Genomic DNA, 41204 nt, shown 5'->3' on the forward strand with positions numbered 1-41204 from the left:
CCCCCCCCCCCCCCCCCCCCCCCCCCCCCCCCCCCCCCCCCCCCCCCCCCCCCCCCCCCCCCCCCCCCCCCCCCCCCCCCCCCCCCCCCCCCCCCCCCCCCCCCCTCCCCCCCCCCCCCCCCCCCCCCCCCCCCCCCCCCCCTCCCCCCCCGCCCCTTCCGCCTCCTCTTCACCGGCCGCACCCTCTCCCTCCTCGGCGACGCCGCCATCCCCGCCGCCCTCGCCCTCGCCGTCCTGGAGGCCACCGGCTCCACCTCGGCGCTCGCCCTGGTCCTCGGCTGCGCGATGGTCCCCAAACTCCTCCTGCTCCCGCTGGGAGGCGTCGCCGGCGACCGCTTCGACGCCCGCACGGTCGCGCTCACCACGGACCTCGTACGCTGCGCCACCCAGCTCCTCGTCGGCGTCCAGCTGCTCGGCGGCACCCCCAGCCTCGCCGTCCTCGCGGTCGCCGAGGCCCTCGGCGGCGCCGCCGGAGCCTTCGCCATGCCGACCGGCTCGCCGCTCGTGAAGGGCACGGTGCCGGAGGAGGCCCTGCACCGGGCCAACGCGGCGATGGGCGTCGCCCAGAGCGCCACCCGCCTGGCGGGACCCGCGCTCGCCGGCACCCTGGTCCTGACCGTCGGCCCCGGCTGGGCGTTCGTCCTGGACGCCGCCACCTTCGCCGTCAGCGCCCTGCTCCTGACCGCCGTACGGGTGAAGCGGGTCCCGGTCCCCCGCCGCTCGCTCCGCGCCGACCTCGCCGAGGGCTGGCAGGAGGTCCGCTCCCGGGACTGGTACTGGACCAGCCTCGTCGGCCACAGCGCCTGGAACGGCGCGGCCGCCGTCCTGATGACCCTCGGTCCCGCCATCGCCGTGGACCGGCTCGGCGGCGGCACCACCTGGGTCGTGCTCCTCCAGGTCGGCGCCGTCGGCTTCCTCCTCGGCACGCTGCTCGCCGACCGGGTCAGCCCCCGGCGCCCGGTCCTGACCGCGAACCTCGGCCTCGCCACGTACGCCCTGCCCCTGGTGCTGCTCGCCCTCGCCGCGCCCGCGCCGGTGACGATCGCGGCGTACGGGCTCGCGCAGGCGGGGCTCGGCTTCCTCTCCCCCGTCTGGCAGACCGCGGTCCAGCGCGCGGTGCCCGCCCACGCGCTCGCCCGGGTCACCTCGTACGACTGGCTGCTCTCGCTCGCCGCCATGCCCCTGGGCTACGCCCTCGCCCCGCTCGCCGCCTCGGCCTGGGGCCCCCGGATGCCGCTGCTCGTCGCGGCGGTGCTGGTGGGCGGGTGCTGCGCGGGGACGGCGCTGGTGCCGGGGGTGAGGCGGTTCGGGTAGGGCTGTCAGTGGGTTCCTCTACCGTCGAGGCATGGTGGGGATCACGGGCCTGGAGAGCAGGCTGGACGAGGCCGTCGACCGCGAGCAGGCCGGCCTTACGGGGTCGCTGGAGGAGTTCCTCGGCTCCCTCGACGCAGCAGGACAGCGCGCGGCGGCGTTCGCCCTCCAGCGCCGGGGGGAGCGCCGGAGGGACCGGGCGACGGCGGAGCGCGGCCTCGCGTTCCTGGCCGGCCGGAAGCCGGGCTGGTCGATCTCCGAGTCCGACCTGCTGCTCGCGCGACTCCTCGGCCGCGATGCGGAATTCTCCCCGCAGGAGCTGCGGGAGGCGTTCCTCGTGCTGGTGCCGATCGCCGTCTCGGCGGCCGAGCAGGTGGAGGAGTACGACCGGACCCGGCTGCGGACGCTCCGTCAGCTGGCCGACTCCTACCGGCACCTGGACACCGAGCGGTACGGAGAGATCCGGCGCCGGATCGACGCGCTGCTGACCCGCGAGGCGCCGGTCGTCGACGGACGACTGCCCAGGCATCTGCTCGACGACTTCGACGAGTACGGCCCGGCGATGCGCGCCGCCCACGACGGGCTGCTCACAGGGAAGGGCGCGGCGGCGTTCCTCGGGCACTGCGCCCTCCTCGACAAGCCTCGCGCCACGGGGGTCTGGCGCAAGCGGGCGGCGGCCCTGCTGGCCGCGACCGAGAACGGCCCGGAGCTGGTGCGGGTCCTCCTGGAGGGGATGGCCGCACAGCCCGAGCACCGGGTGAGCAGCCTGAACCCGTGGAACTGGGCCATGTCCACCCTCGCGAGCGACGCCAACACCTCCCTCGTGCGGGGGCTGCTGTGGGCCTCGCTCGCGACGGACGGCGACTGGGTGGTGCCGGTGGCGGGGGCCGTGGCTCTGCACGCCGGGACCGGCACGGGCGGCTCCGGCGGCTACTGCCGCAGCCAGCCGCTGGCCACGGCGGCCGTCGCCGTGCTCGGGGCGTGCGAGGGGACGCGCGGCGAGGAGGCCGTGCAGTGGCTCGGGCGGCTGCCGAAGAAGGTGAAGAACCGGACGGTGAACAAGGGCATCGCGAAGGCCCTGGAGGCGGTCGCGGCCCGCGCCGGACTCACGCCGTCGATGCTCCGCGAGCGCGGGGTGGCGACGCTCGGTCTGGACGGGCGCGGGGTCCGGGAGGCGACGCTCGGGGCGTACACGGCGGAGCTCTCGGTACGGGAACCGGGCACGGTCGCGCTGTCCTTCAGGGGCCCGGAGGGGAGGCCCCTGAAGACCGCGCCGAAGGAGGTCCGGGAGGCGCACGCGGAGGAGTTGAAGGGGGTCAGGGCGGGGCTGAAGGAGCTCAAGGGCCTGGTGGCGGCCGAGCGGTCCCGGCTCGAGGAGCACCTCGCGGCGGGGACGGTCTGGCCGGCGGAGGACTGGCAGCGCTACTACGCCGACCATCCGGTGACCGGGGCCCTGGCCCGTGCGCTGCTCTGGGAGGTCGCCGAGGGCGGCGACTGGACGGCCGGTCTGCCCGAGCGCGCCGGCGGCGGCTGGGCCCTCGCCGGGCACGACGGGACGGCGCGCCCGGTCGGTCCCGGCGCCCGGCTGCGGCTGTGGCATCCGCTGCGGGCCGGCGGCGAGGAGGTCGCCGAGTGGCGGGCCGCGCTGGCGGAGCGGGAGGAGCGCCAGCCGTTCAAGCAGGTCTTCCGCGAGGTGTACCCGCTGACTCCGGCGGAGCTCGTGACCGGCTCGTACTCCAACCGCTTCGCGGGGCACGTCCTGCGGTACGGGCAGATGCGGGCGCTGACGGCCGAGCGCGGCTGGACGGGGAACCACCTGGGGTACTTCTCGGACGGCTGGTCCTCGGAGCTGGTCAAGGAGCTGCCCGCCCCGGGCGAGCTGCCGGCCGGCGCGGGGACGCGCTGGCGGGCCCGGTTCTTCGTGGAGCTGGTCGACGAGGGGGCGAGCGGGGACGGGGTGGCCCGGCTCTGCTCCACGGACCAGGTGCGCTTCGAGCGCAGGGCGGGGGCGCGGGGCGCGTGGGAGGCGACCGCGCTGGCCGACGTACCGGCGCTCGTGCTGTCCGAGGCGCTGCGGGACGTCGACCTGTTCGTGGGGGTGGCGTCGATCGGGGCGGACCCGCGGTGGCGGGACCGGGGGGAGGAGCGGGCCTACGACGGGTACTGGGAGAGCTGGTCGTTCGGCGAGCTGACGGAGTCGGCGCTGATCCGGCGCGAGACCCTGGCCCGGCTGCTGCCCCGGACGCGGATCGCGGACCGGGTGGAGCTGACCGACCGTTTCCTGCGGGTCCGGGGCGAGCTGCGCACGTACCGGATCCATCTGGGCTCGGGGAACGTGCTGATGGAGCCGGACGACACCTATCTCTGCGTGGTGGAGGACCGCGTGCGGGACCGGGGGAAGGTGTTCCTGCCGTTCGAGGAGGACGGCGGGCTGCTTTCGGTGATCCTGTCGAAGGCGCTGCTGCTGGCCGCCGACGACCGGATCACCGACCCGACGATCACCTCGCAGATACGCCGGGGCTGAGCGCGGAGACCTCGGCCAGGAAGGAGAGGAGCAGCCGGGCGGTCTCCTCCGGGAGGTCGAGGGCGGGGAGATGGCCGGCCCGGTCGACGTCGACCCGGCGCGCGCCGGGCAGCAGGCTTCCGAGCTCGTCGGCGACCGCCCGGAAGTCGGGCAGGTCGTGGGTGCCGACGGCCACGAGGGCGGGGACCCGGATGCGGGCGAGGTCCTCGCGGGTGACCTCGGGCGCGACGGGGTGGTGCTCCTCGGGGGCGGCCAGCTGGAGGTCGAAGGCGCGCCGCTGCCCGTCCCGTACGACGGCGCGGGCGGCCTCCGTGGCCTCGGGGCCGAGCCAGGTGTCGACGTTGAGCTCGACGGCGGCGTCGAGGTCGCCCGCCTCGATGAGCGCGTCCTCGCGGGCTCCCCAGGCGCGCAGCTCCTCGCTCGGCGCCATGCCGGGCATCGCGGAGCCCAGCAGGGCGAGGGCCCGGACGCGTCCGGGGTGAAGGGCGGCGAGTTCGAGGGCGACACGACCGCCGAAGGAGGAGCCGACGACGGCGGCCCGCTCGACGCCGAGGTGGTCGAGGAGTTCGCGCACGTCCTCGGCGTGGGTGTGCGGGGCCTCCATGGGGCTGTCGCCGAAACCGCGGAGGTCGCAGCGGACGACACGGTGTCCCGCCCCGGCCAGCGCGTGGAACTGCCCGTCCCACATCCGGCGGTCGCAGACCCCGGAGTGCAGCAGGACGACGGTCGAGGGGCCGGTGCCGGCCAGGTCATGAGGGAGCGTCACCCGCCCAACCCTAAGCGTCCGGGCACACCGGGGCCAGCTCTTCGCACAAGCGACTTGAACACGTTCAAGAGGAGGTCTACAGTCATGACTACCAGCTTTTGAACGCGTTCAAGGGAGGGTGGGGCATGGACCTCACTGTCGTCGCGTACATCGTCTACCTGCTGATCAGCGTGGCCCTCACCGTCTGGGTCGCCCGCACGCTCAGCCACAACGGAAGGATCTTCCTCTCCGACGTCCTGCACGGGAACGAGAAGCTCGCGGACGCCGTGAACCACCTCCTGGTGGTCGGCTTCTACCTCGTCAACTTCGGCTTCGTCGCCCTCTACCTGAGCCAGGACGACGCCGTCGCCGACGCCAGGACCCTCTTCGAGGCCCTCTCCGTCAAGCTCGGAGTGGTCCTGCTCGTCCTCGGCGTGATGCACCTCGGAAACGTCTACGTGCTCAACAAGATCCGCCGCCGCGGAGTCATGGAGCGCGAGCAGGTGCCGCCGGTCGGCCCGCAGGGCTGGACCAGCGCCCCCAAGGCCGGCCCCTGGGCCCCGCCCGCGCCGCAGGCCTGACCGCGATGTCGGCCCCGGCGAGACCCACCACCCCCGTGGGACGCCTGACCGTGCTGTACGACGCCGGCTGCCCGCTCTGCGTGCACCTCAGGCACTGGCTGCTGCGCCAGCGGCAGCTCGTCCCGCTCGACTTCGTACCGGCCGGGTCCCAGCAGGCACGACGCCTCTTCCCGGCCCTCGACCACGCCGCCACCCTGCGGGAGATCACCGTGATCGGGGACCGGGGCCAGGTCTACCGCGAGGCCTCCGCCTGGATCGTCTGTCTCTGGGCCCTGGCCGAACACCGGCCCAAGGCCCACTGGCTGGCCACCCCCGCCGGACAGCCCTTCGCCCGGGCGACCGTCCTCGCCGCCGCGAAATGGCGCGAGGCCCTCAAGGGGCCGGGACCGGACGGCGGGTCCTGCGAGGACGGGCACTGCGAGGTGCCCGGTCCGCCCGGTTAGGCTCGGCCCCGTGAAGGACGTGAAGGAAGAGAAGCAGGCCGACCAGAAGAAGGCCCCCAAGAGCGAGCAGACCCGCACGCTCATCCTCGAAACCGCGCTCCGGCTGTTCAAGGAGCGCGGTTACGACAAGACGACGATGCGGGCCATCGCCCAGGAGGCCGGGGTCTCCGTCGGCAACGCTTACTACTACTTCTCCTCCAAGGAGCACCTCGTCCAGGGCTTCTACGACCGGATCGCCGAGGAGCACCAGGCGGCCGTCGAGCCCATCCTGACCGGCCCCGAGAAGGACCTGACCGCCCGGATCCGCGGGGTCTACCTCGGCTGGCTCGACATCGCTGAGCCGTACCACGAGTTCGCGGCCCAGTTCTTCAAGAACGCCGCCGACCCGGACAGCCCGCTCAGCCCCTTCTCCCCCGAGTCGGAGGGCCCCCGCGAAGCCGCGATCGAGGTGCACCGGCGGGTCATCTCCGGCGCCTCGGTCAAGGTCGATCCGGAACTGAAGGAAGCACTCCCGCAGTTGCTGTGGCTCCAGCAGATGGGCCTGGTGCTCTTCTGGGTGTACGACCGCTCGGAGGGCGCGGCGAACAGCCGGCGCCTGGTGGAGCGCCTCGCGCCGGTCACCGCCCGCGCGATCTCGCTCTCCCGCTTCAGGATCCTGCGCCCGCTGGTCAAGGAGACGCACGAGCTGCTCTCCGACTTCATGCCGACGGCGGCCGGGATGGCGGCCTCGGGCAAGCCCGAGAAGCGGACGAGCCCGAAGCCGCAGGAGAAGGCCTAGATATCTGGATTCTGGATTCTGGATCCAAGCACTTGGATTCAGAATCCAGAAGCTTGGATCCAGCAGCCAGGAGCTTGAATCCAGAATCCTGGATCCAGCAGCCTGGATCCAGGATCCCTAAATCCAGCTGAGCTCCCACAGGCGCCAGATGCCCGTGCCGTCCGACAGGTACTGGGAGCCGGTGACCGCCTCGGTGGAGAGGACGTAGTCCTTCTTCTGCCACAGCGGGACGAGCGGCACGTCGACGGCGACCTCGCTCTGGATCTCCTTGAAGTCGTTCGTCGCCCGGCCCCGGTCGCTGAACTGCTGCGTCGAGGCGATCAGACTGTCGATCCGCTTGCTGGAGAAGCCGTTGTGCAGGGTGTTCTCGGTGCCGACGAGCGGTGCGGTGAAGCTGTCGGAGTCGGGGAAGTCCGGGAGCCAGCCGACGGGGTAGGCGTCGTAGCTGCCCTTCGCGTACCCCTTCTGGAAGCTCTTCCAGTCGGCCTCCACGACCTTCACCTCGAAGAGGCCGGTCTCGTCCAGCTGCCGCTTGATCTCGGCGGCCTCGGCACCGTACGTGGCGTCCTTGCGGTAGCCGAAGGTGAACTTCACCGGCGTCTTGATCCCGGCGTCCTTCAGGAGCTTCTCGGCCTTCTTCCTGCTCGGCTCCGGGTAGACGTCGAAGAAGGCGGTGCTGTGGCCGACGAAGCCCTGCGGGATGAGGGAGTAGAGCGGCTCGACCGTGCCCTTGTAGGCGCCCTCGGTGATCGCCGGGCGGTCGAGCACGGCGGCGACGGCCTGCCGTGCGGCCTTGTCCGCCATGGGCGAGCCGGGCCGGACGTTGAAGTTGAGGTTGCGGATCTCGGCGCTCTCCGCCTCGGTGACCCGGGTCCCGTCCTTGGTGTCCAGGTTCGCGAGGAAGTCCGGCGGGAGCTGCCGGTGCGTCACCTGGACGTCCTTCGCCTTCCAGGCCTTGGCGAGGTCCTCGGACTGGCCGAAGTACTTCACCAGGACCGTGTGACCGGCCTTGGTGACGGCGCCCCGGTACCTCGGGTTGGGCTCCAGGCGGGCGGACTCGCCCTCCTTGTACTCCTTGAGGACGTACGGCCCCGAGCCGTCGACCGCGAGGTCCGTCCGCAGCCTGTCGGCCGGATAGTGGTCCTTGTCCACGATCGAGCCGGCGCCCGTGGCCACCTTCAGCGGGAACGTGGCGTCACGGCCGCTCAGGTGGAAGGTGACGGTGCGGCCCTCGGCCGAGACGTTCTTCAGGGTGGGGAAGAGCGGCTGCGGACCGACGTCGGTCTTGATGCGCAGCATCCGCTCGAAGGAGTACTTGACGTCCTCGGCGGTGACCTTGCGCCCGCCGGCGAAGGTGAGGTCGTCGCGGAGCGTGCACTGGTACGTGGTGAGCCTGGTGCCCACGAACTTGCAGCTCTCGGCGGCGTCCGGGACCGGCTGGCTGAGGCCCGGCTTGAACGTCAGCAGCGACTGGAAGACGTTGCTGTACATGGCCCAGGAGCCGGCGTCGTAGGCGCCCGCCGGATCGAGCGAAGTGACCTCGTCGGTCGTGCCGACGGTGATCGGATCGGTCCGGACGCCGTCGGAGGGCAGGAGTTGCCAGCCCCCCACTCCGGCGGCCACCAGTACTCCACAAGTGATGAGGATCCGCAGACGGACCGTCGACCGCATTGCCGTGCTTCCTTTTTTTGATACCACCCCAGATGCGACGGCCCCCAAAAACGCCGCGATGGCTGCATCCCATCACACGGCTTTCACATGGGGAAGAGGAAACTTTCACATGACAGGTATATGTCCGGGATATGAGAATTTAAGCCGATGAGCAGCACGTATCGACCTCGGCGCGGGGAGTGACCGCAGCCGATCAGGCCTGCTTCGAGGCGAGCTCGACGATCGTGATGTCGGAGGGCGCCCCCACCCGTACCGGAGGCCCCCAGGCGCCCGCGCCCCGCGAGACGTACAGCTGTGTGTCCCCGTACCGCTCGAGACCGGCGACGGTCGGGTTGGCCAGCTCGGCGAGGTGGTTGCCGGGCCACAGCTGGCCGCCGTGGGTGTGACCGGAGAGCTGGAGGTCCACGCCGTGGCGCACGGCGTCGTGGACGACGATCGGCTGGTGCGCGAGGAGCACCGCGGCGCGGGCCCGGTCGCGGTCGCCGAGGGCCCGTGCGAAGTCGGGGCCCCGGCCCTCGTTCTCCCCCGCGACGTCGTCGACGCCGGCGAGGTCGAAGCCGGCCGGGATCTCCACGCGCGCGTTGCGCAGCGGACGCAGGCCGAGCTCGCGGACGTGGTCGACCCAGGCGTCGGCGCCCGAGAAGTACTCGTGGTTGCCGGTCACGAAGAAGGAGCCGTGCCGGGCCCGGAGCCGGGCGAGCGGCTCGGCGGCCGGCCCGAGGTTCTCGACGGTCCCGTCGACGAGGTCGCCGACGACCGCGATCAGGTCGGGCTGGGCGGCGTTGATCGCGTCCACGATGCGCTGGGTGTGGGCGCGGCCCAGGATCGGCCCGAGGTGGATGTCGGACACGACGGCGATCCGGTAACCGTGCGCGGCGCGCGGGATCTTGGCCAGCGGCACGGTGACCCGCTTGACCCGGGGCCCGCGCAGCACACCGTACGTCCCGTACCCCACGGTCCCGACGGCGACGGCGGCCGCGGAGCCCCCGACGACCCGGGAGACGAACAGCCGCCGGGAGAGGCCTGCCTCCCGCGACTCGGTCACGGCAGCGGACCCGGCCACCGGCGGCTCGGCCGCGGGCACGGTCACGGCCGCGGGCACGGGCTCCGGCGGGGCGGCGGCACGGCGCTCCGCCCAGGCCCGCAGGACCGGCCGGACGGCCTCGCCGACGACCAGGGCCAGGACCAGGTACAGGAGCACGGCGAGCCAGAGGAAGCCCGGCCAGGCCACCGTCTGCTGGAGCCAGAAGGGCGCGCCCGCCCGCGAGGAGACCAGGGCCGCGAGCGAGAGCAGCGGCAGGGCCACGGCGACGGCCGTGCCGAGCCGGCGCGCGGGACTCCCGGCCGCCGTGACGTCCCGCACGAGCCGCCGCCACACGTACCAGTGGACCGCTCCGAGCAGCGCGAGCACCACGACCAGAACCAGCAGAAAGACGACCACGCCCCCGGAACCCCTCTTCTAGGCGCCCGCGCGGCGCGCGGCGCGCACCCCACGCAACCCCATCACACCGATCGTCGTCCCCAGGACAAAGGACGTGACGGCAAGCAGCAGATGAACCCGGAAGTAGGCCGTCGGGTCGCCCGCGTCGTCGAAGGCGAGGCCGCTCCCGTCGTTCCAAAGGTTCTTGACGAAAGTGATCCACGACCAACTAACCACTAGCGTACAGAGACCCTGCCGCAAGATCGCCGCAGCCCCGTTCGATACTGGCAGGGCACGGCCACCCCACCCCGAAGGACACCCCATGAAGCTCAGCCGCCGCGTCTCCTGGTTCCTGCTCGCGTTCGGCGTCTGGTCTTGGGTGATCTGGGTGACCTTCGCGAAGAACCTCTGGAAGGACGGGAGCGGCCTCGCGTTCGACGACGCGGGGAACCCGACGGCGTACTTCTGGGTCCACCTCGCCCTCGCTGTCACGTCGTTCATCCTAGGGACGGCCGTTGGCGTGATCGGACTGAGGGGCGTCCGAGCGAACGCGGGCAAGTAGAAGTCCCACCCGCGCGCTACGAGGGAAGCGCACCGCAGCGAGCTCACCACGGCAACCCGCACTCGGGGTCCGTGGGGCACTCGGCGTCACAGCGAGGGCACTTCGGCACGGGACCTGCTCTCAGGCGATCACGTCGTACTCGCCGGCCTTTACGGCGTCGGTGAGCGCAACCCAGTCGGCGGCCGTCATCGTGACGATGGTGTCCGGCCCCTCGCTGTCACGCAACGCGACCACGCCGGGGACGTTGGTCGCCACCTCGGGACAGTTGTTCACCCGCGCGTCACGGCAGGCGGCCGTCCTGACGAACTGGAACTCGGGCAGCTTGGCGGACATGGGCACTCCTCTCGGAGGACGTGTCGGGGAAGCGGTCCCCGCGCCGTCGTGCACCCGCCCCCGCCGCGCACGTCGGTGTCCGCGCGGAGGGGCGGGATTCTCAGACCGGCCGAACGGTGTCCGGCGGGACCAGCCACTCACGGCCCCCGCCCTCAGGTCGCAGAAAGGCTGTAGGGCGCTTCCTACGCTCGCCGGGCAGCTCGGCCGGATCTTCGTAGTCCTGGATCACGTCGCACAGAATGCCGACCCTGCCCGAGCCGTCCTCTGCCAGGCTGCCTACGTCCGCCTCGGTAGCCATCAGGGGCACTTCCCGATGGGCCGGTACACGACGACCGGGGAACCGGACCGCCTTTCGAGCGTCCCTCGGTAGCCGCGCTCAAGCGACGCGATCGGCTGCATACACGCGGGGCACGTCTCGCCCTTCGGCGCGTATGTCGCGTACTCCCACTGACTCGCGTCTGTGCCCTGATTCAGCGTCTTACCGGTCACCCTGCGTCGTCCCCTCAGGTCGCCTGGCGCTGATCGTCACGCCGCTCGCGGGGACGGGAGAACTACGTACGTTTCCCACTTCGGGACGTCCCGCGTGGGGTAGAACGTCCCTAAAGCACGGAGCGCAGGAAGGGCAGCGAGCATGCCGAACGAGCGGTTACGAGCCGTCATGGAATCGGCGGATGGACATACGCAACCCTTGCTGACGCAGCGGACGTTGATCCGAAGAGTGTCGAGCGATGGGCGAACCTAGGACGCACGCCGAGGCGAGTGACGGCACTCAAGGCTGCCGAAGCGCTGGGGGAAGACGTCCACGCACTCTGGCCGGCGCCAAGGCAGGCGCGTGCGGCGCGGGCAGTCAGCCCGGAACTGGTCACGCTGTACGACCAGCGTGCAGACCTTCCCGTATGGCTCCGCCCGCTGGTCGGCCCCGCTGCGGGCACAGCAAAGCCCCGGCGGTCCGTGAGGGACCACCGGGGCTTCGGTGAGTGTCAGAGAGCGGCTAGCGTCTCTTCGTCGTCTTCGTGGTCCTCATCCGTCTCAAGGTGCCGCCAGTGGAGCGTCACGCGTTCCTCGATCGCGATGTACTTACGGGACTCCGGGTCCCGGCCGGGGCCGATGGAGACGCCTGAGAGGAAGAGGTCCAGGAACTCGCGTCGCTTGAACACGTCCCACGCTGCCCAAGGGGAACCGGCGCCCAAGGGGTCCTCTCCCGGTTCGAACCAGTCCGAGGGAACCCGGATCGCTGCCGTGGTCTGCTCGTCCAGTTCTTCCAACCTGGCCGTGCACTGGTCCTCGAAAGTCCGGTACTGCGTCATCGTCGCGCGCCACATGGCCAGTTCGTCCCGCCCCCGGTAGAGCCCCGCCTTGCGGTCGGCCTGGAGTTCGGCGATGGAGTTCCGGACGTGCTCAAGGTGTGCCGCCATCTCGCGCCGCTCCTCCTGGACTCCGGACAGGTCGCGCTGGAGCGCGAATCGGAGTGCCGCCTCCGCCAACCATTCCCCGTCCTCGTCGTCGTCGACGTCCACAGCGGCAAGACGTGCCCAGACGCGCCCGGCCACGTAGTCGTCGGCGTCTTCGCGCTTGATGCTCAAGCCGCCGTGGCCCTTGGGGTTGGCGCACATGTAGTAGTCCTGCCCGCCGTTGTTCTTGCTCTGCCCCATGGACCCCGTGCAGATTCCACAGGTGGTGAAGCGCCAGCCGCTCAGGAGCGTGGGTGTGGCCTCTCCGCCCGGTTGCCTGTTGGTCTTGTTGCGCTTGCTGCGCTGCTCCTGGAGTTCCAACCACTTGGCCCCCGGGACGACGCCACGGTGGGGCGTCAGGGGTGCCCCGCCCTCATCCCGGGCGATCACGTTCACGTACGCCTTGCCACGCTTCACGCGCTCGCCGGCGAAGCCTCCGATGGCCGGGTGGGAGAGGATCCAGCGGACTGTCTGGGCTCGCCAGCGGATCGGGCTGTCCTCCTTTGACACGCGGCGCTTCTTGATGGACTCCATCCGCTTCTCGGTGGCACGCCGCTCGGCCTCGCCGGGCGCCGGTACGTCCTCCGACTCCAGCGTCGTCGCGATCTTGTTGTCGGAGATTCCGGCGAACGACATCTCCACCATGCGCTCGACGATCGCGACGTGGTCCGGGTTGTCCTCGTCGGGCTCCAGGACGGAGACGACAAGGTTGCCGATCTTCTCGCGCACCGCCCGCATGCCGTACGGCGGCGAGCTGGAGTGCCGGCCACCGACCGCCCTGATCTCGTCCTTGGCTCCGCGCAGGCGCTCCGCCTTGATGTCGCTGTCCTGCTTCGCCAGTGCGGCGATCAGCGCGAAGACCGCGACGCCGATCGGGTTCGAGGTGTCGAGGAACGGTTCGAGGACGGAGACGAAACGCACCCCGTACTTCTTGAACTCCCTGTCGATCTCCAGTGCGTCGTGTGCGCCCTTGCGGGTCAGCCGGGACAGTTCGTTGACCACCACCACATCGACCTCGCCCGCGCGGACAGCCGACATGAGGTCTTCGAATCCCGGGCGGACGGCGTTTGGATCCCAACCGGACCGACCGACGTCTTTGAACGTGTGAATCACCTCCCACCCCCGGCTCGCCGCCAGCGCCTCACCGGCTGCCACCTGGGCTTCCGGCGACGCCTCGGAGGAGTCGGGGCGCGCCTTGGACTGCCGGGCGTAGACAGCCACCCGCACGGTGTCCAGTTGCTCGGCTCCCACGGGCGAAACGAAGGGGGTCAAGGTCTCTCACCTGCTCTTTCCTGGCGTTGAAGCTCTACCGGTTAGCTACATATAGAAAGGATCCAGATGGACCAGCTCCACACCCCGAACGCGAGCAGGAACCAGGAGACGCGGCGGCTGAGCCTCGTGCCCCCAGTATCACCATCGGTCTTCCGGCCCCCGCTTCCGGGTGGACGAGCGCGGGTGAACCGCCTGCCGGGGTTCGGATCGGCTGTGCGTACCTGTACGTTCTCGACCGTGTCTGCTTCGAAGAAGACCGCTTGGGCGGTCGCCGCTGCTGTGCTCCTGCCGCTCGTCACCGCCGCGCCCGCGGCGCACGCGGACGGAAAGGACGGGAAGGACAAGCAGCCCAAGCCTCCCGCCGTGATGTCCAAGGTCGGCGGTGCCCTGCTCAGCAGGCCGGGGACGCAGGTGCGGCTCGGTCCCGGCGCTCCGGTGCTGCCGAAGGAGCTGTCCGGCCGTTCCTGGATCGTCGCGGATGCCGAGAAGGGGGAGATCCTCGCCGCGCACAACGCGCACTGGCGGCTCGCCCCGGCCTCCACGCTCAAGATGCTCTTCGCGGACACCCTGCTGCCGAAGTTCCCCAACAAGACGCAGAACCACCTGGTCACCACGGCGGACCTGGCCGGCATAGGGGACGGCTCCAGCCTGGTCGGCATCAAGGAGAAGCAGACCTACAGCGTCCGCGACCTGTGGCTCGGCGTCTTCCTCCGCTCCGGCAACGACGCCGTGCACGTGCTGACCAGCATGAACGGCGGTCTCCAGCGGACCGTGAAGGACATGAACGACCAGGCGGTCGAGCTCCAGGCCCTCGACACCCACGTGGTCTCCCCGGACGGTTACGACGCCCCGGGCCAGGTCTCCTCCGCGTACGACCTGACGCTCATCGCCCGCCACGGGATGCAGAACGAGGACTTCCGCCGGTACGCCGCCACGGCCCGCGCCGTCTTCCCCGGCGAGGCCAAGCCGGGCAAGAAGCGCGAGACCTTCGAGATCCAGAACACCAACCGGCTCCTCACCGGAGACATCGGCGTCGCCCCGTACCAGGGCATCGCCGGGGTCAAGAACGGCAACACCACGCACGCGGGCGCCACCTTCACCGGCGTCGCCGAGCGCAACGGCAAGGTCCTGCTCGTCACCGTCATGAACCCCTCCTCCGAGGAGCAGCACGCGGTCTACCGGGAGGCCGCCCGGCTGCTCGACTGGGGCTTCGCCGCCGCCGGGAAGGTGACGCCGGTGGGCGAACTGGTGCCGCCGCTCTCGGAGCGCACGGAGCCCACCTCGCCGGACGACGGCACGGCTCCGGCGCCCGGGAAGGACGCCCAGCAGAGGCCGGTCCACGCGGCCGCTCCCGTCGGGAAGACCGGCGGAATGGGGATCGCGCTGGCCGTGGCGGGTGGCGTCCTCGTCCTCCTGGCCGGGGCCGCCTTCCTGATCAACCGCCGCTGGCCGCTGACCGGGGCGGCGGCCCGTCGGCGCCCCTCGCAGTCCCCGGACCCGGCTCCGGACGGGACCCCGGCCCCGGACCCGGCTCCGGACGGGACCCCGGCCCCGGACCCGGCTCCGGACGGGACCCCGGCCCCGGACCCGGCTCCGGACGGGACCCCGGCCGTGAAGGGCTCTCCGAAGGGTTCTCCCGAGGCGACTCCGTAGCCGTCCAGGCCGCGCAGAACAGCAGCAGTTTCGCGGTGAAGTTGATCCAGAGGAGCAGGGCGACCGGGACGCCGAACGCCCCGTACATCGACTTCGCCGCGATCCCCTTCATGTAGCCGCCGAGCAGCAGCTTCAGGAGCTCGAAGCCGACCGCGCCCATCAGCGCGGCCACCACGAGGTCGCGGCGGTGCGGTTCGACGCCCGGCAGCAGCGTCAGCACGTACAGCAGGATCAGGAAGTCGGCGACGACTGCGACGAGGACGGCCGCCGTCTGGAGCAGGTAGCCGCCCGCCCCCTCGCCGGAGATGCCGAGCCGGTCGGCGCTCCAGCCGACGGCGGTGGAGCCGAGCCAGGAGGCGGCGAGCGAGGCGAGCGCGACGCCGCCGAGGCCGAGGAGGATCAGCGCGTCCTTGCCCTTGCGCAGGATCGGGTTGCCCTCGACGTCGTCGAGCCCCCAGACCGCGCGCAGGCACTCCCGCATGGAGCCGATCCAGCTGATGCCGGTGACGAGGAGGACGGCGCCGGCGACGAGTCCGACGGTGCCGGCGTTGGCGACGAGCCCGGCGATGTCGAGCTGGTCGGAGATGCCGGGCACCTGGTCGCCGATCTTCCCCTCGATGGTGTGGAGTTGGTCGTCGGTGAGGAGCGCGGCGCCGATGGCGGCGGCGACCGTGATCAGCGGGAAGAGGGCGACGAAGGAGACGAAGGTGATCGCGGCGGCGAGCCGGGTCCAGTGCGTCTCGTCGAGTGTCTCGTACGCGCGCCACGCGTGGGTCCGCATGAGGCGGGCGATCCACGGGCCGATGACGGGGAGTCCGGTCAGCCAGTCCATGTCGTACGTCTGCTCCTCGCGCCGTCGGTCATTCGGGTCACTCGGGTACGAGAATCCCCCGCCGGGGCGCGGAGACCCGCGACCGACATCCCGTACGGCGCGGCCGGTGCCGGACCGTGGGGGTTCCTTCCCGGTGTTCCTCGCGTTCCTCGCGTTCCTTGCGTTCCTTCGGGCATCCGTTCCGACGAGCCGCCCCGCAATACCGGCATAAGCGCCATATCCGGCTATACGGTCAGCTCCATGGCTGTCGAGACCCGCGTCCCCGACGAGGACTGCGAAGCGATCAGCGGCTGGGGCCGCACCGCCCCCACCCTCGCGCGCGTGCACCGGCCCCGCGGGTACGCGGAGGCCGTGGAGGCCCTCCTCGCCTGCGGCCGCCGGGGCGCCGTCGCCCGCGGCCTCGGCCGCGCGTGCGGCGACGCCGCGCAGAACGCCGGCGGCACCGTCCTCGACATGACCGGCTTCGACCGGATCCTGGCCGTCGACACCGCCGCCGGGCTCGTCGTCTGCGAGGCGGGCGTCACCCTGCACCGGCTGATGGAGGCGCTGCTGCCGTTCGGCTGGTTCGTCCCGGTCACCCCCGGCACCCGGTACGTGACCGTCGGCGGCGCGATCGGCGCCGACGTCCACGGCAGGAACCACCCCCTCTCGGGTTCCTTCTGCCGGCACGTGACCGCGCTCGAACTCCTCACCGCCGACGGGGAGATCCGCACCGTGCTGCCCGGGACCCCGCTCTTCGACGCCACCACCGGCGGTCTGGGACTGACCGGCGTGATCCTCTCCGCCACCCTGCGACTGCTGCCCGTCGAGACCTCCCTGATGCGCGTGGACACCGAGCGTGTCCCCGACCTCGACGAGCTGATGGCCCGGTTCGCCGAGGACGACGGCCGGTACCGCTACTCCGTCGCCCGGATCGACCCGCTCGCCCGGGGCGCCGCCACCGGCCGCGCCGTCCTGACCCGCGGCGACCACGTCCCGTACGACGCGCTGCCCCGCCGCCACCGGGCCCGCCGCGTGCCGCTGGACTTCCGGCCGGGGCGGCTGCCCGCTCCGCCGCCGTACGTCCCCGGCGGGCTGCTCGGCCGCACGTCCCTCGGGCTCTTCAACGAACTCTGGTACCGCAGGGCTCCCCGCACCGCCACCGGCCGTCTCCGGTCGCTGCCGGCCTTCTTCCACCCCCTCGACGGCATCCCGCACCGGAACCGGATCCACGGACCCGAGGGCTTCGTCCGGTACCGGTTCGTCGTCCCGTACGGGCAGGAGGACACCCTCCGGCGGATCGTGCGGCGCATCGCGGACCGGGGCTGCCCCTCCTTCCCCGCCGTCCTGAAGCGGTTCGGCGCGGGCGGCCCCGGCCCGCTCTCCTTCCCCCTCCCCGGCTGGGCCCTCGCCCTCGGCCTCCCCGCCGGCCTGCCCGGGCTCGGCCGCTTCCTCGACGCGCTCGACGAGGAGGTCGCGGGTGCCGGCGGGCGGGTCGACCTCGCCGAGGACTCCCGGGTCCGGCCGGAGGCCCTGGCCGCGATGTACCCCCGGCTCGACGAGTTCCGGGCGCTGCGCGCGGCGCTCGACCCGCGGTCCGTCCTCACCTCGGACCTCTCCCGCCGTCTCGGCCTCTAGGCCTCCAGAACCTCCAGGAGTTCACGTGAAGGACGCCTTCGGTGCCCCGCAGTCGCTGCTCGTCCTCGGCGGCACCTCCGAGATCGGGCTCGCCACCGCCCGCCGGCTGATCGCGCGCCGCACCCGCACGGTCCGGCTGGCCGGCCGCCCCACCCCCGCGCTCACGGCCGCCGCCGACTCGCTGCGGGCGCTCGGGGCGGACGTGCGCACCGTGCCCTTCGACGCGCTCGACACCGGGTCGCACGAGGAGCGGCTCGGGAAGGTCTTCGCCGAGGGCGACGTCGACATGGTGCTGCTCGCCTTCGGGGTCTTCGGCGACCAGGCGCGCGACGAGTCGGATCCGGCCGCCGCCGTCCGGGTCGCGCAGACCAACTACACGGGCGCCGTCTCTGCCGGTCTGGTGTGCGCGGGCGCGCTCCAGGCGCAGGGGCACGGTTCGCTGGTGGTGCTCTCGTCGGTGGCGGGCGAGCGGGCGCGCCGCGCCGACTTCATCTACGGCTCGTCGAAGGCGGGGCTCGACGCCTTCGCGCAGGGCCTCGGGGACGCGCTGCACGGCACGGGCGTGCACGTCATGGTCGTACGGCCCGGCTTCGTGCGCTCGAAGGCGACGGCCGGGCTCGCGGAGGCGCCGCTCGCGACGACCCCGGAGGCGGTCGCGGGCGCGATCGAGCTGGGGCTGCGGCGGCGCTCGGAGACGGTGTGGGTGCCGGGGACGCTGCGGATGGTGATGGCGGCGGCACGGCACGTACCGAGGCCGCTGTTCCGGCGTCTGCCGGTGTGAGGTGTGACTCTGGGGGCCGGTGTGACGTACGGCCCTGGAGGGTCGGCACCGGTGTGACGTACGACCCTGAGGTCGGCGCGGGTGTGACGTACGGCCCTAGAGGGACGGTGCCGGTGTGTCGACCGGGCTGCCGCCCTGGGCGGGGACGGCCGCGATCGGGCGGCCGCTGCCGAACTCGTAGTCGTACAGCTTCCGCCAGACCCCGTCCGGGCCCTGCTCGTACAGCGCGAAGGAGCGGCAGGTCCAGGCCGCCTCGTACTCGGCGAGCTCCTCGAAGGCCCGGTCCATCCCCTCCTCGGAGATGCCGTGCGCCACGGTGACGTGCGGGTGGTACGGGAACTGGAGCTCGCGCACCAGCGGCCCGGCCTCGTCGCGGATCCGGTGCTGGAGGAGGTGGCAGGGGGAGACGCCCTCCTCCACCTTCACGTAGACGACCGGGGAGAGCGGGCGGAAGGTGCCGGTGCCCTTGAGGCGCACGGGGAACGGCTGGTGCTCGGCGGCGACGCCCGCGAGGTGGGCCTCGATCTCCGGCAGCCGCTCCTCGGGGACCTCGGTCGGCGGGACCAGGGTGACGTGCGTGGGGATGCCGTACGCGGCCGGGTCCCCGAAGCCGGCGCGCCGCTCCTGGAGCAGGCTGCCGTAGGGCTCCGGGACCGCGATCGAAACGCCGAGCGTTACGGTCCCCACGTCGTTCTCCTCCGTCGTCCGTCGAGATGTGCACGGGTGGTGCAGCGCCAGTGTGCGGCCTGCACCGCCCTTTCGGCCAGGGTCCTCGGTCTCAGTGCTTGGCGGGCAGGAAGCCGATCCGCTCGTACGTCTGCGCCAGCGTCTCCGCGGCGACCGCGCGGGCCTTCTCCGCTCCCTTGGCCAGGACCGAGTCCAGCGTCTCCGGGTCGTCCAGGTATTCCTGGGTGCGGGCCCGGAAGGGCGTGACGAAGTCCACCATGACCTCGGCGAGATCGGTCTTCAGCGCGCCGTACATCTTGCCCTCGTAGCTCTTCTCCAGATCCGCGACGGACGTGGCGGTGAGCGTGGACATGATGGTGAGCAGGTTGGAGACGCCGGCCTTGTTCTCCGGGTCGAAGCGGATCACCGTGTCGGTGTCGGTGACCGCGCTCTTGACCTTCTTCGCGGTGGTCTTCGGGTCGTCCAGGAGGTTGATGAGGCCCTTCGGCGTGGACGCCGACTTGCTCATCTTGATCGTCGGGTCCTGGAGGTCGTAGATCTTCGCCGTCTCCTTGAGGATGTACGGCTTGGGGATCGTGAACGTCTCGCCGAAGCGGCCGTTGAAGCGCTCCGCGAGGTCGCGGGTCAGCTCGATGTGCTGGCGCTGGTCCTCGCCGACCGGGACCTCGTGGGCCTGGTAGAGCAGGATGTCCGCGACCTGGAGGATCGGGTACGTGAAGAGGCCGACGGTGGCGCGGTCGGCGCCCTGCTTGGCGGACTTGTCCTTGAACTGGGTCATGCGGGAGGCCTCGCCGAAGCCGGTGAGGCAGTTCATGACCCAGCCGAGCTGTGCGTGCTCGGGGACGTGGCTCTGGACGAAGAGCGTGCAGCGCTCCGGGTCGAGGCCGGCGGCCAGCAGCTGGGCGGCGGCGAGCCGGGTGTTGGCGCGCAGCTCGGCGGGGTCCTGCGGAACCGTGATCGCGTGCAGGTCGACGACCATGTAGAAGGCGTCGTGGGTCTCCTGCAGGGCGACCCACTGGCGGACGGCGCCGAGGTAGTTGCCGAGGTGGAACGAGCCTGCGGTGGGCTGGATTCCGGAGAGCACACGGGGACTGTCAGAGGCCATGCACATCATTCTCTCAGGTGTGCGGGCGGTTCCCGGCCCGCCGGTGTCCCCGTCTCACCGGCAGCCGGTGAGACGAGGACCACACTTCCCGGGGCGGCGGGATCAGACGGGGAGGCCGGGGGCCGGGTGGGCGGCCATCAGGTCGGCGACCTCGGCGCGGATCTTCGCGAGGGCGTCCTCGTCGCCGGTGGCGGCGGCGGCGACGGCGCGGTCGATCCACTCGGCGACCCGGGCCATGTGGTCCGCGGTGAGGCCGCGGGAGGTGAGGGAGGGGGTGCCGATGCGGATGCCGGAGGGGTCGAAGGGCTTGCGGGGGTCGTACGGGACGGTGTTGTAGTTCACGACGATGCCGGCCCGGTCGAGGGCCTTCGCGGCGGTCTTGCCCGGGACCTGCCTGGCCGTGAGGTCGATCAGGATCAGGTGGTTGTCGGTGCCGCCGGAGACCAGGTCGAAGCCGCGGGCGAGGAGCGCCTCGGCGAGGGCCTTGGCGTTGGCGACGACGGCGTGGGCGTAGTCGCGGAAGGAGGGCAGGGAGGCCTCGCGGAGGGCGACCGCGATGGCGGCGGTGGTCTGGTTGTGGGGACCGCCCTGGAGGCCGGGGAAGACGGCCTTGTCGAGGGCCTTGGCGTGCTCCTCGGTGGACATCAGCATGGCGCCGCGCGGGCCGCGGAGGGTCTTGTGGGTGGTCGTGGAGACCACGTCGACGTGGCCGACCGGGGACGGGTGGGCGCCGCCCGCGATCAGGCCGGCGATGTGGGCGACGTCGGCGACGAGGACGGCGCCGGACTCGCGGGCGATCTCGCCGAAGGCGGCGAAGTCGATGGTGCGGGGCAGCGCGGTGCCGCCGCAGAAGATGACCTTCGGGCGCTCCTTGAGGGCGAGGTCGCGGACCTGGTCGAAGTCGATGAGCCCGTCGTCCTCGCGCACGCCGTACTGCACGCCCCGGAACCAGCTGCCGGTGGCGGAGACGCCCCAGCCGTGGGTGAGGTGACCGCCCATGGGCAGGGCCATGCCCATGACGGTGTCGCCGGGCTGCGCGAAGGCGAGGTAGACGGCGAGGTTGGCCGGGGAGCCGGAGTAGGGCTGGACGTTGGCGTGGTCGACGCCGAAGAGGGCCTTGGCGCGCTCGATCGCGAGGGTCTCGACCTGGTCGATGTTCTGCTGGCCCTCGTAGTAGCGGCGGCCGGGGTAGCCCTCGCTGTACTTGTTCTGGAGGACGGTGCCGGAGGCTTCGAGCACGGCGGCGGAGACGTAGTTCTCGCTGGGGATGAGGCGCAGGGTCTCGGCCTGGAGCCGTTCCTCGGCGCCGACGAGGGCGGCGAGCTCGGGGTCGGCGGCGGCCAGCGCGGGGTGCTGCTGCGGGGTGGTCATGGTGGTGTCCTCCGGGCGTTCGGTGGAACGGTCCCGGGCTGAGGTGCGCACGGGACCGGGATCCCGTGATGCCCAGGCGGGCGGCACCTCGTGTGGTGGAGCGCGCACGGCTCCCCCGGGGTCGCTTCCCCGTACGCCAGTCGCCGTGCGTGTTTCCACAGTAGCTGGCGTGCCGCCGCCGAGGTTTCCCTGTCCGGCATCCGAGCGACGATAAGAAGGGGGCCACACGTACCCCCCGAGCCGCAGGACGAACGGAGATCCCGTGTCGAGGACAGAAGAGGCGATCGCTTCCGCGGACGCGCACAGCGCGCACAACTACCACCCCCTGCCGGTCGTCGTCGCCTCGGCGGACGGCGCCTGGATGACCGACGTCGAGGGCCGTCGCTACCTCGACATGCTCGCCGGGTACTCGGCGCTCAACTTCGGGCACGGCAACCGGCGTCTGATCGACGCGGCGAAGGCGCAGCTGGAGCGGGTGACGCTGACCTCGCGCGCCTTCCACCACGACCGGTTCGCCGAGTTCTGCGCGCGGCTCGCGGAGCTGTGCGGCAAGGAGGCGGTGCTGCCGATGAACACGGGGGCGGAGGCGGTCGAGACGGCCGTGAAGACCGCCCGCAAGTGGGGGTACGAGGTGAAGGGCGTGCCGGACGGGCACGCGAAGATCGTGGTCGCGGCGAACAACTTCCACGGCCGGACGACGACGATCGTGAGCTTCTCGACGGACCACGAGGCGCGGGACCACTACGGGCCGTACACGCCGGGCTTCGAGATCGTGCCGTACGGGGACCTGACGGCGATGGAGGCGGCGGTCACCGAGAACACGGTGGCCGTGCTGCTCGAACCGATCCAGGGCGAGGCGGGGGTCCTGGTGCCGCCGGCCGGTTATCTGGCGGGGGTGCGGGAGCTGACGCGCCGGCGGAACGTGCTGTTCATGGCGGACGAGATCCAGTCGGGTCTCGGCCGGACGGGGCGGACGTTCGCGTGCGAGCACGAGGGCGTGGTGCCGGACGTGTACATCCTGGGGAAGGCGCTGGGCGGCGGTGTGGTGCCGGTGTCGGCGGTGGTGGCCGACCGTGACGTGCTCGGGGTGTTCCGGCCGGGTGAGCACGGGTCGACGTTCGGCGGGAACCCGCTGGCGTGCGCGGTGGCCCTGGAGGTGATCGCGATGCTGCGGACGGGCGAGTTCCAGGAGCGGGCGGCGGAGCTGGGCGAACACCTCCACGCGGAGCTGGGGCTGCTCGTGGGCGGCGGTGCGGTGGAGGCGGTGCGCGGGCGCGGGCTGTGGGCCGGGGTGGACATCGTGCCGTCCCGGGGCACGGGCCGGGAGATCTCGGAGCGGCTGATGGAGCGGGGGGTCCTGGTGAAGGACACGCACGGGTCGACGATCCGGATCGCTCCACCGCTGGTCATCTCGAAGGAGGACCTGGACTGGGGGTTGGAGCAGCTGAGGGGGGTGCTGTCGGCCTGACGGCGGGCGGTGCCGGCGGGGCGGTGCCCGTGCGGGACCGGTGCCCGCGCGGGGCCCGCGCCCGGCTGGGCGGTGCCCCTCCGCCACCCGCCGTGTGGGCAGTCGTCCCGCAGGGGCAAGGGGGTCCCCCTGCTCCAGCGAAGCCGAGAGCTTGGGGGAGAGTGGGCGCACGGGACGGCGCCCTTCAGCGGGGCCTCCGCGTTCCGCGCCTGGACCCGCACCCCGAGCGCCGGTGCACAGGTGGTGCGGGTCCAGGCACAGGAGCCTCGGGCGCCGGCAAGGGGCGCCGTTCCGTTGTGCCCACCCGTTCCGCCCCGGCGGAACGACTGCCCACAACGGACGACGAGGCGGGAGTGGGCGCCGCCCCGGCGGAACGACTGCCCACAACGGGGCGCGGGTGGTTACAGGATCACGTGCGGGAGGAAGCGGGCGTACTCGTCGGTGACGAGGCCCGCCGACTCCCGGATGCCCAGCCCCGCCGCCTCGTCCTCGACGACCCACGCGCCCAGCACCACCCGGTTGCCGGCGAAGTCGGGCAGGGGAGCCAGTTCCTGGTAGCAGCAGGCCTCCCCGTCCCGTACGAAGGGCTCCGTGCCGGCCTCGTGGAGGGTGACGCCCGCGCCCTCGCGGCCGAGCAGGGGCTTGGCGACCCAGCCGGTGGTGGCGGCGAGTTCGCGGGGCCCGTCGAGGTAGGCGGGCAGCAGGTTGGGGTGGCCCGGGTTCAGCTCCCACAGGATCGCGAGGAGCGCCTTGTTGGAGAGCAGCATCTTCCAGGCGGGTTCGATCCAGCAGGTCGTGCCGGTGCCGCCGCCGTTGTCGAGGGTGTCCAGGACGTGCGGGCCGAAGCGGTCGGTGGTCAGCCATTCCCACGGGTAGAGCTTGAAGCAGCTGCGGATGAAGCGGAGCCGGTCGTCCACGAAGCGGCGCGAGAGCCGGTCCCAGCCGATCCGTTCGACGGAGAGCGCCTCGGTGTCGAGTCCGGCCTGCTGGGCGGTCTCGCGCAGGTACGCGACCGTCATCAGGTCCTCGCCGAGTTCGTCGCCGTCCGAGTGGGCGAAGTGGACGGGGCCGGGCGGCAGCAGGTGGGCCTGGCGCTTCCAGGCGTCGACGAGCCGCTCGTGGAGGGAGTTCCACTGGTCGGCTCCGGGAAATCGTTCCTCCATCCAGAACCACTGGGGGCTCGCCGCCTCCACCAGGGAGGTGGGGGTGTCGGCGTTGTACTCCAGCATCTTGGCCGGCCCCGTGCCGTCGTAGCGCAGGTCGAACCGGCCGTAGAGCGAGGGTAGTTCGGCGCGCCGGCGCCACGACTCGGCGACCAGGCCGGCCAGCTTCGGGTCGGTGATCCCGAGTTCGGCGAAGCGGTCGTGCTCGACGATGTGCGCGGCCGCCGCCAGGCACATCGCGTGCAGTTCCTCGACGACCTCCTCCAGGGCCTCGACCTCGGGCAGCGAGAAGGAGTAGTACGCGCTCTCGTCCCAGTACGGGCGCAGCGAGCCGTCCGGGTAGCGGGTCAGGGGGTAGACGAGTCCCTGTTCCTCGACCGTGCGCTGCCAGTCGGGCCGGGGCTCGATGGTGTGGCGTTCCATGGTGCCGTGCCCGTCTCAGCCGCCGCCGGTGCCGGAGCAGCCGAAGCCGCCGCTGTCGACGGCGGTCTTGTCGAAGCTGCCGCCGCTCACGCGCTTGTCGCGGACGGATCCGCCGTAGTAGTACGCGCCCCGGGTGGTGCCGTCGTCGTCGCTTCCGCCGCCGCTCTCGCACCGGTAACTGGGCAGTTCCTCCCGGGTCAGCGGGTCCACGCACCGCCTGTCCGGCTCCGAACCGCACGCGGTGATCGTCGCCGCGAGCACACCCATCCCGCCGAGCACCACCGTGCTCGACCTCAGCCTGCGCATGTCCGTCGCCTCCCCTTCGCCACGTCACGTCCGTCGCGTCGCGTCCGTCGCGACCGCACAGTGTAGGCCGGTGATTTCCGGCCTCACGCCCTAGAGTCGTTTCGTGCTACTCGGGATGATTTGTGCGCTCGCCTCGTCCGTCTGCTTCGGCGCGGCATCGGTCCTCCAGGCGATGGGCGCCCGCGCCGCCGCGCCGGGGACGGGCGGCGGCGTCGACGTCGCGCTGATGTGGCGGGTCCTGCGGCAGTGGCGTTATCTCGCCGGTCTCGGGATGGACGGTCTGGGCTTCGTCCTGCAGATCGTGGCCCTGCGGACGCTGCCCATCTACATGGTGGGCGCGGCCCTCGCGGCGAGCCTGGCGGTCACGGCGGTCATCGCCTCCCGGGTGCTGAAGGCGCGGTTGAGCCGGGTGGAGTGGTGGGCCGTGGCCGTGGTCTGCGCGGGGCTCGCGATGCTGGCGCTCGCCTCCGGCAAGGAGGGCCACCGGGACGGCTCGGAGGCGCTGCGCTGGGCGCTGCTCGGGATCTCCTTCGGGGTCCTGCTGCTCGGCGTCGTGGGGGGCCGGCTGACGGAGCGGCCCCGGGCGCTGGTCCTCGGCCTCGGCGCCGGGTTCGGCTTCGGGGTGGTGGAGGTGGCGGTCCGGCTGATCGACGGCGTCGACTTCGCCGATCCCGTCTGGTACGCGCTCCTCGTCGGCGGTGGGGCCGCGTTCGTCCTGCTCACCTCGGCGCTCCAGCGCGGCTCGGTGACCACGGCGACGGCGGGCGCGGTGCTCGGCGAGACGGTCGGGCCCGCGATCGTCGGGGTGGCCTGGCTCGGGGACCGCACGCGGGAAGGGCTCGACTGGCTGGCGATCGTGGGTTTCGCCGTGGCGGTGGCGGGCTCCCTGACCCTGGCCCGCTTCGGCGAGGCCCCGGCCCCGGCGCCGGAGCCGGTCGCCCCGTCGTGAGTGCGGGCCGCTCACGGCAGCACCCCGCACAGGGCCCGGAGGGCGCCCTGCCAGCCGCTGTCGGGGGGCGTGGCGTAGCCGACGACGAGGCCGTCGAGGGTGGGCGGCACCGTGGGGCGGCGGAACCGGTTGACGCCCTGGACGGCGAGGCCGCGCCAGGCGGCGGCCCGCAGGGTGGCCTGCTCGGTGCCGGGCGGGAGGGTGAGGACGGCGTGGAGGCCGGCCGCGATCCCGCTGACCCGGGTCTCCGGCGAGTGCGCGACGACGGCCTCCACCAGCTGGTCGCGGCGGCGTCGGTAGCGCAGGCGCATCGCCCGTACGTGCCGGTCGTACGCCCCCGAGCGCAGGAACTCGGCGAAGGCCAGCTGGTCCGGGGCGCTCGACGTCCAGTCCACGGCCCCCTTCGCCGCCGCCGCCTCCTGCGCCAGCTCCTGCGGCAGGACCATCCAGGCGAGGCGGAGCCCGGGCGCCAGGGCCTTGCTGGCGGTGCCCAGGTAGACGACTCGGTCCGGGTCGAGGCCCTGGAGGGCGCCGACCGGCTGCCGGTCGTAGCGGAACTCCCCGTCGTAGTCGTCCTCCAGGACGAAGCCGCCCGAGGCGCGCGCCCAGTCGACGACGGCCGCCCGCCGGTCCGGGGGCAGGGCGCCGCCCAGCGGGTACTGGTGGGCGGCCGTCATGAGGACGGCCCCGCAGCCGTCGAGTCCGGCCAACTCCTCGGTCCTGGTGCCGCGTTCGTCGAAGCCCAGGGCGGGGGTGCCGAGTCCGGCCCGGCGCAGGAGGTCGTCGTGGAGCCAGAGTCCGTACGACTCGACGGCCACGTCCCGGACGCCGCGGGCCCGCAGCACCTCGCCGATCAGCATCAGGCCGTGCACGAAGCCCGAGCAGATCACGATCCGCTCGGGCCGGGCGTGCACGCCCCGGGCGCGGGCGAGGTACTCGGCGAGTGCGGTGCGCAGTTCGGGCCTGCCGCGCGGATCGCCGTACCCGAAGGCCTCGTTGGGGGCGTCGGTGAGGGCCCGGCGGTAGGCCTTGAGCCAGTCGGCGCGCGGGAAGGAGGCGAGGTCCGGAGTGCCGGACTGCAGGTTGTGCACGAGTGCGGCGGACCGGCCCCGGCCCGTGCCGGACGGCGGGGGCTGCGGGGCGGGCGCCGAGGTGCGCGGCGCGGCGCGGCGGGCGACGCGGGTCCCGGAGCCCTGGCGGGCGGTGAGCCAGCCCTCGGCGACGAGTTCGGCGTAGGCGTCGGCGACGGTGTTGCGGGCCATGCCGAGGTCGACGGCGAGCGAGCGGGAGGACGGCAGCCGGGTTCCGGCTTCCAGGCGTCCGCTGCGGACCGCTTCCCGCAGGGCGTCCATCAGGCCGGCCCGGAGCCGGGTGCCGCGGAGTTCCAGGTGGAGGTCGGACCCGAAAGTGGCCCAGTCGTTCGCCATGGAAATGGACCATACCCCTGCGCCACCCGGCTCGTACGGTGAACGGCATGACGACCACCACAAGCACGGCGGCGCACGCCCACGAGCACGCGCCCCGGCTCCCCCTCGCCGAGCGCGTCCCCGAGTTCTACCGGGCGATGATCCGGCTGGAGACGGCGGCCGCGAAGGACATCGACCCGACCCTGTACCACCTGATCAAGCTCCGGGCCTCGCAGGTCAACCGCTGCGCGTTCTGCATCGACATGCACAGCAAGGACGCGCTGGCCGAGGGCGAGAGCGTCGAGCGGATCGTGCAGCTGGCCGCCTGGGAGGAGTCCCGGCACTTCTACACCGAGCGCGAACTCGCCGCGCTCGCCCTGACCGAGGCCGTCACCGTCCTCACCGACGGCTTCGTGCCCGACGAGGTGTACGCACGGGCCGCCGCGCACTTCGACGAGACCGAACTCGCCCGGGTCATCGCGGCGATCGTCACGATCAACGCCTGGAACCGGATCGGCGTCACGACGCGCATGACGCCGGGCCACTACACCCCGAAGTCCGCGTCGTGAGCGCCCCGGAGGCCGCTTCGAAGGCCGCCGGGGTCCTCCGCGCCCTGCACCACGACCGCGCGGCGGACGACCCGCTCGTGCTGCCCGGCCCGTGGGACGCGGCGAGCGCCCGCACCTTCGAGGCCGCCGGTTTCCCCGCGCTCGCCACGCCGAGCGCCGCCGTCGCCGCGTCCCTCGGCCACGAGGACGGGGCGACGCCCGCCGACGAGATGTTCGCCGCCGTGGCGCGCATCGTCCGGGCCGTGTCCGTCCCCGTCACGGCGGACCTGGAGGGCGGCTACGGGCTGTCCGCCGCCGAACTCGTCGAGCGGGTGCGGGAGACCGGCGCGGTCGGCGTGAACCTGGAGGACGGCGACGCCACGGGCGGCCTCAAGGACCCCGAGGCGCACGCGGAGTGGCTGGCGGAGGTACGGGCGGCGGCCGGACCCGGGCTCTTCCTGAACGCGCGCGTCGACGCGTACCTCCGCGAAGGCGTCGCCGACCCCGCCGGGGAGGCGCTCGCCCGCGCCCGCCTCTACGCGGCGGCGGGCGCGGACTGCGTGTACCCGATCAAGGCCCCGCCCGCCGACCTGCCGGGCCTGCGGGCGGCCCTCGGCGACCTGCCGGTCAACGCCCTCTCCCTCCCGGGCGGCCCGTCCTTCGCCGAGCTCGGGCGCCTGGGCGCGACCCGCGTCACCTTCGGGCCCGGTCTGCTGCTCCGGTCCCTGCGCGGACTCGCGGACCTGGCGGCCGAGGTGCGGGCTCAGTAGGCCCCGGGACGGAAGAAGTCCAGGGCCACGCGGAGCCGTTCGCGCTGCTTCGGCCAGTCGGCGTCCGGGCCGGCGGCCAGGATCGCGTACTGGTTGCCGTCCTCGGCGGTGAAGGCGCGGTCGACGACCTTGCGGCGGCCGCCCTCACGGTCGTACGCGTACACGAGCTCGGCGGAGTCGGCGGGCGCGCCGGGCTCGCCCGTGATCCGTCCGAGGCTGATCTCGGTGTAGCCGGGCTTGTTGGTCCGGCCGTCCTCGGAGGCTCCGCGCAGCGCCTCGTACGGCGTGATGCCCGCCTCCTGGATGACGAAGACCTGGATCAGGCTCCGCCCGTCCGGCGCGTTGTAGAACACGCCCTGGTCGGACTCGGTGCGGTTCCAGCCCTCGGGGACGGCGATCGTGAAGCCCTTGAGGTCCTCCTGGGCGCGGTAGCCGGGCGGGGGCACGTCGTCCAGGGGCGTGGACGTGGCGGACGGGGACTCCGAGGGGGTCTCCGACGGGGCCTCGGACGTCGGCTGCTCCGTCTCCACCGGGGCCGAGACGGAGGCCGGGGGGCCGGCCGCCGGCCCCGTCCCGTTCCCGCTCCGGTCCCGGAGCAGCCAGACGCCCGCGGAACCCGCCGCGAGGACGGCCACCGCCACCCCGGCCGCCAGGACGGCCCGCGAACGGGGCCGGGGCTCCGGGACGGGCGGCGCGGGGTACTGCAGGCCGCCGGCGTCGGGGGCGTGTCCCGGGGGACCCGGGGCGTAGTCAGGGGCGTACTCCGGAGGAGGGGGCGGCAGAGGAACCACGGGTCCGGCCGCCGACGGGACCGGAGGCCCGGCGGGCACCACGGGCCCGGCAGCGCCCTCCGGCACCACGGGCCCGGTCGTCCCGGCAGCACCTTCCGGCACCACGGGGTCGGCGGCCGGCGGAACCGGAGGCCCGGCAGGGACCACAGGCCCGGCAGCACCCCCCGGCACCACGGGCCCCGTCGCGCCCCCGTCCCACGGAGGCGCGGGGGCGCTCTCCGTTCCTCCGCTCTCCCAGCTCTGCGTCTCGTCGTTCCAGCGGGCCCCGCCCGCCGGAACGCCCCCGTGTCCGCTCATCTCATCCTCCGAGCAGGACGCCGACGGCCTGCCCCACGGCCACGCCCGAGGCGAGGATCCCGGCCACCGCGCCCGCGTCCGCGAGGGCGCGGCGCAGGGCGGCGAGCCGTCCGGCGCTCGCGCGTCCGGTGCCCTCGATCTCGTCCTCGGCGTCGGAGAGTTCGGCGTCGAGCGCGGCCGTCTGCTCGGAGGGGACGACGCCCCCCAGGTCGGACCGGAACCGGCGGATGGCCTGGAGGAGCTCCTCCTGCTGGGCGTCGCGGGCGGGCTGGGCGCCGTTCACCGTGCTGGTGACGGTGTTGTTGTCGCCGATGGTGACGTTGCCGCCGGTGTTGGTGACGTGAATGCCGCCACGGTCGCGGGAGTTCCCTGTCTCAGCCACGGTCGCCTCCGGTGGTGGAAGTGGTGAAGGTCTTGCTGGTGACGGTGTTGTGATGGCCGACGGTGACGTTCCCCTTGGTGTTCTCGATGAACGTGCCGCCCTCGGCCACGTGGACGATCTTCTGCTCGAACTCGGCGGTCTCGTAACCGGCTTCGCGGAGCGCGATCGTCACGCCGTTCGCGACGCGGTCCTGCACGCTCTTCAGGTAGCGGCTGACGTCCATCTCCTGGAAGAGGGAGGCCTCGTCCTCGGAGCCGAGCTCGCGGACCGAGACCCACGGCCCCTCGGGCAGCGCGCCGGCGTGGCCGGCGGTGAGCACACGCCACAGCTGGCCCAGCGCGCGCCAGAGGGTGACCACGGCCTGTCCGGCCGAGCGCGGGGTCTGCCCGAGCGCCCAGACGGCCTTGCCGAAGTGGTGGTTGTGGCGGTAGCGGTGGGCGATCCGGTCGGCGTCCCGGTACAGCCGCTTCACCGGCCGCAGGACGTGCGGGGCGACCTCCAGCATCAGCATGCCGCCTTGGGTGTGGACGCGGACGAAGACCGTGGTGACGATCTCCTCGCCCCAGCCGCCGACCCGGATGCGGAGGAAGTGGCGGCGGGTCTCGCCGCCCTCCTCGATGGCGCGCGAGCGGTGCGCCTCGAAGCCCTCGGGGGTGTACGGGGCGGCCGTGCGCGCCGGCAGTCCGTCGACGGGCAGGAAGACGACCTCGTCGATCTCCAGCTCGCGCAACCGGTCCCGCACGGCCGCCTGGAGCTGCGGCGAACCGTGGGGGGAGGGCACGCGCAGCGCCTCCAGGAGGGGGACGACGCGCCGCAGGATGGCGCTGTTGTCGAGCGGTTCGGGCGCCTTGCCGTCGAGGTTCTTGCGGGGGCGCAGCTCGACGGAGAGCGACCAGGGCTCGTGCGGGGAGCCGGCGCCGCAGAACGGGACGTCGGCGTCGTACATGATCAGCCGGGCGTGCTGTTCGACCCTGATCCGGTCGCGCAGCCGGCGGAAGCGAGCGCCCTCGGCGAGCTCGGCCGGGTCGGAGCGCTGGTCGGGGAAGCGCTCGCGGGACAGCTCCTGGGTGAGTGCGCGGGCGAACTGGCCGCGCTGGGTGGCCACCGCCCAGGCCACCAGGAACGGCACGGCGATGGTGATCCACACCTCCAACGCGCCGACGTCCCACATCCCCTGGGCGGCGAGGCCGACGGCGAGGTCGAGGAACCCGGTCGACTCGAAGAGATCGCCGAGGAACTCCCCGTCCGACTCGTCGTCGCCGAACGCGAGGTAGAAGAGGAGCAGCGCCGACTGGAGGGCCATGAGCCGCCCGTACCAGCGCAGCAGGAACGCGACGACGATCCGGTAGACGGGGGCGGTGGCGGACCGGCCGCGCACCCAACGGGCCACGCCGAGCAGCAGGAAGGGTGTGATGAGGAGCGCGACCATGCCCTTGGTGAGGGGGATCGCGACGATCCAGAGGGCGAGGATGCCGGCGGCCCAGGCGAGTTCGATGCGGCGGGCGCGCAGCGCGTGGGCGAGGACGCGGCTCGCGTCGTGGCCGAGGGAGGGGGCGGCGAAGCGCTCCTCGTGGACGTACAGCTGGTCGATGACCGCGTCACGGAATCCGTCGTCGAGGTACGTGCCGGCGCAGAGCAGCCGTGTCGCCTCGCTGGCGGCCGGTAAACGGCGCGGGTCGGTGGCGGACGGCGATCCGCCGGGCTGATGAGGTACGAACGACTGCGCCAAGATTCCCCCGATTGCGTGAAACCGTTCATGTTTCCGGCCCAGTTGGCCGGGAACCGAGGGGACAGCATAGGGGAGGCGGGAGTTCCGTGTCGGCCCGGAAAACGGCGCCCCCGGGCCGTACGGTCGGTCGTACGGCCCGGGGGCGCCGGGAGTGCGGAGCTGCGGTCGGCCTCGGACGGGCCGAGCCGGTGGGCTCGGATCGGACCGAGCCGGCGGCTCAGATCAGGCCGAGCTCGCGGACCGCGTCGCGCTCCTCGGAGAGCTCCTTCACCGAGGCGTCGATGCGGACGCGGGAGAACTCGTTGATCTCCAGGCCCTGGACGATCTCGTACTTGCCGTCCTTGCAGGTGACGGGGAAGGAGGAGATCAGGCCCTCCGGGACGCCGTAGGAGCCGTCGGACGGGACGCCCATGGAGGTCCAGTCGCCCTCGGCGGTGCCGTTGACCCACGTGTGGACGTGGTCGATGGCGGCGTTGGCGGCGGAGGCGGCGGAGGACGCGCCACGGGCGTCGATGATCGCGGCGCCGCGCTTGGCGACGGTCGGGATGAAGGTGTCGGCCAGCCACGCCTCGTCGTTCACGACCTCGGCGGCGTTCTTGCCGGCGATCTCCGCGTGGAAGATGTCCGGGTACTGCGTCGCGGAGTGGTTGCCCCAGATGGTGAGGCGCTTGATGTCCGTGACCGAGGAGTTGGTCTTCTGGGCCAGCTGCGTCAGCGCGCGGTTGTGGTCCAGGCGGGTCATCGCGGTGAAGCGCTCGGCCGGGACGCCCTTGGCGGCGGACTGGGCGATCAGGGCGTTGGTGTTGGCCGGGTTGCCGACGACGAGGACCTTGATGTCGTCCGCGGCGTGGGCGGCGATGGCCTCGCCCTGCGGCTTGAAGATGCCGCCGTTGGCGGCGAGCAGGTCGCCGCGCTCCATGCCCGGGCCGCGCGGGCGGGCGCCCACGAGCAGACCGATGTTGGCACCCTCGAAGCCCTTGTTCGGGTCGTCGAAGATGTCGATGCCCTTGAGCAGCGGGAAGGCGCAGTCGTCGAGCTCCATGGCGGTGCCCTCGGCGGCCTTCACGCCCTGCGGGATCTCGAGGAGGCGCAGCTTGACCGGCACGTCCGCGCCGAGCAGGTGGCCGGAGGCGATGCGGAAGAGCAGCGCGTAGCCGATCTGGCCGGCCGCGCCGGTCACGGTGACATTCACGGGAGTGCGGGTCATGGCGATCTCCGTAAGACAGCTGGCGGTGGGGGTCCCTGCCCCTGGTGCGGGATAGCTCTCTTGATCGATCGGTGTCTCGACATGAAGAGATATCCAGCGGTCAGGCTATCCGACCCGGGCCCCCTCGAATCCCCAACCCCTTGTGGTCCGGCTCACTGCCACCCGTCCGGGCACTGTCGTCCGCCCGGACACCGGGCCGAGGTAGCGGAATGGTCACTTCCGTGCCACAGCGCCCCGACGGAGCTTGAACCGCCTTTGGTACGTACATGACCCTTAAACACGACGGAGCCCGCCCTCCCACGGGGGAGAGGGCGGGCTCCGTGCCTCACGCGCCGGACGGCTACGTCACCGTGAGGTGGAGTACGTCCTCCAGGAACGGGATCCGCAGCCACGGCTTCGGCTGCACCATGAGCGCGAGCAGCACGATCAGACTGCCCATCACCCCGTACGTGATCATGTCCGTGAACCGGGAGCGGACGGCCAGCATGCCCACGGACGGCAGCACCCGCCGCATCGCCGCACCCGCGAGGAGCGCCGCGCCGACCAGGAACGCCCCGATCCGGAAGGACTGCGGGAAGGGATCCGTCCCCACCACGAGCAGGCCGAGCCCGGCGAGCACGAGGACGGTGAGCAGCGGCCACTGGCGCGCGGGCGCCGGCGCGTCGCCGGGGGCCGCCCGGCCGCCGCCCTCGGGGCGCGCGGTGTCGGTGGTGAGCCGCTGCCGCGGACCGCGCTTCACTCCGCCCTCCGTACCGGTCGCGCCGGCCGTACCGGTAGCGCCGTCGGTGCCGACCGCGGTGTCCGTGCCGTCGACGGCGTCCGCGCCTTCCACGGCGTCCGCGCCGTCCGGGTTGCCGGGCGCCCCCGGGGTCCCGGAGGTCACCTCAGAGCGCCGCGGCCGCGCGCTCGGCGGCCTCGACGACGTTGACGAGGAGCTGCGCACGGGTCATCGGGCCCACGCCGCCGGGGTTCGGGGAGATCCAGGCGGCCACCTCGGCGACGCCCGGGTCCACGTCGCCGACGATCTTGCCCTCGCCGTTGCGGGAGACACCGACGTCGAGGACGGCCGCGCCCGGCTTCACGTCCTCGGGCTTGATCAGGTGCGGCACGCCGGCCGCCGCGACGATGATGTCGGCGTTGCGCAGGTGCGACGAGAGGTCCCGGGTGCCGGTGTGGCACTGGGTCACGGTCGCGTTCTCGGAGCGACGGGTCAGGATGAGCGGCATCGGGCGCCCGATGGTGACGCCGCGGCCGACGACCACGACCTCGGCGCCGTTGATCTCCACGCCGTGGGCGCGGAGCAGGGTGACGATGCCGTTCGGCGTGCAGGGCAGCGGGGCGGGCTCGTTGAGGACGAGCCGGCCGAGGTTGGTCGGGTGCAGGCCGTCCGCGTCCTTGGCCGGGTCCATCAGCTCCAGGATGCGGTTCTCGTCGATGCCCTTGGGCAGCGGCAGCTGGACGATGTAGCCGGTGCAGGCCGGGTCCTCGTTGAGCTCCCGTACGACCGCCTCGATCTCCTCCTGCGTGGCGGTGGCCGGCAGGGTGCGCTGGATGGAGGCGAGGCCGACCTCCGCGCAGTCGCGGTGCTTTCCGGCGACGTACTTCTGGCTGGCCGGGTCGTCGCCGACCAGGACCGTGCCGAGGCCGGGCGTGATGCCCTTCTCCTTGAGGGCCGCCACACGGACGGTCAGATCGGACTTGATCGCGGCTGCGGTGGCCTTGCCATCGAGAATCTGGGCGCTCATGGAGACATCCTCCCGGATGACCCCCGCCTTGTTCCAATTCGCTCCCGGGGAGCGGTCCGCACCGCGATGCGAGAGGTTGCACTCGCACAACTCCGCCGCGTATCGACTGGACAAAATCTCGCCGTTGCGACGACGATGACCGGCGTAGCAGCGCGGAAAGTGCCGGGGGGAAATCCGCTCAAATGCCGTGAAAGTCCTCCGCGCGGGCCGCGTCGTCCCCGCACAGAGAAATTCACGGAGGAATCCCGCGATGAGCTTCGGCGATCCGAACAACCCCTACGGCCAGCCGCAGGGGCAGCAGCCGGGCTACGGCTACCCGCAGGCGCCGCAGGGCGTGCCCCAGCAGGGCTACGGCTACCCGGCGGCTCCGGGGTACGGCGGCGGTTACCCGGCCCCCGCCCTCGTGATGCCCGGCGGCGTGAAGGCCGCCCGCGTCATGCTGTGGATCCTCGGCGTCCTCCAGGTCATCATCGGCATCGCCCTGGCCGCCGCCGGCGGCTGGTTCGCCGACCAGCTCGCGGACAGCTCGTCCGAGTTCGACAACACGGACGGTGCCGCCGCCGCGGTCACGGGCATCTTCGTGGTCATCGGCGTCATCGTCCTCGCCTTCGGCGTGTGGGCGATCATGATGGCCGTCAAGTCCGCCACCGGCGGCAACGGCGTCCGCATCTCGGCGATCGTCTACGGCTCGCTCTCGACCCTCGGCAGCCTCGTCAACCTCCTCGGCGGCAACGTCTTCGCCCTGGTCAGCCTCGCCCTCGGCATCATGATCATCGTCTTCTACGCGAAGTCGGACGCCGCGGCCTGGTTCAACCGGAACAAGCAGCAGTATTGAGCTCCACGCGCGTGAGGGGCGGGGTCCGTACGGGCCCCGCCCCTCCGCCGTTCCCGGGGATCACCCCTTCTTCAGGACCGCGAAGCCGTCCGAGCGGTAGGTGAGCTCGTACCGCGCCTCCGGATGCAGTTGCGAAGCCAGCTGCGCCGGATCCGACACCTGCTGCTCCCAGCCGCGCAGGTCGAAGGCGAGATAGTCCGGGGTGGCGCCCTTCGACGTGCCCACCCAGTAGACCCGGTGGTCCGCCGTGAGGTGCGCGAGGAGCGAGACGTCCGCCTCGACGCTCGCCCCCTCCGGCACGGCGTCGACGGCCGCCCGCGCCTCCAGGGTCCGGGTGTCCGTCCGGTACGTCTCCGGCTTCGTCAGCTCCCGCAGCGGCAGGTTCGCGGCGAGGACGAGCGCGACCGCCGTCGCGACCGGGATCACGACCTTGCCGTACGAGACGAGCCAGGCGCGCGGCGAGGTGCGGACCGAGCGGACGCCGTCCACGAGGGCCAGGAAGACGACGGGCATGAGGACCGCGCTGTAGTGCCAGTGCATGCCCCAGTGGTTGGCGTCCTGGGAGAGGAAGCGCCAGCCCAGGGTCGGCAGGACGAGCAGGACCAGCGGGGAGCGCAGGGCGAGGAAGCCGGTGATCGCGAGCAGGTAGAACACCATCTCCCACCGCTCGCCCGAGACGAGGGCGTCGCCGATGACCTGCCCGAAGGAGGTGTCGGCGCCCTGGCCGGTCTTCTCGATCTTGGCCCAGTAGTCGTACTGGCCGAGCCGGCTCGCCGCCGGGATCAGGACGAGGACCGTCAGTGCGAAGGCCGCCACGCCGAAGCCGGCCAGGGCCGCGCCGAGCCGCTTGCGCCCCTTGAGGAAGAGGACCGCGCCGACCATGGCGACGGTGAGGCCCATGTCCTCCTTGACGAGGACGAGCGGGGCGGACCAGGCGGCGGCCGCGGTCCAGCGCCCGAGGAGCAGGGCCCGGCAGGCCAGGGCGAGCAGCGGGACGGCGAAGGCGATCTCGTGGAAGTCGGACTTGACGGCTTCCTGGAGCCCCCAGGAGAGGCCGTAGGCGACGGTCAGCCCGATGCCGGCGGCCCGGCTGCCGAGGATCTGCTGCGTGGTGCGGCCGACGACGACGGCGGAGGCGGCGAAGAGCGCGGCCTGCCCGAGGAGCAGTGCGGCGGGCGAGGGCCAGATCCAGTAGAGCGGCGCGAGCAGGGCGGTGACGGGGCTGAAGTGGTCGCCGAGTATCTGGAAGCCGGGGCCCTTGATGTCGACGACGGGGGCGCGGAACTCGGCGTACGCCCGGACGGACTGCCCGAAGATCCCGAGGTCCCAGGAGGGCGTGCGGAAGTGCGCGTACTGCACCCAGGAGTAGAGGAAGTACAGGCCGCACAGGACGCCCGCGATGATCAGGTAGGGGCGGAGCGGGGCCGGGGCGAGGCCCTCGGACGGTTCCGTGTCGGTGGTGTCCGCCGGGGGCCTGTTCAGTACGTCCAACACCACGTCCCCCACTACCGGCGGCCGACAAAAGAGCAACCCATTAGACCAGAGTCCACCCGTTCGGTGGATCTGTCGCCGCCCGCCTCATAAGGGCCCGCCCCGCCCCGTACGTGGGCGGTGACGTTCGGCATTGGCTTGTCGGAGCTTCCTGGCGTCTCTGATCAGCCGAGCGAACCTGTGCGGACCGTGGGGTCCGGTGCGGGTTCTGCCCACCTGGACGGGGCGGCGTGGGCGTGGAGGTGGAATCCCGCGCCCATCGCTGCTCCGCGTGGCCGGTGTCGGCCGGTGTTGGATGTGCTGATCGTGGTCACGCTCTGGTGCCGGTGGGCTGCGCGGGACAGTCGGGGCTGGTCCGTTGATGCGTGTCCCTCCGGACGCCGGCCGGCGCGGCCGGAAGGCCGTGCCGGGGAGGGAACCTCACGTCGCCTGGGCGTGAGGCGGTTGGTGCGTGGCCGGGCGGGGCCGGTCTTGGACCGGTCCCCCCGGCTGGTCTTCGGGGAAGCCGTGACGACGGCCTTGGCCTCCGGCGTGTCCACCACCGAGCGGATCACCATGTGCCGGTCGGCGCGGTCGGTGACGGTCCTGGTCGACGGCCCAGCGGGCGGCAGAGCACGCCGGCGCGTCGTTGAGGTTCGAGCGGCGCCGCGAGACGCGCCGGATCTCCTCGGTCAGCACCGCGTGCTTGCCGTCCAGGGTCGGGGCGGCGAGCCGGGTGTAGTGGTCGATCTTGGCGTGCAGGCGCTCCGAGGTGCGGCGCAGCCGGTCCTGCTTGGCCGGCACACCGGCGGCCCGGAACCGCGCGCCCGTCCCGAGGGCGGTGATCCGCCCGTCGTCGTGCAGTCGGGCCGCGCCCGCGCTGAGCAGAGTGTTCAGGCCCCGGTCCACGCCCAGGACCACGGTGTGGCCGGTGCTTCGGGTCTTGGGCACGGGGTGGGCGAAGGCGGGATCGGCACGTACCTTGCCGCCTGCGATGCGCGGGGTGGGCAGGTGGAGTACCGCGTCCGCCGGGACCGTGGGCGGCACCGTGATGGGGCAGGCGACCCAGGTCCAGTCGGCGTAGGTGGGCGGGGCGGGCCGGGTGGGGAGCTGCAAGCGCAGCGACTTCGGCACCGCCTCGACCTACGGACGACGGAGGGCCCGCCGGTACGAGGTGCGTACCGGCGGGCCCTCCGTCGTCCCCGGGCCGAGGATCAGTGGAAGAAGTGGCGCGTGCCCGTGAAGTACATCGTCACGCCCGCCTTCTGCGCCGCCTCGACGACCAGCTCGTCGCGGACCGAGCCGCCCGGCTGCACGACCGCCTTCACGCCGGCCGCGGTGAGGATCTCCAGGCCGTCGGGGAAGGGGAAGAAGGCGTCGGACGCGGCGTACGAGCCGCGCGCCCGCTCCTCGCCCGCCCGCTCGACGGCCAGCTTCGCGGAGTCGACGCGGTTGACCTGGCCCATGCCGACGCCGACCGAGGCGCCGTCCTTGGCGAGCAGGATCGCGTTGGACTTGACCGCGCGGCACGCCTTCCAGGCGAAGGCCAGCTCGGCGAGCTCCTCGGCGGAGAGCGCCTCGCCGGTCGCGAGGGTCCAGTTCGCCGGGTCGTCGCCCTCGGCCTGGAGGCGGTCGGTGACCTGGAGCAGGGCTCCGCCGTCGATGGGCTTGACCTCGACCGGGTTGGCCGGGGCGCCCTCGGCCTTGAGGACGCGGATGTTCTTCTTCTTGGCGAGGATCTCGACCGCGCCGTCCTCGTAGCCGGGGGCCACGATGACCTCGGTGAAGATCTCCGCGACCTGCTCGGCCATCACGACGGAGACCGGGCGGTTGACGGCGATGACGCCGCCGAACGCGGACAGCGGGTCGCAGGCGTGGGCCTTGCGGTGGGCCTCGGCGACGTCGGCGCCGATCGCGATGCCGCACGGGTTGGCGTGCTTGATGATCGCGACGCAGGGCTCGGTGTGGTCGTACGCGGCCCGGCGCGCGGCGTCGGTGTCCGTGAAGTTGTTGTACGACATCTCCTTGCCGTGCAGCTGCTCCGCCTCGGCGAGGCCGCCGGTGCCGTCGACGTAGAGCGCGGCGCCCTGGTGCGGGTTCTCGCCGTACCGCAGGACGTTCTTGCGCTCGTACGTGGCGCCCAGGAAGTCGGGGAAGCCGGAGTCGTCGGCGGCGGCGTAGTCGTCGGCGAACCAGGAGGCCACGGCCACGTCGTACGCGGCGGTGTGCTGGAAGGCCTCGGCGGCGAGCCGCTTGCGGGCGGTCAGGTCGAAGCCGCCGCCCCGGACGGCCGCGAGCACGTCGGCGTACCGGTCGGGGCTGGTGACGATCGCGACCGACGGGTGGTTCTTGGCCGCGGCGCGGACCATCGACGGGCCGCCGATGTCGATCTGCTCGACGCACTCGTCCGGGGTGGCGCCGGAGGCGACGGTCTCGCGGAACGGGTACAGGTTCACGACGACGAGGTCGAAGGGCTCCACGCCGAGCTCGGCGAGCTGCGCGCGGTGCGACTCCAGGCGCAGGTCGGCGAGGATGCCGGCGTGCACGCGCGGGTGCAGCGTCTTGACGCGCCCGTCGAGGCACTCGGGGAAACCGGTCAGCTCCTCGACCTTGGTGACCGGGACCCCGGCGGCGGCGATCTTCCCCGCGGTGGAGCCGGTGGAGACGAGCTCGACACCGGCCTCGTGCAGACCGCGGGCCAGCTCCTCGAGCCCCGTCTTGTCGTAGACGCTGACCAGCGCGCGGCGGATGGGCTTAACGGTGTCCGTGTTCACCGACATGAACCTTTCGTCCCTCAATGCGGTAGCCGTGCCGGGCGAGACGCCCCACGACGTCGACGAGCAGCGAGCGCTCGACTTCCTTGATGCGCTCGTGCAGAGCGGCTTCATCGTCCTCGTCCCGCACCTCGACCACGCCCTGGGCGATGATCGGGCCGGTGTCGACACCGTCGTCGACGAAGTGGACGGTGCATCCGGTGACCTTCGCGCCGTAGGCGAGGGCGTCACGCACCCCGTGGGCACCGGGAAAACTGGGCAGGAGCGCCGGGTGGGTGTTGACGACCCGGCCGCCGAAGCGGGCGAGGAACTCCTTGCCGACGATCTTCATGAAACCGGCCGAGACGACGAGGTCCGGCTCGTACGCGGCGGTGGCCTCGGTCAGCGCGCGGTCCCACTCCTCGCGGCTCGCGTGGTCCTTCACCTTGCACACGAAGGTCGGCAGCCCGGCGCGCTCGGCGCGCTCCAGGCCGACGATGGAGTCGCGGTCGGCGCCGACGGCGACGATCTCGGCGCCGTAACCCTCGGGGTCGGCGGCGATGGCGTCGAGGAGGGCCTGAAGATTGGTACCGGAACCGGAGACCAGGACGACGAGGCGGGCGGCAGCCACTGGGTCACTCTTTCCGTGGTGTTTGTACGGTCGTACGAACGAATCGTGCCCCTCGATACGGGGAACCCTACGAATGGCTCGACCGTCAGCAACGATACCGGCACACGGGACGGCCCCCACGGGACGGGGGCGGAGCAGGGCGGTAGCGTCAGGGTCCGACGCCAGCAGGGGCCGTGGGTGCGGCCGCGGTCACGACGACAGAGGGAAGACGTTCAGCAGATGCCGGAACGCCAGTCCACGGACGACAACAACCCGTTCGCGCCGCCGCCCGAGGGCAGGCCGGATCAGCCGTGGCAGCCGCGGCGGCCGGAGGGCTCGGACGACGACGCGTCCGGCTCCTCGGGCTCGTCCGACGGCCGCTGGAGCCCGCGCCAGCCGGGCCCCTCGCAGGACGGCTTCGGCCGGGGGCCGGAGCGTCAGGGCGGGCCGGAGGGCGGCCCCGGCCAGGACGGGCCCGGGCAGGGCCCGGGCATCCGCTGGGACCCGACGGACCCGGCGCAGCGAAGGGCGCGGTACGCGATCCTCTCGGGCATGTGGGGCTTCTTCTTCGCCATCTTCGAGATCCCGGAGATGGCGCTGCTGCTCGGCGCCCTCGGCATCTATTGGGCGATCAGCTCGCTGCGCGCCAAGCCGAAGACGGACGGCGAACCGTCGCCGACGTCACAGCCCCCGACGGCGCAGTCCTCCCCGGGCCGGCCCTCGGGGCAGGGGGCGACCGCCGCGACCGCGCCGCTCCGCTCGATGCGGACGGCGGCGATCAGCGGTCTCGTCGCGGCGAGCCTGGCGCTGATGATCGTCGCGGTGGGCTTCACCATGCAGCTCGTCTACCGCGACTTCTACGAGTGCCGCGACGACGCGCTGACCCACGCGGGCGAGCTGGCCTGCAACGACCTCCTGCCGAAGCCGCTGCGCGCGGGCTTCGGGGTGCGGGAGTAACCGGCCGGCGTCAGTCGCCGGCGGGCGGCGGCGGGGAGGTCTCCCAGGCCGCCGGGAGGTAGTCGTAGGGCTCGTAGCCGGGGTCGTCGCCGAAGGGGTCGGCGTACGGGGCGATGTAGGGGGCGGTGCGGGCCTCGGCCTGCGGGGCGGCGGCCGGATCGGCGGGGGCGGCGCCCTGCGGGGCCGGTCCGGTCCCGGGCCCGGCACCCCTGTCGGGGCCGGTCCCGGTCACCGCCGGCGCCTCGGGCCCGGCCGCCT

The 41204-nt window shown here is 72.6% G+C and carries 36 protein-coding genes, 4 pseudogenes and 1 riboswitch; of the genes and pseudogenes, 16 read left to right on the plus strand and 24 right to left on the minus strand.

Annotation, left to right across the window (positions count from 1 at the left end; all coding sequences use genetic code 11):
• Positions 1–129 precede the first annotated feature (129 nt).
• Positions 130–1314, plus strand: a pseudogene (locus tag K7G60_RS29045) (MFS transporter); the annotation flags it as partial.
• 31 nt (positions 1315–1345) lie between these two features.
• The gene (locus tag K7G60_RS29050; protein ID WP_225803934.1) at positions 1346–3835 is read left to right on the plus strand and encodes a DUF4132 domain-containing protein; all 2490 of its coding nucleotides are present in this window, start codon (positions 1346–1348) and stop codon (positions 3833–3835) included.
• Here the strand turns inward: K7G60_RS29050 and K7G60_RS29055 are convergent.
• Positions 3810–4601, minus strand: a complete 792-nt coding sequence (locus tag K7G60_RS29055; protein WP_225803935.1) for an alpha/beta fold hydrolase — start codon at positions 4599–4601, stop codon at positions 3810–3812. The genes K7G60_RS29050 and K7G60_RS29055 overlap by 26 nt on opposite strands.
• Before the next feature lie 125 nt (positions 4602–4726).
• Here K7G60_RS29055 and K7G60_RS29060 point away from each other — a divergent pair, with 125 nt between their 5' ends.
• From K7G60_RS29060 to K7G60_RS29070, 3 genes are read left to right on the plus strand one after another with little or no spacing between them, the layout of a single operon-like run.
• Positions 4727–5161 (plus strand): hypothetical protein, encoded by a 435-nt coding sequence (locus K7G60_RS29060; protein ID WP_225803936.1) that lies wholly within the window; start codon positions 4727–4729, stop codon positions 5159–5161.
• Positions 5162–5166: 5 nt separating this feature from the next.
• Complete coding sequence (locus K7G60_RS29065; RefSeq protein WP_225803937.1) at positions 5167–5604, plus strand: thiol-disulfide oxidoreductase DCC family protein; 438 nt, start codon at positions 5167–5169, stop codon at positions 5602–5604.
• A 10-nt stretch (positions 5605–5614) separates the two neighbouring features.
• On the plus strand, positions 5615–6382 hold the full coding sequence (locus K7G60_RS29070; protein WP_225803938.1) for a TetR/AcrR family transcriptional regulator: 768 nt from the start codon (positions 5615–5617) through the stop codon (positions 6380–6382).
• Between the two features lie 117 nt (positions 6383–6499).
• On the opposite strand, the gene K7G60_RS29075 is transcribed toward K7G60_RS29070, so the two are convergent.
• From K7G60_RS29075 to K7G60_RS29085, 3 genes are all read right to left on the minus strand, one after another.
• The gene (locus K7G60_RS29075) at positions 6500–8053 is read right to left on the minus strand and encodes an ABC transporter substrate-binding protein (protein WP_225803939.1); all 1554 of its coding nucleotides are present in this window, start codon (positions 8051–8053) and stop codon (positions 6500–6502) included.
• A gap of 193 nt (positions 8054–8246) precedes the next feature.
• A complete protein-coding gene (locus K7G60_RS29080) occupies positions 8247–9494 on the minus strand; it encodes a metallophosphoesterase (RefSeq protein ID WP_225803940.1) in 1248 nt (415 codons plus the stop codon).
• Between the two features lie 18 nt (positions 9495–9512).
• A complete protein-coding gene (locus K7G60_RS29085) occupies positions 9513–9737 on the minus strand; it encodes an SCO4848 family membrane protein (RefSeq protein ID WP_225803967.1) in 225 nt (74 codons plus the stop codon).
• Between the two features lie 58 nt (positions 9738–9795).
• Between K7G60_RS29085 and K7G60_RS29090 the strand changes: the two genes are divergently transcribed.
• On the plus strand, positions 9796–10035 hold the full coding sequence (locus tag K7G60_RS29090) for an SCO4848 family membrane protein (protein WP_030687556.1): 240 nt from the start codon (positions 9796–9798) through the stop codon (positions 10033–10035).
• Between the two features lie 120 nt (positions 10036–10155).
• On the opposite strand, the gene K7G60_RS29095 is transcribed toward K7G60_RS29090, so the two are convergent.
• Positions 10156–10368 carry a DUF397 domain-containing protein gene (locus K7G60_RS29095; RefSeq protein ID WP_225803941.1) on the minus strand — a complete coding sequence of 71 codons (213 nt, stop codon included), beginning with the start codon at positions 10366–10368 and terminating at the stop codon, positions 10156–10158.
• 631 nt (positions 10369–10999) lie between these two features.
• On the opposite strand from K7G60_RS29095, the pseudogene K7G60_RS29100 reads away from it, so the two are divergent.
• A pseudogene (locus K7G60_RS29100) lies at positions 11000–11265 on the plus strand (XRE family transcriptional regulator); the annotation flags it as partial.
• Between the two features lie 83 nt (positions 11266–11348).
• On the opposite strand, the gene K7G60_RS29105 reads toward K7G60_RS29100, so the two are convergent.
• Positions 11349–13070, minus strand: a complete 1722-nt coding sequence (locus K7G60_RS29105) for a recombinase family protein (protein WP_225803942.1) — start codon at positions 13068–13070, stop codon at positions 11349–11351.
• A 387-nt stretch (positions 13071–13457) separates the two neighbouring features.
• On the opposite strand from K7G60_RS29105, the pseudogene K7G60_RS39505 reads away from it, so the two are divergent.
• A pseudogene (locus tag K7G60_RS39505) lies at positions 13458–14183 on the plus strand (D-alanyl-D-alanine carboxypeptidase family protein); the annotation flags it as partial.
• Between the two features lie 343 nt (positions 14184–14526).
• On the opposite strand, the gene K7G60_RS29115 reads toward K7G60_RS39505, so the two are convergent.
• On the minus strand, positions 14527–15576 hold the full coding sequence (locus K7G60_RS29115; RefSeq protein ID WP_225803943.1) for a YhjD/YihY/BrkB family envelope integrity protein: 1050 nt from the start codon (positions 15574–15576) through the stop codon (positions 14527–14529).
• 240 nt (positions 15577–15816) lie between these two features.
• Between K7G60_RS29115 and K7G60_RS29120 the strand changes: the two genes are divergently transcribed.
• Together K7G60_RS29120 and K7G60_RS29125 are read left to right on the plus strand one after the other, a co-directional pair.
• Entirely contained in the window at positions 15817–17193 is a 1377-nt protein-coding gene (locus tag K7G60_RS29120) for an FAD-binding oxidoreductase (RefSeq protein ID WP_225803944.1), read from the plus strand.
• Positions 17194–17218: 25 nt separating this feature from the next.
• The gene (locus tag K7G60_RS29125; RefSeq protein WP_225803945.1) at positions 17219–17974 is read left to right on the plus strand and encodes a decaprenylphospho-beta-D-erythro-pentofuranosid-2-ulose 2-reductase; all 756 of its coding nucleotides are present in this window, start codon (positions 17219–17221) and stop codon (positions 17972–17974) included.
• 96 nt (positions 17975–18070) lie between these two features.
• Here K7G60_RS29125 and K7G60_RS29130 read toward each other — a convergent pair whose 3' ends face one another.
• From K7G60_RS29130 to glyA, 3 genes are all read right to left on the minus strand, one after another.
• Entirely contained in the window at positions 18071–18661 is a 591-nt protein-coding gene (locus tag K7G60_RS29130) for a 2'-5' RNA ligase family protein (RefSeq protein ID WP_225803946.1), read from the minus strand.
• A 91-nt stretch (positions 18662–18752) separates the two neighbouring features.
• Positions 18753–19766, minus strand: coding sequence for a tryptophan--tRNA ligase (trpS, locus tag K7G60_RS29135; RefSeq protein WP_225803947.1), 1014 nt, complete (start codon positions 19764–19766; stop codon positions 18753–18755).
• Positions 19767–19868: 102 nt separating this feature from the next.
• A complete protein-coding gene (gene glyA, locus K7G60_RS29140) occupies positions 19869–21137 on the minus strand; it encodes a serine hydroxymethyltransferase (RefSeq protein ID WP_225803948.1) in 1269 nt (422 codons plus the stop codon).
• Between the two features lie 63 nt (positions 21138–21200).
• Positions 21201–21291: riboswitch (ZMP/ZTP riboswitch) on the minus strand.
• Between the two features lie 108 nt (positions 21292–21399).
• Between glyA and rocD the strand changes: the two genes are divergently transcribed.
• The gene (gene rocD, locus K7G60_RS29145) at positions 21400–22605 is read left to right on the plus strand and encodes an ornithine--oxo-acid transaminase (protein ID WP_225803949.1); all 1206 of its coding nucleotides are present in this window, start codon (positions 21400–21402) and stop codon (positions 22603–22605) included.
• Between the two features lie 401 nt (positions 22606–23006).
• Here the strand turns inward: rocD and K7G60_RS29150 are convergent, their stop codons facing one another.
• Positions 23007–24191 carry a glutathionylspermidine synthase family protein gene (locus K7G60_RS29150; RefSeq protein ID WP_225803950.1) on the minus strand — a complete coding sequence of 395 codons (1185 nt, stop codon included), beginning with the start codon at positions 24189–24191 and terminating at the stop codon, positions 23007–23009.
• Between the two features lie 15 nt (positions 24192–24206).
• The gene (locus K7G60_RS29155; RefSeq protein WP_225803951.1) at positions 24207–24497 is read right to left on the minus strand and encodes a hypothetical protein; all 291 of its coding nucleotides are present in this window, start codon (positions 24495–24497) and stop codon (positions 24207–24209) included.
• Between the two features lie 115 nt (positions 24498–24612).
• Between K7G60_RS29155 and K7G60_RS29160 the strand changes: the two genes are divergently transcribed.
• A complete protein-coding gene (locus tag K7G60_RS29160) occupies positions 24613–25446 on the plus strand; it encodes a hypothetical protein (RefSeq protein WP_225803952.1) in 834 nt (277 codons plus the stop codon).
• A gap of 11 nt (positions 25447–25457) precedes the next feature.
• Here K7G60_RS29160 and K7G60_RS29165 read toward each other — a convergent pair whose 3' ends face one another.
• On the minus strand, positions 25458–26873 hold the full coding sequence (locus tag K7G60_RS29165) for a PLP-dependent aminotransferase family protein (RefSeq protein ID WP_225803953.1): 1416 nt from the start codon (positions 26871–26873) through the stop codon (positions 25458–25460).
• Positions 26874–26920: 47 nt separating this feature from the next.
• Between K7G60_RS29165 and K7G60_RS29170 the strand changes: the two genes are divergently transcribed.
• On the plus strand, positions 26921–27421 hold the full coding sequence (locus K7G60_RS29170) for a carboxymuconolactone decarboxylase family protein (RefSeq protein WP_225803954.1): 501 nt from the start codon (positions 26921–26923) through the stop codon (positions 27419–27421).
• Entirely contained in the window at positions 27418–28170 is a 753-nt protein-coding gene (locus K7G60_RS29175; RefSeq protein WP_225803955.1) for an isocitrate lyase/phosphoenolpyruvate mutase family protein, read from the plus strand. The genes K7G60_RS29170 and K7G60_RS29175 overlap by 4 nt, the downstream gene beginning before the upstream one ends.
• Here the strand turns inward: K7G60_RS29175 and K7G60_RS29180 are convergent.
• The 6 genes from K7G60_RS29180 to K7G60_RS29205 form a co-directional block, all read right to left on the minus strand.
• Positions 28164–28961 carry a hypothetical protein gene (locus tag K7G60_RS29180; protein ID WP_225803956.1) on the minus strand — a complete coding sequence of 266 codons (798 nt, stop codon included), beginning with the start codon at positions 28959–28961 and terminating at the stop codon, positions 28164–28166. The two genes, K7G60_RS29175 and K7G60_RS29180, sit on opposite strands and share 7 nt — an antisense overlap.
• Before the next feature lie 298 nt (positions 28962–29259).
• Positions 29260–29640 (minus strand): hypothetical protein, encoded by a 381-nt coding sequence (locus tag K7G60_RS29185; RefSeq protein ID WP_225803957.1) that lies wholly within the window; start codon positions 29638–29640, stop codon positions 29260–29262.
• Complete coding sequence (locus K7G60_RS29190) at positions 29633–31369, minus strand: hypothetical protein (protein WP_225803958.1); 1737 nt, start codon at positions 31367–31369, stop codon at positions 29633–29635. The genes K7G60_RS29185 and K7G60_RS29190 overlap by 8 nt, the downstream gene beginning before the upstream one ends.
• A 217-nt stretch (positions 31370–31586) precedes the next feature.
• The gene (locus K7G60_RS29195; RefSeq protein ID WP_225803959.1) at positions 31587–32576 is read right to left on the minus strand and encodes a malate dehydrogenase; all 990 of its coding nucleotides are present in this window, start codon (positions 32574–32576) and stop codon (positions 31587–31589) included.
• Positions 32577–32916: 340 nt separating this feature from the next.
• The gene (locus tag K7G60_RS29200) at positions 32917–33459 is read right to left on the minus strand and encodes a DUF3017 domain-containing protein (protein ID WP_225803960.1); all 543 of its coding nucleotides are present in this window, start codon (positions 33457–33459) and stop codon (positions 32917–32919) included.
• Position 33460: 1 nt separating this feature from the next.
• Positions 33461–34321 carry a bifunctional methylenetetrahydrofolate dehydrogenase/methenyltetrahydrofolate cyclohydrolase gene (locus K7G60_RS29205; protein WP_225803961.1) on the minus strand — a complete coding sequence of 287 codons (861 nt, stop codon included), beginning with the start codon at positions 34319–34321 and terminating at the stop codon, positions 33461–33463.
• 250 nt (positions 34322–34571) lie between these two features.
• On the opposite strand from K7G60_RS29205, the gene K7G60_RS29210 reads away from it, so the two are divergent.
• Entirely contained in the window at positions 34572–35156 is a 585-nt protein-coding gene (locus tag K7G60_RS29210; protein WP_225803962.1) for a hypothetical protein, read from the plus strand.
• A 60-nt stretch (positions 35157–35216) separates the two neighbouring features.
• Here the strand turns inward: K7G60_RS29210 and K7G60_RS29215 are convergent, their stop codons facing one another.
• From K7G60_RS29215 to purN, 4 genes are all read right to left on the minus strand, one after another.
• On the minus strand, positions 35217–36650 hold the full coding sequence (locus K7G60_RS29215) for a DUF2079 domain-containing protein (RefSeq protein ID WP_374115705.1): 1434 nt from the start codon (positions 36648–36650) through the stop codon (positions 35217–35219).
• Positions 36651–37067: 417 nt separating this feature from the next.
• A complete protein-coding gene (locus tag K7G60_RS29220; RefSeq protein ID WP_225803963.1) occupies positions 37068–37760 on the minus strand; it encodes a hypothetical protein in 693 nt (230 codons plus the stop codon).
• An 80-nt stretch (positions 37761–37840) separates the two neighbouring features.
• Positions 37841–39406, minus strand: a complete 1566-nt coding sequence (purH, locus tag K7G60_RS29225) for a bifunctional phosphoribosylaminoimidazolecarboxamide formyltransferase/IMP cyclohydrolase (protein WP_225803964.1) — start codon at positions 39404–39406, stop codon at positions 37841–37843.
• Positions 39381–40010: a phosphoribosylglycinamide formyltransferase gene (purN, locus tag K7G60_RS29230; protein WP_225803965.1), complete on the minus strand. Its 630-nt coding sequence runs from the start codon at positions 40008–40010 to the stop codon at positions 39381–39383. The genes purH and purN overlap by 26 nt, the downstream gene beginning before the upstream one ends.
• A gap of 219 nt (positions 40011–40229) precedes the next feature.
• Between purN and K7G60_RS29235 the strand changes: the two genes are divergently transcribed.
• Complete coding sequence (locus tag K7G60_RS29235) at positions 40230–40946, plus strand: hypothetical protein (protein ID WP_225803966.1); 717 nt, start codon at positions 40230–40232, stop codon at positions 40944–40946.
• 10 nt (positions 40947–40956) lie between these two features.
• On the opposite strand, the pseudogene K7G60_RS29240 reads toward K7G60_RS29235, so the two are convergent.
• A pseudogene (locus K7G60_RS29240) lies at positions 40957–41204 on the minus strand (hypothetical protein); the annotation flags it as partial.

Source organism: Streptomyces sp. NK15101 (genome assembly GCF_020400725.1).
Classification (GTDB): domain Bacteria; phylum Actinomycetota; class Actinomycetes; order Streptomycetales; family Streptomycetaceae; genus Streptomyces.

What these genes read in the sequence shown, in the direction of transcription:
- K7G60_RS29210 (WP_225803962.1), top strand. Translation starts at nt 34,572, where the DNA reads ATGAGCTTCGGCGATCCGAACAACCCCTACGGCCAGCCGCAGGGGCAG.
- K7G60_RS29120 (WP_225803944.1), top strand. Translation starts at nt 15,817, where the DNA reads ATGGCTGTCGAGACCCGCGTCCCCGACGAGGACTGCGAAGCGATCAGC.
- K7G60_RS29195 (WP_225803959.1), bottom strand. Translation starts at nt 32,576, where the DNA reads ATGACCCGCACTCCCGTGAATGTCACCGTGACCGGCGCGGCCGGCCAG.
- K7G60_RS29065 (WP_225803937.1), top strand. Translation starts at nt 5,167, where the DNA reads ATGTCGGCCCCGGCGAGACCCACCACCCCCGTGGGACGCCTGACCGTG.
- K7G60_RS29095 (WP_225803941.1), bottom strand. Translation starts at nt 10,368, where the DNA reads ATGTCCGCCAAGCTGCCCGAGTTCCAGTTCGTCAGGACGGCCGCCTGC.
- K7G60_RS29160 (WP_225803952.1), top strand. Translation starts at nt 24,613, where the DNA reads ATGATTTGTGCGCTCGCCTCGTCCGTCTGCTTCGGCGCGGCATCGGTC.
- K7G60_RS29115 (WP_225803943.1), bottom strand. Translation starts at nt 15,576, where the DNA reads ATGGACTGGCTGACCGGACTCCCCGTCATCGGCCCGTGGATCGCCCGC.
- K7G60_RS29235 (WP_225803966.1), top strand. Translation starts at nt 40,230, where the DNA reads ATGCCGGAACGCCAGTCCACGGACGACAACAACCCGTTCGCGCCGCCG.
- trpS (WP_225803947.1), bottom strand. Translation starts at nt 19,766, where the DNA reads ATGGCCTCTGACAGTCCCCGTGTGCTCTCCGGAATCCAGCCCACCGCA.
- K7G60_RS29050 (WP_225803934.1), top strand. Translation starts at nt 1,346, where the DNA reads ATGGTGGGGATCACGGGCCTGGAGAGCAGGCTGGACGAGGCCGTCGAC.
- purH (WP_225803964.1), bottom strand. Translation starts at nt 39,406, where the DNA reads ATGTCGGTGAACACGGACACCGTTAAGCCCATCCGCCGCGCGCTGGTC.
- glyA (WP_225803948.1), bottom strand. Translation starts at nt 21,137, where the DNA reads ATGACCACCCCGCAGCAGCACCCCGCGCTGGCCGCCGCCGACCCCGAG.
- K7G60_RS29075 (WP_225803939.1), bottom strand. Translation starts at nt 8,053, where the DNA reads ATGCGGTCGACGGTCCGTCTGCGGATCCTCATCACTTGTGGAGTACTG.
- K7G60_RS29155 (WP_225803951.1), bottom strand. Translation starts at nt 24,497, where the DNA reads ATGCGCAGGCTGAGGTCGAGCACGGTGGTGCTCGGCGGGATGGGTGTG.
- K7G60_RS29165 (WP_225803953.1), bottom strand. Translation starts at nt 26,873, where the DNA reads ATGGCGAACGACTGGGCCACTTTCGGGTCCGACCTCCACCTGGAACTC.
- K7G60_RS29060 (WP_225803936.1), top strand. Translation starts at nt 4,727, where the DNA reads ATGGACCTCACTGTCGTCGCGTACATCGTCTACCTGCTGATCAGCGTG.
- K7G60_RS29205 (WP_225803961.1), bottom strand. Translation starts at nt 34,321, where the DNA reads ATGAGCGCCCAGATTCTCGATGGCAAGGCCACCGCAGCCGCGATCAAG.
- K7G60_RS29150 (WP_225803950.1), bottom strand. Translation starts at nt 24,191, where the DNA reads ATGGAACGCCACACCATCGAGCCCCGGCCCGACTGGCAGCGCACGGTC.
- K7G60_RS29090 (WP_030687556.1), top strand. Translation starts at nt 9,796, where the DNA reads ATGAAGCTCAGCCGCCGCGTCTCCTGGTTCCTGCTCGCGTTCGGCGTC.
- K7G60_RS29170 (WP_225803954.1), top strand. Translation starts at nt 26,921, where the DNA reads ATGACGACCACCACAAGCACGGCGGCGCACGCCCACGAGCACGCGCCC.